The sequence below is a fragment of the Micromonospora sp. NPDC049049 genome (assembly GCF_040649115.1).
In the GTDB taxonomy this organism is placed as follows: domain Bacteria; phylum Actinomycetota; class Actinomycetes; order Mycobacteriales; family Micromonosporaceae; genus Micromonospora.
Window position 1 is genome coordinate 57018 of the sequence record NZ_JBEZEX010000025.1, and the last position, 53360, is coordinate 110377.

The following is a 53360-nucleotide window of genomic DNA, read 5'->3' on the forward strand; positions in this document are numbered from 1 at the left end:
GGGGACGTGACCGGCAAGGCGGCGGCGCTGCTGGAGGCGGGGGTGGACACGTTGGTAGTGGACACCGCGCACGGCCATCAGGCACGGATGATCTCCGCACTTCAGGCGGTCCGGAAGCTGGACCCGGGGGTGCCGGTGGCGGCCGGCAACGTGGTCACTGCCGAGGGCGTACGCGACCTGGTGGAAGCGGGGGCGGACATCATCAAGGTCGGCGTCGGCCCGGGGGCGATGTGCACCACCCGGATGATGACCGGCGTGGGTCGACCGCAGTTCTCCGCCGTGCTCGACTGCGCTGCCGCCGCCCGCCAACTGGGCCGGCACGTGTGGGCCGACGGCGGGGTGCGGCACCCCCGGGACGTGGCGCTCGCGCTCGCCGCCGGCGCGTCGAACGTGATGATCGGTTCCTGGTTCGCCGGCACCTACGAGTCTCCCGGCGACCTCTACACCGACGCGGACGGCCGGCGGTACAAGGAGAGCTTCGGAATGGCCTCGGCTCGGGCGGTCAGCGCCCGAACTGCCGACGACAGCCCGTACGACCGGGCCCGCAAGGCGGTGTTCGAGGAGGGCATCTCCTCGGCCCGGATGCACCTGGACCCGACCCGCCCTGGTGTCGAGGACCTGATCGACGAGATCATCGCGGGAGTACGCAGCGCCTTCACCTACGCCGGCGCACGGGATCTGACCCAGTTCCACGAGCGGGCGATCGTCGGCGTGCAGAGCGCCGCCGGCTTCACCGAAGGAATGCCCCTCCCCACGAGTTGGTAAGGGCCACCCTTCCACCGCGTCGATCATGGAGTTGTGGTGCCCCGCAAAAGGGGCAGCGATGGGTGAATTGCCCACCATAACTCCATGATCGACGCGTGTTGGCGCGTGTTGGCGCGGTCAGGTCGGCAGTCGGCCGAGCACGGCGCGGGCTGCCTCGCGGGGGTTGTCGCCCACGCGGTCGGGCAGCGCGCCGGCCAGCCAGAGGGTGGCGAAGCCGTGCGCGATCGACCAGGCCGCGAGCGAGTCCCGGTCGGTGTCTGCGGGCGCGCCACCGTTCGACAGCGCCGCCACCCCGGAGCGGAGCGCGGCGCCGGCCCGGCTCCGCGCCGCGATCAGCTCGGCGTCGTCGGCCCGGTAGAGCTCCGGGCGGAACATCACCTCGAAGTACGCCCGGTGCGTGACCGCGAAGTCGACGTACGCGACGCCGGCCTCCAGCAGGTCGTCATCCGCCGCGGTCAACGTCTCGGCCAGCAGGTCGAAGCCCTGTGCGGCGAGCGCGGTGAGCAGGCCCGCCTTGTCGCCGAAGTGGTGTGCGGGCGCGGCGTGCGAGACACCGGCCCGGCGGGCCAGGTCGCGCAGGCTCAGCGCGGCGGGTCCGACCTCCCCGACGACCTCCAGCGCTGCGGCGAGCAGGGCGCGGCGTAGATCGCCGTGGTGGTAGGCGCGGGTTCCGCTCATGCGCCAAGCCTATCTTGCCATTGACAAGATGAGCATCTGACGCGCAATCTTGACACTGACAAGTTCCCCCGAGGAGGATTCCGATGGCACCCCTGATCGCCTTGATCGCCGGCGCCGCGCTGGCCCGAATCGCCGGCCTGGTCGGCATCTCCGCACTGGACGGATGGCATCCCGCGCTGCGCGTCGGGCTGGCCGTGATGTTCACGCTCACCGCCGTCGCGCACTTCGTCGGCCAGCGTCGCAGCGACCTGATCGCGATGGTCCCGCCCCGGCTGCCCCGACCGGACCTGCTGGTCACCGCCACCGGCGTGCTGGAGCTGGTCGGCGCGGTCGGCCTCCTGGTGCCGGCGACCGCCCGGGTCGCGGCGGCCGGGCTCGGCCTGCTCATGCTGGCCATGTTCCCGGCCAACGTCTCGGCCGCCCGCCGCGAGTTGACCCTCGCCGGCCGCCCGGTCACCCCGCTCGCACAGCGAACCGCCCTGCAGATCCTGTTCGTGGCCACCGCTGCGGCAATTTCGTTTGGCCCCTGACTATCAGGGGGCTAACCTGCTTGTCGTGGAACTCGTGACCCTCCAGGACGTGCCGCTCGGCCGGCTGCTGGTGGTGGCCGGGCACCTGGTCGGGCAGCGGTGGAACCGCTACCTCGCCGAGGAGCACGGCCTCACCCAGGCCGGCATGATCACCCTGATGACGCTCGCCCGGCACGGCGAGTTGCCGCACCGAGCGGTCGCCGAGAAGGGGTTCGTCCGCCCGGCGACCCTGACCGGCATCGTCGACACGCTTGAGCGCGACGGCCTGGTCGAGCGGCAGCGCGACGACAACGACCGACGCAGCATCCGACTCGCCATCACCCCCGCCGGGCGGGAACGGGTGGCAGCGCTCGACGCGCTCATGCACTCCGGACGGCCCCTCACCTCGGTCGACGCCGACCCGGCGAAGGCCCAGGTGATCCGGGAGTTCCTGCTTGAGGTCATCGGCAGCGGAGACGACCCGCGGATGACCGGACGCCCTACCGAAACGAAGGACCCGGCGTGCTGATCCGACTCCTGCGCGGCCAACTGCGCACCTATCAGAGACCGTTGCTGGCGGTCGTGCTGCTCCAGTTCGTGGGCACCATGGCCTCGCTCTACCTGCCCAGCCTCAACGCGGACATCATCGACCAGGGTGTGGCCCGGGGCGACACCGACTACATCGTGCGCACCGGCGGCTGGATGCTGCTGGTCAGCCTGATCCAGATCGTCTGCTCCATCGCGGCTGTCTACCTGGGTGCCCGGGTCGCGATGGGCTTCGGCCGTGACGTACGCGCCGAACTGTTCGGGCACGTCAACCGCTTCTCCGCCCGCGAGGTGGCCCGGTTCGGGGCACCGTCGCTGATCACCCGCAACACCAACGACGTGCAGCAGGTGCAGATGCTCGTGCTGATGAGCTGCACGATGCTCGTCGCCGCACCGATCATGAGCGTCGGCGGCGTGTTCATGGCGTTGCGTGAGGACGTCGGGCTCTCCTGGTTGATGCTGGTCAGCGTCCCGGTGCTGGCCATCGCCCTCGGCGCGATCATCCGTCGGATGGTGCCGGGCTTCCGGCTGATGCAGACCCGCATCGACACTGTCAACCGGGTGCTGCGGGAGCAGATCACGGGCATCCGGGTGGTCCGTGCGTTCGTCCGAGAGCCGTACGAGACGGACCGCTTCGCCGTCGCCAACGCCGACCTGACCGCGACCGCGCTGCGTACCGGCCGGTTGCTGGCGTTGATCTTCCCGGTGGTCATGCTGGTGCTGAACGTCTCCAGCGTGGCCGTGCTCTGGTTCGGCGCGCAGCGGGTGGACGCCGGCGCGATCCAGATCGGCGCGCTCACCGCGTTCCTCCAGTACCTGATGCAGATCCTGATGGCGGTCATGATGGCCACCTTCATGCTGATGATGGTGCCGAGGGCAGCGGTCTGCGCCGAGCGGATCGTCGAGGTGCTGGACACCGACTCCTCGGTGGTCCCGGCCACCGTGCCGGTCACCGAGCTGCCCAGCCGAGCCGAGTTGGAGCTGCGCGGGGTGCGCTTCCAGTACCCGGGCGCGGTCGAGCCGGTGCTGCGCGACATCTCCTTCCGGGCGACCCCGGGCACCACCACGGCGATCATCGGCAGCACCGGCGCCGGCAAGACGACGCTGCTGTCCCTGATCCCCCGCCTGGTCGACGTCACCGACGGCGCTGTGCTGGTCGACGGGGTGGACGTGCGGGAGTTGGCGCCGGACGAGCTGTGGCGACGCATCGGCCTGGTGCCGCAGCGGCCGTACCTGTTCACCGGAACGGTCGCCAGCAACCTGCGCTACGGCAACCCGGACGCCACTGACGAGGAGCTGTGGTCGGCGCTGGAGATCGCCCAGGCCCGGGACTTCGTGGCCCAGATGCCCGGCGGGTTGGACGCCCCGATCGCGCAGGGCGGCACCACCGTCTCCGGTGGGCAGCGGCAGCGCCTGGCCATCGCCCGCGCCCTGGTCCGGCAACCGGAGATCTACCTCTTCGACGACTCGTTCTCCGCGCTCGACCTGGGCACCGACGCGCGGCTGCGAGCGGCCCTGCGGCCGGTCACCGCGCAGGCGGCGGTGGTGATCGTCGCCCAACGGGTCTCCACGATCATCGACGCCGATCAGATCATCGTCCTGGAGAACGGAGGGGTCGTCGGAGTGGGACGACATGCGGAGTTGTTGGACACCTGCCCGACGTACGCCGAGATCGTGGCCTCGCAGCAGACCACGGAGGTGGCGGCATGAGCGAGCGCGACGAGCCGCGCACCGCGGCCGTACCCAGTCAGAAGCCGGCCGGCGACGGACGGACGCCGGATGAGACCGCGCGGCAGCCCGGCGGGGAGACCGCGCCGGGGACCGGCAGTGGCGCGCCGACGCCGAAGCGGCTGCCACCCGGCCGTCAGGGCGGCGGTCCGGGATGGATGAGCGCCGGAATGCCCGCCGAGAAGTCGATGAACTTCGGCCCGTCGGCCCGACGGCTGCTCGGCCGGCTGCGCTCGCACCGACTGCACCTGGCCGCGATCATCACGTTGGCCCTGGTGAGCGTCGGGTTCAGCGTGGCCGGACCGAAGATCCTCGGCCACGCCACCGACCTGATCTTCACTGGGGTGATCGGCCGGCAACTGCCCGCCGGCACCACCGCCGACCAGGCCGTCGCGGCGGCCCGGGCCAGCGGCAACAACAGCTTCGCCGACATGCTGGCCAGGATGGACGTGGTGCCCGGGGTGGGCATCGACTTCCACGCACTGAGTCGGGTGCTGCTGCTGGCGCTCGGGCTCTACCTGGCGGCGAGTCTGCTGTCCTGGTGGCAGGGTTGGCTGCTCAACGGGGTGGTCCAGCGCACGGTGCTGCGGCTGCGCGCCGAGGTGGAAGAGAAGCTCAACCGGCTGCCGCTGCCCTACTTCGACAGGCAGCCGCGCGGTGAGCTGCTCAGCCGGGTCACGAACGACATCGACAACATCTCCACCAGCCTCCAGCAGACCCTCAGCCAGCTGCTCACCTCGCTGCTGACCGTCGTCGGCGTGCTGGCCGTGATGTTCTGGATCTCGCCGGTGCTGGCCCTGGTGGCCCTGGTCGCGGTGCCGTTGTCGGTGCTGGTGACCCAGCGCATCGCCAAGCGCTCGCAGAAGCAGTTCATCGCCCAGTGGACGCACACCGGCGAGTTGAACGGCCAGATCGAGGAGGCGTACACCGGCCACGAGCTGGTGAAGGTCTTCGGCCGGCAGCGTGAGGTCGAGGCCGCGTTCCACGCGAAGAACGAGGAGTTGTTCCGGGCCAGCTTCGGGGCGCAGTTCATCTCCGGAATCATCATGCCGTCGATGATGTTCATCGGAAACCTGAGCTACGTGGCGATCGCCGTGGTCGGTGGGCTGCGGGTCGCCTCCGGCACGATGAGCCTCGGCGACGTGCAGGCGTTCATCCAGTACTCCCGCCAGTTCACCCAGCCGCTCACCCAGCTCGCCTCGATGGCCAACCTGCTCCAGTCCGGGGTGGCGTCGGCCGAACGGGTCTTCGCGGTGCTCGACGCGGACGAGCAGACCCCCGACCCGGTCGCGCCGGCCCGGGTCACCGACCCGCACGGTCGGGTCGAGTTCGAGCACGTCTCGTTCCGCTACGAGCCGGACAAGCCGCTGATCGACGACCTTTCGCTGGTCGCCGAGCCCGGACACACGGTGGCCATCGTCGGCCCGACCGGCGCCGGCAAGACCACCCTGGTCAACCTGGTGATGCGCTTCTACGAGCTGGACGCGGGCCGGATCACGCTCGACGGGGTGGACATCACCACGATGCGCCGCGACGACCTGCGCGGCCGGATCGGCATGGTGCTCCAGGACACCTGGCTGTTCGGCGGCACCATCCGGGACAACATCGCCTACGGGCGACCGGACGCCACCGAGGAGGAGATCCTCGCCGCCGCCCGGGCCACCTTCGTGGACCGGTTCGTGCGCAGCCTGCCCGACGGTTACGACACCGTCATCGACGAGGAGGGCAGCAACGTCAGCGCCGGCGAGAAGCAGCTCATCACCATCGCGCGGGCGTTCCTCGCCGAGCCGTCGCTGCTGATCCTCGACGAGGCCACCAGCTCGGTGGACACCCGTACCGAGGTGCTGCTGCAACGGGCGATGGCCGCGCTGCGCTCGGACCGGACCAGCTTCGTCATCGCGCACCGGCTGTCCACCATCCGCGACGCCGACCTGATCCTGATGATGGAGGACGGCCGGATCGTCGAGCAGGGCACCCACGAGCAGTTGCTCGCCGCCCAGGGCGCGTACCACCGGCTCTACCGCTCCCAGTTCACCGGCGCTGTGGTCGACGAGGAACCGGCCGCCCAACCGGCATCGGTCTGAGGTCGGGCGGCCGTGCGCGCGAGACGATCGGTGGGCGTGTCAGTCCGACGGCAGCAGGTCGGTCGCGCGGGCGTCGACCTGCCCGCCGATCAGGGCGAGAGCCGCGTCGGCGGGCATCGGAGCCAGGGCGCGGCCGCCGCGCAGGCGCAGCGCGAGGTGCCCGTCGGCCACCTCCCGGGCCCCCAGCACTCCGAGGTACGGGACGCGGCGGCGGGCCGCGTCCCGTACCCGGGCGCCCAGCGAGCCGGCGACGTCGACCTCGACCCGCAGGCCGGCGTCGCGAGCCCGTCGGGCCAGGTCGGCCGCCGCGTCGGCCTGGCCGTCGTCGACGGGCAGCAGCACCAACTGGACGGGCGCGTACCAGGCGGGAAAGGCCCCCTCGTGCACCTCGATGAGGTACGCGAACAGCCGCTCCATGCTGCCGACCAGGCTGCGGTGCACCATCACCGGGCGACGCCGGCTGCCGTCCGAGTCGGTGTACGACAGGTCGAACCGTTCCGGCTTGTCGAAGTCCAGTTGGACGGTGGAGATGGTCGACTCCCGGCCGGCGGCGTCGACGATCTGGATGTCGATCTTCGGACCGTAGAAGGCAGCCTCCCCCGGTGCCTCGACGTACTCCATCCCGGCCAGCGCCTCCCGAAGCAACTCCTCGGCGTGGGCCCACTGGGCGTCGTCGCCGACGTACTTCTCGCCCGGCCCGCGCAGCGACAGCCGGAACCCGGCCGGCCGGACACCGAGCGCGGCGTGCGCGGCACGGATCAGTCCGAGGATCTCGACGACCTCCGCGCCGACCTGCTCCGGGGCGCAGAAGGTGTGCGCGTCGTTGAGCGAGATGGCGCGTACCCGGGACAGCCCGCCGAGCACACCGGAGCGCTCCGAGCGGTACATCCCGCCCAGCTCCGCGATCCGCAACGGCAACTCCCGGTAGGAGCGGCCCCGGGCCCGGAAGACGAGCGCGTGGTGCGGGCAGAGCGCCGGCCGGAGCACGAACTCGTCGTCGGCGCTCAGCCGCATCGGCGGGAACATGTCGTCGGCGAAGTAGCCGAGATGGCCGGAGAGTTCGAAGAGTTCCCGCTTGCCCAGCGGCGGCGAGTAGACGTGCTGGTGGCCGGAGCGGCGCTCCAACTCCCGGACGTACTCCTCGACGGCATGCCGGGCGGCGGCACCGGCCGGCAGCCAGATCGGCAGGCCGGCGCCGGCCAGCGGGTCGGAGACGAAGAGGTCCAGCTCACGGCCGAGCCTACGGTGGTCGATCATGTCGGGCTCCTGGATCGGGTACGACCCGGAGGCGACCTGAGCTCCGTTCGGCGCGCTGCCCTCGGGGCGGATCGCCCCGGGGCCTGGTCGACTGTGGTTACGTCAGAGCGGCGCGCCGGGGACACCCGGCGTCGTGGTCATCACTACCGCGCTGCGCATGTGGCGACCGTACCCGCGCGACCATCAGGGATGCACCCGGATTTCGCGGCGGAGGGGTGGGCCGCCGGCGCGGGACCCGCCGGCGGCCCTGGCGGCCGAATCGTCAGGAACGGGGGACCCGACGGGCGTGGCCGCGCCGACAACGGTACGCCGACGAACGGCGTTCTGCCGCCCGCCTCGAACGGGTGGAACCGCCTCCGAAACCGTCACCCGGCACCGATCGGACTCGTTGTAGCTGGGTGGCCCAGTCGTGTCGACGGTCACGACGGGCCGGGGCCGTCCACCGTGACGCCGGACACGACGTCAGGCTCAAGACACCCAATCGGCCGCATTCGGCGAGGTGGCAGGCGTGCCCGAACTTCTGACTGACGTCGCGTCGCCGACGTGGGCGTACCTGGTGCTGCTCGCGCTGCTGATCGCGGACGCCTTCGTGCCGGTGATTCCCACCCAGATCGTCATGATCACCAGTGGTGCGCTCACCGTCTACGGCGGGCTCAGCCTGCCGGTCACCATCGCCGTCGGCGCGCTCGGCGTATTCGCCGGCGACCTGGCCTGCTACCTGCTGGGGCGCAGCGCACCGGATCGGCGGCCACCCCGGCACGCCGAGCTGAGCCGCGCCCGCCGGGTGGCCAGCCGAGTCACCCAGGGGCTGCGACAACCTGGGCCGCTGGTCATCCTGCTCTGCCGGTTCGTGCCCGGCGGGCGGATGGCAGCCTGCTTCTCGGCCGGGCGCAGCCGCTACCCGTACCGCCTGTTCGTGCTCTACGAGGCCGTAGCCGCGCTGGGCTGGGCCACCTACGGCGCGCTGGTCGGGCACCTGGGCGGCACCGCACTGACCGAGTCGGCCTGGCGGCTGGCCATCATCGCCACCGCCGCAGCCGCCGGCTTCGCCGCCGCCGGTTGGGCGATGACAGTGGTGAGCGCCCGCCACGCCCGCGCCGCCGCCGCAGTGGCCGCGGTCGACGTCCCCATCGACTGAGTGTCGTTGGATCTGCGGGGTATAAGCTGCACTTATATTGGCAGCATGTGGGACGTCAAACTTCATCCTGAGGTCGAGGAGTGGTTCCTCGACCTCTGCAAGACGGATCCCGCCAGCGCCGACCTCGTCAGCGAGGCCATCGACCTCCTCGCCGAACACGGGCCGGCGCTCGGGCGTCCCCTGGTTGACCGCCTCAAAGGCAGCATCTTCCACCATATGAAGGAGCTGCGACCTGGGTCGACTGGCTCCACGGAGGTCCGCATGATCTTCGCTTTTGATCCCGTTCGAGAAGCTGTTTTCTGGTCGCTGGCGACAAGTCGGGCCAGTGGCAGACTTGGTACAAGACGGCGGTCCCGTTGGCGGACGACCGGTTTCAGGAGCACCTCTCCAGGCTGAGGGAAACACAGAGATGACCGATGGAGCTGACTGGCAGGACGTCAAGGCGAAGGCCCGCGCGCTCGATCCATCCTGGGCAGATCCGGACAGGACCTCCCGGCGCGCTCAGCACCGTGAGCAGATGCTGGCAGCGGTCAGTGGGGCGCAGCTGGCAGAGATCCGCAAGCACCTGGGTATGACTCAGGTGCAACTGGCCGAGGCGGCAGGGCTGACGCAGGCGAGGATCAGCCAGATCGAGAATGGCGAGCACACCAGCCTGGAATCACTCCGCGCCTACGTCACCGGCCTGGGTGGTCATCTCGACATCGTCGCCCGCATTGGGAACATCCAGCTGAACGTCGCCTGACCTGGCGAGGGTCGTCGCGACCATCGGAAGTTCACGGATGCGCAGAAGCACGTGACTGCCAAATGCCGGAAGGCCTCTAGGGGTGGTCCCGGGGGACTATTTCGGTGGCTGTCCCGGATTCGGCTGGGGTGTGTGCGGCGACAGGCTGAGGCATGCCTGTTACCCGGAGTACCGGCCTGCTGGCCCTGGGCGGGATCGCCCTGGCGGCGCTGCTCACAGTGATCGGCCACCTCGAAGTCAACGACGACCTCAACCCGTGGGCGTTGACCATCAGCGACTTCGCGGTCTCCGACCGCGGCGGCGTCATCGACATCGCCATGGTGGTGCTCGCGCTCGCCACCGTGGCGTTGCTCTACGGACTGCGCCGCGCCAGCCCACCCCGACCGCGCTCCGGTCGAACGGCAGAGCTGCTGCTCGGCGCGTGGGTGGGTGGGCTGCTGCTGGCCGCCGTGGTGCCGACGAACGAGCCGGGCACCGCCATGACCACCGCCGCCTACCTGCACCGGTACGCGTCGGTGATCGCTTTCCTGGCGTTGCCGGTGGCCGGTTGGTTGCTCGCCCGCCGACCCGACCTGACGCCCGCCGCCCGGACGCTACGCACCCTGGTCCTGTTGAGCCTGGCCCTGGCGGCGGCGATGATCTGGTCCGCCTACCCCGGCGACCGGATGCTCATCGGCCTGGCCGAACGCCTCCTGATCCTCGCCGAGGTGGCGGTCCTGGTGACGGTGGCGACGAGCCTGACCCGACCCGCACGCCGGTCGGGTCACTCCAGCTCGTGCAGCATGAGCTGACGGGCCGCCTCGGTGATGGAGCCGGACAGGCTCGGGTAGATGGTGATGGTCTGGGCCAGCTCGTTGACAGTGAGGTTGTTCTCCACCGCCATCGTGATGGGCAGGATCAGCTCGCTGGCCTTCGGAGCGACCACCACACCGCCGATCACCTGACCGCTGGCGGGACGGCAGAACAGCTTCACGAAACCGTCGGAGAGGTCGTCCATCTTGGCCCGGGCGTTGCCGGACAACGGCAGCATCACCTGCCGGGCCGGCACCTTGCCCGCGTCGACCTCGTCCTGCGAGACACCCACGGTGGCCAGCTCCGGGTCGGTGAAGACGTTCGCCGCGACGGTACGCAGCCGCAGCGGGCGGACCGCCTCACCGAGCGCGTGCCACATGGCGATCCGGCCCTGCATGGCGGCGACACTGGCCAGCAACAGCACGCCCGTACAGTCGCCGGCGGCGTAGATGCCGGGCACGTTGGTCCGGGAAGCCCGGTCGACAGTCAGGTAACCGCCCCGGCCCAGCTCCACCCCGTACTCGGTCAGACCCAGGTTGGCGGTGTTCGGGATCGAACCGACGGTGATCAGCGCGTGTGAGCCGGTCACCTTGCGGCCGTCGGAGAGCTCCACCTCGACGCCGTCGGCGGTACGCCGGACCGCGTCGGCCCGGGAGTTGTTGAGGATCTCCATGCCCCGGTTGCGGAACACCCGCTCGATGGCGGAGGCGGCGTCGGCGTCCTCGTGCGGCATCACCCGGTCCCGGCTGGAGACCAGGGTGACCTCGACCCCCATCGCCAGGTACGCGCTGGCGAACTCGGCACCGGTCACGCCGGACCCGACCACGATCAGGTGCTCGGGCAGCTCCGGCAGGTCGTACACCTGTCGCCAGGTCAGGATGCGCTCACCGTCCGGTACGGCGGTGGGCAGCTGACGGGGCGTCGAGCCGGTGGCCACCAGCACGGTGGACGCGTCGATCGAGTATTCCTCCGCGCCGTCGGCGGGGGTGACGACGACCCGGTGGGTGTGCCCGAGGGAGTCCTCGCCGAGCCGGGCGGTGCCGGCCACGAAGGTGACTCCCGCCTTCAGCAGCTTGGCGTGGATGTCCGCGGACTGCGCCAGGGCCAGCCGCTTGACCCGCCCGTGCACCGCGCGCGCGTCGACGGTGACCGCCTCCAGGCCGTCCGAGTGCACCCCGAACTCCTCGGTGTCGCGGTAGCCGGTGACCACCCCCGAGCTGGCGATGAAGGTCTTCGACGGTACGCAGTCGGAGAGCACGCAGGCGCCGCCCGCACCGTCGGCCTCCACCACTGTGACATCGGCGTCCAGCTGGGCGGCGACCAGTGCCGCCTCGTACCCGGCCGGCCCTCCGCCGATGATCACGATCCGGCTCACAGCGTTCGCCCTTCGTCCATGCTCACAGTGACTTTCTTCTCCCGAGCGCATTCGACACGCACTGTCGTATTCTCCCCCACCCGTCGGCCGGGCTATCGTCATCGCCGTGCGTCATCACGCCGCCTACGGCTCAAATCTCGATCCCGCCCGGATGCGCGCCTACTGTCCGCATTCGCCGATGGTCGGCACCGGCTGGCTGGAGGGCTGGCGGCTGACCTTCGCCGGGGCGGACATGATCGGCTGGGAGGGCGCGGTGAGCACCCTCGTCGAGTCTCCCGGCGACCGGGTCTTCGTGGCGCTCTACGACATCCACCCCTACGACGCGGGCCAACTCGACGAACTCGAGGGGGTGACCGCCGGCACGTACCGCAAGCTGCACGTCCGGGTCTCCACCCTCGACGGCGACGTGACCGCCTGGATCTACGTCTTCAACGGGTACGAGGGTGGCCTGCCGACCTCCTGGTACCTGTCGGAGATCGCGAACGCCGCCGAGAAGGCGGGCGCCCCGGACGACTACGTCACCGAGCTGCGGGCCCGCCCCACCGGCACCGCCTCGGCGTAGCAGCGCGTATCGCACGTCCCCAGTGTGCTACCGCTGTCGAGCGGAGCGCCGGTCGGGCCGGACCGGGGTCGTCAATCACACACCGGCCGCCGGCACGGAAAGTTCATACATGTCGGTCCACTGGGTCTCCCGCAGGCCCACCGACCGGTACAGCGACAGCGGGGCGGTCGGGTTGGTGAGGTCGACGCCCAGGCCGACCGCCCGCCGCCCCTTCTCGGCGTAGCGGGCGAAGGCGCGGCGCAGCAACGCCGCACCCACGCCCCGGCGACGGTACGCGGACCGCACCGACAGGCTCTTCACCCAACCCGACTGCTGGTCGAGCGCCTGGTCCGAGGACTGCAACGCGCCGACCGGCACCCCGTCCACCTCGGCGACGAACCACTCGTCCCAGGCGGTCAGGTCGCCGATCCGGGCCCGCCACCGCTCGTACGACAGCGGCTCGTGGTCCGGGGTGTCGCCGAAGGCGTCCTCGTAGATCCGGTGGAACTCCACCAGATCGGTCTCGTCGTCCGGGCGGACCGGCCGCACCGTCACGGCCGACGGCCCGGTCGGCTCGTCGGGCAGGTCGTCCAGCGGCCGGCTCATCCGGACGTACCGCTTGACGAGGGCGAACCCGAGCCCGCGCAGGGCGCGTTCCCAGTCGCGTTCCGGCGCGAAGACCGCGCAGCGGACGGTGAGTGACGGCAGCCCCCGCTCGGCAGCGCGCTCGGCGACGCGGTCGAGTTGGCGCAGCAGCAACGGCGCGCGGACGGCGGCGGCCCGTGCCGGATCGACGTAGACCTCCACGAACTCCCGGCCCAGCCCGGTCGGGTTGTCCACCGTCGCCCAGCCGACAACTGTGTCGTCGGGGTCGATGGCCAGCCAGGAGTCCCGGGTCGGGTCGAAGTGGGGGGCGGTCAGCGACGCCGCGACGTCCTCGGCGTCGAAGTCGGGATGACCGATGGCGAAGGTGTCGGCGGCGTGCACCACCGCGAGGATCGCCGGCACGTCGTCGAGGGTGGGTCGGCGCGTCGTCCAACCAGCGGGAAGGGTCACGGCAGGACATCCTGGCAGCCGATCCGCTCCGGCGCCGCCCATTTTCCCGGCCGACGGGAGGCTCAGCCGAGGTCGACACGGGTGCGGTGCAGCAACTCCACCAACTCCGCGCCGTCGGCGGGCCCGAGGGCCGTGAACGCCGGCGCGGCCAGTCGGTTGGTCACCGCCTCCGCCCAGAGCCGGCGGCGCACCAACGGCCCGATCGGCGGGTACGGCGGTGGCCAGCCACAGGCCACCGCCCCGGCCTCGCCCTCCGGCCCGGACAGCACGGCCTCCAGCGGGGTCATCCCGGCCGCGCGTACCGCCAGCAGGTAGGCGCCGGTGAAGTGTTCCCGGAGTAGCCGCAGACCGGCGGCGCTGCGAGCCCCGGGTGAGAGATCCGGAAGCGGCATGGCCCGCCACGCGGCGAAGAGCGGCATCCCACTGGCCTCCGCCGCCACCACCGCCCGCTCGACGAGCGCCGACAGGCGCTCGGTGCCGGGCAGCGGGCCGAGCTGCTGCGCCCCCCACCGGCAGCATTCGGCGAGGCTCGCGGCGGCCACCTCGAACGGCGGAACGACCCGGGCGGCGGCGTCCCAACCGTCGGCGACCGCGTCCGGGGCGATGAACCCGAGGGCGGCGGCGGCGGTCTCGGCCCGCACACCGCCGAGCGCGCCGGCCCGGCCGCTGATGTAGAAGGCCCAGCCGGAGATGCCGAGCAGTCGGGCCCGGCGCAACGTCGTCGGGTCCCGACTGAAGGCGTCGCCCAGGTCGAGCACGACAGGCTTACTGGCGGCCGCGACCTGCTCCGGAGTCACCGCGCCGCCCCGCTCGGGCAACCCGGCCCGGCGACCACGACCACGCCCCGACCCGGGGCCACTCGCCGTGCACGGCGCGCACACTCGTCGTCGTCCATCGATGCTCAGTCTGCCGCGCCACCGCCCGCGTCCGCATCCCCCTCTTCGGCCGCCAGTGCCTCGACCGCCGCCTCGACCTCGCCGGCGCGCCGCCGGGCCACGGTGACCGCCCGCTCGGCGGCACGCCGGGCGAGCTTGGCCCGGCTGAGATCCTGCTCGGCGACCGCGCGCCGCCGCTCCAGCTCGGCCAACTCGGCCTCAAGACGATCGAGTACGGCCACACCGTCGCGCTCCTGCCCGGTCGCCTCGGTCAGCTCGGTCTCCGCCCGCTCCTGGTCGGCCTGGGCCTTCGCCAACTCCCGGTCCAGGGCGCGGCGCTGTCGGGCCCGCTCGGCTCGGGCCGCTCGCTGTGCGGCCCGTTCGGCCCGTTCGGCCTGCTCGGCACGCTCGGCCGCCCGGTCCGTACGGGGTGCCGCCTCGGGACGGCCCCGTTGGGGGCCGGGTCGGCGGGCCGGGCGTTCCTCCTCGTGCTCCTCGTCATCGTCGGTGACCAGTCGCAGTTGCGGCCGGGGCACCTCACCGAAGCCGGCGTAGCTGGCCGCCCGCAGCAGGCGGCCCGCCCGCACCTGCTCGGCGACCTCGGCGTCGGAGAACGCCGCGTTCAGCGTCGCCTCCACCTCGGCCAGGGGCAGCCGGCTCGCCGGTGGCGCGTCCGGCTCGGCTGCGGCGAGCTTGCGAACCTCGGCGACCAGGGCGCCGACCACCGCCCGGCGTTGCGCTGACAGCTCCCGCAGTCGGGGCCCCCGCAACTCCCGCTGGGCGACTCGCAGGGCATCGGCGAGCTGCACCAGATCGGCGACCAGCTCCGGGCGTCCGATGGCGAGCAGGTTCACCAACCAGGCGGCCACCGTCGGGCGACGCAGCCGGGCCAGTTGCCGGGCGGTGGCCGCGTCGCCGGCCCGGCGGGCCTCGGCCACAGCGAGGTCCCGGGCGGCCACGAACCGGTCCGGTGGGGTGCGGTAGAGCTGCTGCACCAGCTCCGCGGAGAGGCCGGGCATCGGGTCAGACGTCCACCCGGCTACCGGGCTCCAGTCGCTGGTACTCGGTGCCGGACAGCGCTGTGTACTGCCTGTCGAGCACGCCCAGCCCCTTGTCGTTGAGCAACGCGTCGTGCAGGGCGTACGCGCGCCGTGGCGCGACCGCGCGGATGAAGTCGACCACCTCGGAGAACTTCGACCAGGGGGCGTGGATCGGCGCGAAGAGCGTGTCGACGGGGGTCTCGTCGGGCACGACCAGGGAGTCGCCCGGGTGGTAGACCACGTCGTTGATCAGGTAACCGAGGTTGTCGACCACCGGGATGTCGGGGTGGATCACGGCGTGCCGCCCCCCGTACGCGCGCACGGCGACCCCGGCGGCGGTGAACGACTCACCGGCGCTGACCGGGCGCAGCACGTCGGCCGCGTCGCCCAGGGCCTCGCCGAGCGAGGCGGGCCCGTGGATCGGGAACGGCTGTCGGTCGAGTTGGAGGCGCACCGCTGCCAGATCGAGGTGGTCGGGGTGTTCGTGGGTGATCAGCACCGCGTCCGCACCGTCCAGCGCCGCCGCTGGGTCGCTGAACACCCCGGGATCGACGACGAGCACTCCCCCGTCGTGTTCCACCCGAAGGCAGGAGTGGGCGTACTTGGTGAGCCGCATCGTGACTCCTCGATTATCGAATCGTGACGTCCTCAGCGCAGTCTGCCGGAACCAGCCGGTGTGCGCGTCGCGTCCGAGCTATCGCCACACCGGCTGACGACGATGGGAGCGGGGATGGACGGACAGATGGGACGACGCCGCAGTGCGCTGCTGGCGGCGACGACACTGGCGGCGGCCCTGGCGCTGACGGGGTGCGGTGCCGGCGACAGCGGGGCGCAGGACAGCGCGGGCACGGCGGCCGAGGCGCCAGCCGCCAACGGCGGTGAGGTGAACCGGGACGCCGCCGCGGGCGCACCGGAGGGGGCCGGCGCGGGCGCACCCGACCTACGGGTCGACCAGCGGGCGATCATCTACACCGGAAAGATGCGGGTGCAGGTGGACGATGTGGACTCTGCCGCCCGCGAGGCCACCGCCGCGGCCGGTCGGGCCGGCGGCTTCGTCGGCGGCGACCAGCGGCACAGCGCCGACGCCGACGCGGTGGCGGAGTTGGAGTTGCGGGTGCCGGCGGCGAAGTTCACCGGCGTGGTGGAGGAGATCGCGAAGCTCGGTCGGCAGCAGAGCCGGGAGATCAACACTCAGGACGTCACCGAGGAGACGGTCGACCTGGAGGCCCGGATCACCAGTCAGCGGGCCCGGGTGGAGAGCGCCCGCCGGTTGCTGTCCCGGGCCACCTCGATCACCGACCTGGTGTCGCTGGAGAACGAGTTGGGTCGACGGGAGGCCGACCTGGCCTCGCTGGAAGCCAAGAAGCGACGCCTGGCCGACCTGACCGCCCTCTCCACGATCACCGTGTCGCTGGCCGGGCCGGCGGCGAAGGACACCGAGGAGAAGGCCGAGACCGGCTTCCTGGTCGGACTCAAGGGCGGCTGGAAGGCGTTCGTCGTCTCGATGACCGTCCTGCTCACGGTGCTGGGCGCACTGCTGCCGTGGCTGGTGGCGCTGGGCGTACCGCTGGTGGCGCTGCTGGTGGTGCTGCGCCGACGGCGCAAGCCCTCGGCTCCGGTCGCGCCGGTCAGCGCGCCGCCGCCAGTGCCCGCAACGCGGTCTGCACCATGACGCGGACGCCGACCGCGATGGACCGCTCGTCCACGTCGAAGCTCGCCCGGTGCAGGTCGACGTTGGGGCCGGCGCGACCCACGCCGAGCCGGGCGAGGGCACCGGGGACGTACTCCAGGTACCAGGAGAAGTCCTCGCCGCCCATGCTCTGCGGTGTCTCGGCGATCCCGTCCGGACCGAGGGCGGCGGCGGTGGCGGCGGTCAGCACCTGGATGGCGCGGGCGTCGTTGCACACCGGCGGCCGGCCGCGCAGGTATTCCAGGTCGACAGTGGCACCGGTCGGCGCGATCACGTCCCGCACCACCTGAGCGACGATCTTGGGAGCCTTCTCCCAGGTGTCGCGATCCATCACCCGGAGGGTGCCGGACGCGCTCGCCTCGGACGGGATGACGTTGTAGCGGGTGCCGGCCGAGGCGTGGCCGAAGACCAGCAGCAGGCCGCTGTTGGCCGGCACCCGGCGACTGACCAGGGCCGGCACCTCGGTGATCAGCCGACCGAGCGCGTCGACCATGTCGACGGTCAGGTGCGGGCGGGCGGTGTGCCCGCCCGGGCCGGAGAGTCGGACGGTCACGTTGTCGGCGGCCGCGGTGATCGGGCCGACCCGCAGGCCGACCTGGCCCACCGGCAGGTTCGGGTCGCAGTGCAGCGCGAAGATCTGCACCACGTCGTCCAGGCCGCCGGCCTCGATGACCTCCAGCGAACCGCAGGGCAGGATCTCCTCGGCCGGCTGGAAGATGAGCCGGACCCGACCGTCCAGCTCACCGAGGTCGGCGAGTTGGGCCAGCAGCATGCCGACGCCGAGCAGGACCGAGGTGTGCACGTCGTGCCCGCAGGCGTGGCAGACGCCCTCCACTGTCGACCGGTACGGGACGTCCTTGGGGTCGTCCAGCGGCAGCGCGTCGATGTCGGCGCGCAGTGCCACGACTGGGCCGTCCGGCCTGCCGTTGACGTCGCAGATCACGCCGTTGCCCTTGGGCAGCAGGCGCGGGCTCAGCCCGGCCAGCGACAGCTCCCGGGCGATCAGCGCGGCCGTCTCGAACTCGTTGCCGGAAAGCTCAGGGTGCGAGTGGAGGTGACGGCGCGTAGCGATCAGCCCCGGTACCCGGAGCGCGAGAAGATGGTCCAGCTCGCGGGGCAGGGGCTCGGATCCCGGTGGCGTCTCCGGCCAGGACGACGCCAGCTGGCCACTCGTGGGCAGCGTCAACGCACTCGTCACGTCGAATTCTCGATCACTAGGAATGGATGGATCATCGGGGACAGCAGACAGCCTAGACCTCCGACGGTGACGCTGCGCAACCTCGTTACGGTAATGATCGGACCGCGCAGAGTCACGTATGCCCTGCTGGGGCCGCTCGTCAAGGTGGGGGACAGCAGGTAGATCACGGTCGAATGCCGTCATCAGCCCCTCACCTCCTACAACGCGTAACCGATCGCTGCGGTCCCGAATCCCGGTCGACAGCCGGAGACCCGTTGCCAAATTGTCGCATTAGTCGGGGTGATGAACTGACACTCCGACAATTAGCCGACCACACAGCGCAACGAGCCGGATAAGGACGCTCACACGCACCCACCCGCCGTGGGCGCACAGGGTGTGCGTCCCGGCTCAATCGACCGGATACCCGCTGAGAGCGCCGGACACACCGGCACCCCCGAAGGCCGCAGTCGCGGCTGGACGCTCAGAATCGGTCAGTGGGGCGGTACAACCCCCACACCTCACGCAACGTCCCGCAGACCTCACCCACCGTCGCGCGGGCCCGCAGTGCCTCCTTCATCGGGTACAACACGTTCTCCGTACCCTCGGCGGCGGCCCGAAGATCGGCGAGCGCCCGTGCCACCGCGTCGGCGTCCCGCTCGGAACGCAACCGGGCCAGCCGGTCGGCCTGGGCCGCCTCGATCGTCGGGTCGACCCGCAGCGGCTCGTACGGCTCCTCCTCGTCCACCGTGAACCGGTTGAGCCCGACCACCACCCGCTCCCCCGAGTCGATCTCCTGGGCGATCCGGTACGCGGACTGCTCGATCTCCCGCTTCTGGAACCCGGCCTCGATCGCGTCCACCGCCGAGCCGTGGTCGGCCACCCGCTCCATCAACTCGACGGCGGCGGCCTCGATCTCGGCGGTCATCGCCTCCACCACGTACGACCCGGCGAACGGGTCGACGGTGGAGGTCAGGTCCGTCTCATAGGCCAGCACCTGCTGGGTACGCAGCGCGAGCCGGGCCGCCTTCTCGGTGGGCAGCGCGATCGCCTCGTCGAAGCTGTTGGTGTGCAGCGACTGGGTGCCACCGAGCACGGCGCCCAGACCCTGCACCGCCACCCGAACCAGGTTCACCTCCGGCTGCTGGGCGGTGAGCTGCACGCCCGCGGTCTGGGTGTGGAACCGCAGCATCATCGACTTCGGATCCTTGGCGCCGAAGTCGTCACGCATCAGCCGAGCCCAGATCCGCCGGGCGGCGCGGAACTTCGCCACCTCCTCCAGCAGCGTGGTGCGGGCCACGAAGAAGAACGACAGCCGGGGCGCGAAGTCGTCGACGGCGAGCCCGGCGGCCAGCGCCGCCCGCACGTACTCCACCCCGTTGGCCAGCGTGAACGCGATCTCCTGCGCGGGCGTCGCGCCGGCCTCCGCCATGTGGTAGCCCGAGATGGAGATGGTGTTCCACTTCGGCACCTCGCTGCGGCAGTACGCGAACGTGTCGGCCACCAGGCGCAGCGACGGCTTCGGCGGGAAGATGTACGTCCCCCGGGCGATGTACTCCTTGAGGATGTCGTTCTGGATGGTGCCGTTGAGCGCCGTGCCCGGCACCCCGTTCTCCTCGGCGACGAGCTGGTAGAGCAGCAGCAGCACCGAACCGGGCGCGTTGATGGTCATCGAGGTGGACACCTTGTCCAGTGGAATGTCGGCGAAGAGCAGCCGCATGTCCTCGATGGAGTCGATCGCGACACCCACCTTGCCGACCTCGCCGTGCGCGATCGGCTCGTCCGAGTCGTAGCCCATCTGGGTCGGCAGGTCGAACGCTACCGAGAGGCCCATCGTGCCGGCCCGCAACAACTGGTGGTACCGCGCGTTGGACTCGGTGGCGGTGCCGAAGCCGGCGTACTGGCGCATCGTCCACGGGCGGGAGGTGTACATGGTGGGGTAGACACCCCGGGTGTACGGAAACTCGCCCGGGCTGCCGAGCCGGGAGTCCAGTTCTTCCGGAAGGTCGGCCTCCGTGTAGACGCCGTTGATCGGAAAACCGGACTCACTTGACCGCCGTTGGTTCATCCCCGGATGGTAGGACGCCTGGCCACGTCGTCGGGTGAGGGATACCGCACAGTGCGTCCCGAGCTGTCGACAGCAGGTGAACGACAGGGCACGTTCTGTCGACTTCGACAAACGTCCGCCGCGTCGGCTTTCGCATCCGGCGTCGGAACCAGCAAGATAGGGGGGTTGTGTCCCAGCCCCCCTCGATTTCCCCCGGTGGCTTTTCTGTGACTCAGATCCCGACGTGGAGCGGCGGACCAGTCAGTCCCGCCAACGGACGAGCGGCGCCCGGCACCACCATTGGTGACCGGTACTCGCTGCGGTCCTCGGTGGGCAACGGCGGCATGGGCACGGTGTGGCGCGCCACAGACACCCTGCTGCGCCGTGACGTGGCGGTGAAGGAGGTCGTCCTGCCCCCGGGGCTGGCCCCCAGCGACCGCGACGCGATGTACGAACGCACCCTGCGCGAGGCCCGCGCCGCCGCCGCCATCCAGCACCCCGCCGTGGTGCAGGTGTACGACGTGGTCACCGAGGCGGGCCGGCCGTGGATCGTGATGGAGCTGCTGGACGCCCGCAGCCTCGCCGACATGGTGATCGAGGACGGGCCGGTCGCCCCGCGGGCCGTCGCCAAGATCGGCATTGCGCTGCTCGGCGCGTTGGAGGTCGCGCACGCGATCGGCGTGCTGCACCGCGACGTCAAACCCGCCAACGTGCTGATCTGCACCGACGGGCGCTGCGTGCTGACCGACTTCGGGGTCGCCCGGATGCCCACCGACGTGCAGCTCACCACCCCGGGCATGGTGCTCGGCTCACCGCACTTCATCTCGCCCGAGCGGGCCATGGGCCAGGAGTTCGGGCCGCCGAGTGACCTCTTCTCACTGGGTGTGACGCTCTACACAGCTGTCGAGGGGCGCCCCCCGTTCGACAAGGGCGACCCGATCGAGACCATGCACGCCGTGGTGGAGGACCCGCCCGCCCCACCGCAGCGCAGCGGCCCGCTGACCCGAGTGCTGATGGGTCTGCTCGAGAAGGACCCGGCACGCCGACTCGACGTGCACACCTCCCGGGCCATGCTGCGCGAGCTGCTCGCCGGCCCGCTGGGCAGCACGGCGACGGCTGTGCACTCGGTCACCGACCCGTACGCCGTGGTGCCGGTGCAGCAGCGCCCCATCCCCGTCCTCCCGCCGCCCCAGCCGGAGCCGAAGCCGGACAGCCAGATCGGCGGCAAGGCGATGCTGGCCCCGGGCGAGTCCCTGACCGACCGGCTGGCCTCGCTGCGCCGGGGCGAGCGCCCGCAGGCGGCAGCTCGTCCGGCCGGCACCACCGGGGGTCTCGACGAGACCAGCGCCGACGCGTTGGCCGGCCCGCTGCACACGCCGACCGGCGCGATGCCGACGACGGGCCGACCGGCGGCCGGGCGCACCTACGGCGGCAACGCGGACGCCACCCAGCGGGTGGACGCCGGCGGGCACCCCGACGCCACCCAGCGGGTCAGCTACGGCAGCCCGGCCGATGCCACCCAGCAGGTCGGGTACGGCGGGGCAGCACCGGAGGCCACCCAGCGCGTCGGCGGCACCTACGGCGGCGGCAACCAGTGGTCGGTGCCGGGCACCGGCCAACCCTGGGCGACCACGCCCGCCGCTTCGGGCGGCAGCGCGCTGGACAAGGCTCGGGCCACCGGTGGTCAGCTCGTCACCACGGTCAAGGGCTGGCCACGCAAGGTGCAGCTCGCCGCGGCCGGCGGCCTGGTCGTCGTGCTGCTGCTCACCGCGGTGGCGCTCTCCGGCGGCGACGACGCCCCGCCGAGCACCCCGACCGCGCAGCCCACCACGTCCGCCCCGGCGGCCCCCACCGTCGAGATGCAGGAGCACACGGCCCGCGGAATCCAGGTCATGGTGCCGAAGGGCTGGAAGAAGTCCACCGGCGGCTCGTACACCGACTACATCGACCCGGCCGACAGCGGCCGTAAGGTCCGCATCATCACCGAGAAGTGGACCAGCAGCTCCGTCCGGTGGGCCGAGACGGCCGAGAACGGCCTCAAGACCCGCAGCACCTCCTGCGTCAAGCCGTACAACCAGATTTCCTCCACCGAGACCGAACTGGCCAGCAAGCCGGCAGCCGAATTCGAGTACACCTGCGGCGCGGGTGACGCGATGCGGCACGGTGTCTGGCGAGGCGTCGCCCAGGACGGCAAGGCGTACTCGTTCTACCTCACCTCCACGGACGCCAAGTTCGCGGAGAGCAAGGCGATCTTCGACGAGATGGCACGGACGTTCCAGCTCACCGGGAACGGCTGAGCCGGAGGGAACCCACAGGGATGATCCGTCGCCGTGCTATCAAGGGGCATGGCGGCGGACAGCACTGACATCGACGACATTCGCGAGCAAGCCCGGCGTTGGCTGGCCGACGACCCCGACCCGGCCAGCCGAGACGAGCTGACGGCGGTGCTCGACGGTCTCCCGGCGAGCGGCCCGGAGCTGGCCGACCGGTTCGCCGGCCCGCTGACCTTCGGCACGGCGGGCCTGCGCGGCCCGCTGCGCGCCGGCCCGAACGGGATGAACCTCGCCGTTGTCACCCAGGCCGCTGCCGGCCTGGTCACCTGGCTCGCGGCCCAGGGTGGCACCGGTCCCCTGGTGATCGGGTACGACGCCCGGCACGGCTCCCGGCAGTTCGCCGAGCGCACGGCCCAGGTGGCGACCGGCGCTGGCCGCCCGGCGCTGTTGCTGCCCCGACCGCTGCCCACCCCGGTGCTGGCGTACGCCGTGCGGCACCTCGGCGGTGTCGCCGGCGTAATGGTCACGGCCAGCCACAACCCGCCGCAGGACAACGGCTACAAGGTCTACCTCGGCGCGGAGCTGGGCGGCGAGTTGGGCGCCGGCGCGCAGATCGTGCCACCCGCCGACGCCGGTATCGAGGCCGCCATCCGATCGGTCGGGCCGCTGGCCCAGGTGCCGTTGGGCGAGCCCGGTCAGGTGCTCGGCGACGACCTGGTCGCCTCGTACGTCGAACGGGCCACCGCGGTGATCGACCCGGACGGGCCACGGGACCTGACCGTGGCGTACACCCCCCTGCACGGGGTGGGCGCGGCGGTGCTCACCGCCGCCTTCGCCAGCGCTGGTTTCCCGACCCCCGGGGTGGTGCCCGACCAGGCCGAGCCGGACCCGGCGTTCCCCACCGTGTCGTTCCCCAACCCGGAGGAGCCGGGTGCGGTGGACCGGCTGATCGCACTGGCCGACTCCACCGGCGCGGACCTCGCCATCGCCAACGACCCGGACGCCGACCGTTGCGCGGTGGTCGTCCGGGACCGCGACGGCTGGCGGATGCTGCGGGGCGACGAGGTGGGCGTCCTGCTCGCCGATCACCTGATGCGCCGAGGGGTGACCGGGCTCTACGCCACCACCATCGTGTCGTCGTCACTGCTGCGGGCGATGTGCGCGGCGCGGGGCCTGCCCTACGACGAGACGCTGACCGGCTTCAAGTGGATCGTGCGGGCCGGCGGAGGAAGTGCGCCGCTGGTCTTCGGCTACGAGGAGGCACTCGGCTACTGCGTCGCCCCGGAACACGTCCGGGACAAGGACGGCATCACCGCCGCGCTGACAGTGGCCGAGTTGGCCGCCGGACTGAAGACGCAGGGTCGCACGCTGACCGACCGGCTGGACGAGCTGGCTGCCGAGTTCGGCGTACACCACACGGACCAGCTTTCCGCCCGGGTGGACGACCTGCGGGTCATCGCCGACGCGATGGCCCGGATCCGGGCGGCCACCCCGGCCACCCTGCTCGGGCAGCCGGTGGACAGCGTCCGGGACCTGCTTCCCGAGTCGGACGTGGTGATCCTGCGGACCGCAGCGGCCCGGGTGGTGATCCGCCCATCCGGGACCGAGCCGAAGCTCAAGGCGTACCTCGAGGTGGTGGAGCCGGTCACGGATGGTGACGTTCCGGCGGCCCGCAGCCGGGCGGCGCAGGCGGTCGTCGGGCTGCGAGCCGAGGTCGGCGCCGCTCTCGGCATCTGACGCCGCGAACGACCCATCCGCTCGGCACGTTCCCTTTGCTCTGCACCCGCGGATGCGCCACGTGCCATCGGGGAGCCGACATGCGGCGGACGCCGAGCGGCGGCCACCGCATGGCGCATCCGCGGGTGCAGAGCAAAGGACGGCAGGGGCGTGCTGGCTTCGACGATCAGGCGCGCTTGCCGAGGGCCTGGTCGACGGCCTTGATCAGGCGCGCTTGCCGAGGGCCTGGTCGACGGCCTTGGCCAGGGCGGCGACGACCAGGCCGACCGACGGGCGGACCACCGAGTTGTCGGTGCTCACCTCGCCGGAGAACCCGGCGCCGGTGGCGATCTCCGTCAGCCGGCGGCGGGCGTCGGCGGCGGCCTCGCCGCTCAGCCCGAGCGCGGACTCCATCCGGAGCACCACCACCAGGGTGGCCAGCGCGGCGGTCCGCTCGTCCGGGGCCGCCGCGCCGGTCAGCGCCTCGGCCAGCCGCTGCCGGGTCTCCGCCTCGACGGAGGTGTCCACGACCGGGTAACGGTGCACGTGGATGAAGCCCAACTCGGTCTCGTCGACGTCCCGGACGACGCCCTGCCGGCACAGGTCGGCGAGGATCCGGTCGCGCAGGCCGTGCCGCAAACGCTGCACCCAGGACGCCGGGCTGTGCGGGGTGTCGGCGGCGATCCGGCCGAGGACGTCGTCGCTGAACGGCTCGCCGGTGGGCGTCGGGTCGATCACCGTCAGGGACCCGTCGGCGTACGCGATCCGGCCGGTCAGGGCCAGCTCGACCAGCACCGCGGCGGCCATGCCCAGGTCCAGGCTGATCCGTGGCATCGTCGCCTTGCCGGTCGTGTCGTCGTAGGCGAGGAGCAGCAACTCCTCGGCGAGCGCAACACCAGTCATGGCCGGAGACGGTAGCGGGTCCGCGCACCCCGTGCACGGACCCCGCCGGACCCGGCACCGACCGGGTCTCCCGTCAGAAGCGGGGCATGCCACCGAACTGGCGGTCGCCGGCGTCGCCGAGGCCGGGGACGATGAACATGTGGTCGTTGAGCCCCTCGTCGATCGAGGCCGTGACCAGGCGCAACGGCAGGCCGGAGCGCTCCAGCCGGTCGATGCCGACCGGGGCGGCGAGCACACAGAGCACTGTGATGTCAGTGCAGCCGCGGTCGGCCAGCAGCTGGCAGCAGTGCTCCAGCGAACCGCCGGTGGCCAGCATCGGGTCGAGCACCAGCACCGGCAGCCCGGCCAGGTCGCGTGGCAGCGACTCCATGTACGCGCGGGGCTCGTAGGTCGCCTCGTCGCGGGCCAGGCCCACGAAACCCATCGAGGACTCGGGCAGCAGACCCAGCGCGGCGTCCGCCATGCCCAGCCCGGCGCGCAGCACCGGGACCAGCAGCGGGGGGTTGGCCAGCCGGGTGCCCTCGGTGCCGGTGACCGGCGTCTGCACCGGGTACCGCTCGACGGGGAAGGAGCGCGCCGCCTCGTACACCAGCATGGTGGTCAGTTCGTGCAGCGCCGCCCGGAACGTCGAGGAATCGGTGCGCGCGTCCCGCATGGCGGTCAACCTTGACTGGGCCAGCGGGTGGTCAATGACGTGTACGTCCACGATCGCTCAACCTACCGGTCCGTGCCGCGCGACGGTGCGGGTGCGGTCGGACCAGGGACGCCGCTCACGTCGGAACCTCACCGAGCGGTCGTGAGCAAGATCACTCGGCGGTCTCGTGCGTAGACTTCTCGGCATGACGGCGACAACGACGTCGGCCCGGTCGGAGCTCTCCGAGCTGGGACGATCCGAGACCGCTCTGCGGACCTTCCTGCACGGCCTGCCCGGCGTGGACCAGGTCGGCGCGGAGCAGCGGGCGGCACAGCTCGGCACCCGCTCCATCAAGACCACCGCCAAGGCCCAGGCGATCGACCTGGCGATCCGGATGGTCGACCTGACCACCCTGGAGGGGGCGGACACCCCGGGCAAGGTTCGCGCGCTCGCCGCGAAGGCCCTGCGTCCGGACCCGGCCGACCCGTCCTGCCCGCACGTCGGCGCGGTCTGCGTCTACCCGGCGATGGTCCCCCACGTGGCCGAGGTGCTGCGCGGGAGCAACGTGCACCTGGCCAGCGTGGCGACCGCGTTCCCCTCGGGTCAGGCGCCGTTGGAGATCAAGCTGGCCGACACCCGGGCCGCCGTCGCGGCCGGTGCCGACGAGATCGACATGGTGATCAACCGGGGTGCGTTCCTGGCCGGGCGGTACAAGGAGGTCTACGACGAGATCGTGGCCACCAAGGAAGCCTCCGGGGACGCCCATCTCAAGGTGATCCTGGAGACCGGCGAGCTGGCCACCTACGACAACGTCCGGCGGGCCTCCTGGCTGGCCATGCTGGCCGGCGGCGACTTCATCAAGACCTCCACCGGCAAGGTCCCGATCGCGGCGACGATGCCGGTGAGCCTGGTGATGCTGGAAGCGGTGCGCGACTTCCGCGAAGCGACCGGGCGGCAGGTGGGCGTGAAGCCCGCCGGTGGCATCAAGACCACCAAGGACGCGATCAAGTACCTGGTGATGGTCAACGAGACCGTCGGCCCAGACTGGCTCGACCCGGACTGGTTCCGCTTCGGCGCGTCCAGCCTGCTCAACGACCTGCTGATGCAGCGCACCAAGCTGACGACCGGCGTCTACTCCGGTCCCGACTACTTCACCCTGGACTGATAGCCGATGTTCGAATACGCCCCCGCCCCCGAATCCCGCTCGGTGGTGGACCTCAAACCCTCGTACGGGCTGTTCATCGACGGCGCGTTCGTCGACCCGACCGACGGTGGCAGCTTCAAGTCGATCAACCCCGCCTCCGAGGAGGTGCTGGCCGAGATCGCCGAGGCCGGCGCCCAGGACGTGGAACGCGCGGTGCGCGCCGCCCGCAAGGCGTACGACAAGGTCTGGGGCCCGATGCCGGGCCGAGACCGGGCGAAGTACCTGTACCGGATCGCCCGGCTCATCCAGGAGCGCTCCCGCGAGCTGGCCGTCCTGGAGTCGCTGGACAACGGCAAGCCGATCCGCGAGTCCCGCGACGTCGACCTGCCACTGGTCGCCGCGCACTTCTTCTACTACGCGGGCTGGGCCGACAAGCTTCCGCACGCCGGTTTCGGTGCCAACCCGCGCCCCATCGGCGTGGCCGCGCAGGTCATCCCGTGGAACTTCCCGCTGCTCATGCTGGCCTGGAAGATCGCCCCGGCACTGGCCGCAGGCAACACGGTGGTGCTGAAGCCGGCCGAGACCACCCCACTGACCGCGCTGCTCTTCGCCGAGATCTGCCAGCAGGCCGAGCTGCCGGCCGGTGTGGTCAACATCCTCACCGGCGCTGGCGACACCGGCCGCGCGCTCGTCGAGCACCCCGGCGTGGACAAGGTCGCCTTCACCGGCTCCACCGACGTGGGCCGGGCCATCGCCCGTTCCGTCGCCGGCACCAGCAAGAAGCTCACCCTGGAGCTGGGCGGCAAGGCCGCCAACATCGTCTTCGACGACGCACCCATCGACCAGGCCGTCGAGGGCATCGTCAACGGCATCTTCTTCAACCAGGGGCACGTCTGCTGCGCCGGCTCGCGACTGCTGGTCCAGGAGAACGTGGCCGACCGGGTACTGGACTCGCTGAAGCGACGGATGGCTCAGCTCCGGGTCGGTGACCCACTGGACAAGAACACCGACGTCGGCGCGATCAACTCGGCCGCCCAGCTGGAGCGGATCCGTGAGCTGTCCGACGCCGGCTCGGCCGAGGGCGCCGAGCGCTGGTCACCGCCGTGCGACCTGCCCGACCGGGGCTTCTGGTTCGCGCCGACCATCTTCACCGGCGTCACCCAGGCACACCGGATCGCCCGCGAGGAGATCTTCGGCCCGGTGCTGTCGGTGCTGACCTTCCGCACCCCGGCCGAGGCCGTGGAGAAGGCCAACAACACGCCGTACGGGCTGTCGGCCGGGATCTGGACCGACAAGGGCTCCCGAATCCTGTGGATGGCCGACCGGCTGCGCGCCGGCGTGGTCTGGGCCAACACCTTCAACAAGTTCGACCCCACCTCGCCGTTCGGTGGTTACAAGGAGTCGGGCTACGGTCGCGAGGGTGGCCGGCACGGGCTGGAGGGGTACCTCAATGTCTGAGCGGGTCGCGGTACGCAAGACGTACAAGCTCTTCATCGGCGGGAAGTTCCCGCGCAGCGAGTCGGGACGGTCGTATCTCGTGCAGTCCTCGAATGTGTCACTGGCCTCCCGCAAGGACGCCCGGGACGCGGTGGTCGCCGCCCGCGCCGCCGTCAAGGGCTGGGCCGGCGCGACCGCGTACAACCGGGGTCAGATCCTCTACCGGGCCGCCGAGATGCTGGAGGGCCGCCGCGAGCAGTTCGTCGCCCTGGGCATCCCCGGCGACGAGGTGGACGCCGCTGTCGACCGCTGGGTCTGGTACGCCGGCTGGGCCGACAAGCTGGCCCAGGTGTACGGCGGCGCCAACCCGGTCGCCGGCCCGTACTTCAACATCTCCGCGCCCGAGCCGACCGGCGTGGTCGCGGTGGTCGCCCCGGAACGCCCGGCGCTGCTCGGCCTGGTCAGCGTCATCGCCCCGGCGATCGTCACCGGCAACACGGTGGTGGTGGCGGCATCCCCGAGCGAGCCACTGGCGGCGGTGACGCTGGCCGAGGTGCTGGCCACCTCCGACCTGCCCGGCGGTGTGGTCAACATCCTCACCGGCGCGATCACCGAGACCGCGCCGACGCTGGCCGCGCACATGGACGTCAACGCGATCGACCTGACCGGGGTCACCGATGCCGCGCTCGCCACCGACCTGGAGGTCAAGGCGGCGGACAACCTCAAGCGGGTGCTCCGGCCGGCCCCGGCCGACCACGACTGGACCGGTGACCCGGGGGTGGCGCCGATGACCGCGCTGCTGGAGACGAAGACGGTGTGGCACCCGAAGGGGGTGTGATCGTTTTTCTCGGCCTTGTGGTTTTCCGGGGGCGGTTTTCCGGGGGGAGTCCGCCCACTCCGGGCGGTCAGGCTTGATCCCTGCGTGGGCGGGCTCCCCCCGGAAAACCTGACGTGGGCCGGGTTTGTCGGGGTGGGTCAGCTCACTTGTTCTGCCTTGGGTCGGGTTGCCGGTCGGCGGGGCGTCGGCTGACCTCGCCGCCCGCACCGCACCGCCCGGGGCCGCCCCGCACCGCCCCGCCGGGTCCGCCCGGGTTTGCCCGGGTCCGCTGGCGTGCTGATCCGGGTTCGCTGGCGGCGGCCGGTCAGGATCCACGGCAGCTTCAGGGATGTTGCTGCCTCCAGCGCCTCGGAGGCAGCAACATCCCTGTTCTTGTCCTGCGCTTGTGCTGTTCCGCCAATCTCCCCTGGTGATCATGGGGTTGGCGGGGGCTTTGATCTCTTTGGACCCGGTCAATCCCATGATCGCTGGTGGCGGGGGTGGGTGGGGTTGGTGGTGGGCGGGGAAGGGTGGGTGGGGACGGGCGGTGGGGGTCTACTACCGGGGGTAGGATTGGTTTGTGACTCGGTTGGGCGATCTTGAGCGTGCGGTGATGGACGTGCTGTGGGACGTGGTTCCCGGCACGTCGGACGGGGTGACCGTGCGCGAGGTGGCCGACGCGCTCGATGGCCGTGAGCTGGCGTACACCACTGTGATGACAGTGCTGGACCGGCTCGCCGGCAAGGGCATGGTGCAACGGGAGCGGGAAGGTCGGGCCTGGCGGTATCGTCCGGCGGCCAGCCGCGAGGCGCACATCGCTCAACTCATGCTCGACGCCCTCGACCTGGGTGGCAGCCGGGACGCCGCGCTGGTGCGCTTCGCCCGCTCGGTGACCGGCACCGAGGCCGAGGTGCTGCGAGCAGCCCTGGGCAATGAAGCCGGCCTGACCGGGCCGGGCTCCACCGGCGGCGACGCGGGCAGGACCGACGCCCTGACCGACCGGGTGGACGGGCCGGCGGGCCGACGAGCCGCCGGCGAGACAGCGGAGCGGTAGGGCGCGCGCCATGGCCTACGCCGTGCACTTCGCCGCCACGATGCTGGCCTGCTATCTGACCGCCCAGGTGTTGGCCCGTTCCACCTGGACGTGGCGCAGCCCGCGGGTGGCGATCGTCTGCTGGCAGGCCGTCGGGCTGGCGTTGGGCCTCTCGGCGATGGGCCTGCCCATGGCGCTCGGCTTGAGCGCGTACGACCGGTCGACCGGTAGCGCACTGCTCGCCCTTGCCAACGACCTCGCCCATGGCGCCCTGCCGATCGGGGTGGGCACGTTCCACCTGGCCGGCGTCGGCGTGGGCTTTGGCATCGGGGCGGTGCTGGTCACGACGACCGTTCGCAGCATCCACGGCACCGTACGCGCCCAGCGTCGCCACCGGGACCTGCTCTCCCTGGTCGCCCGGAACGACCCGGCCGCGCCAGGCGCGCTGGTGTTGGATCATCCGAGCGCCGCCGCGTACTGCCTGCCGGGCGTGAAGCCGCAGGTGGTGATCAGCGCCGGCACCCTGAGCATGTTGGACCGGGCCGAATTGGCAGCGGTTCTCAGCCACGAGCGTGCGCACGCCCATGAGCGGCACGACCTGGTGCTGCTGCCGTTCACGGCGCTGTGCCGGGCGCTGCCATGGTTCGGCTGGGTGCGCGACGCGCACGAGCGGGTCGCCCTGCTGGTCGAGATGCGCGCCGACGACAAGGCCCGCGAGCTGCACGCCGAGGCGCCACTGGCGGGTGCGCTGCGCCGGTTCGCCGCCGCCGGGCACCGGATCACCCCGGCCGGCGCGCTCGGCATGGGCGACCGGGATCTCGATGTACGGGTGCAGCGCCTGCTGGTCAGCGACCGGCCGCCCCGGGTGCTCGGCGCCACCGCCCTCGCGGTCGCCGCCACGCTGGTCGCCCTCCCGGTCACCCTCTTCCTGAGCTGACGCCCACCGGGCACCCCGGCGGCGACCCGCTGCCCCACACCCCACACCGATCACCAGATCCAGGCTGTCGTCCCTGACCGCCCCACCCCACCCCACCCCGCGCCCGCTCCGCTCCGCTCCGCTCCGCGATCTTGCAGTTTCGGTCGTCGATAAGCGTTGAATGCGCCCTATGCGGGGACAGAAAGTGCAAGATCGCGGCCCGGTCGGGCCGATCATGGAGTTGTGGTGCCTGATTTGTTCGCTGACGGGGACTTTGTCACCCACCACAACTCCATGATCGACGGGGTGGGGCGGTGACGGACCCGGGGCCCTGCGGCACGAGGGCCAGGGTTGAGCGCGAGCTTTATTACTACGTTACGTAGTAACGTTTCCTACGACGTGGTGTAGTAGGACTTACCAGTAGGCTATCTACGTGTAGGGTGGCTACGACAAGGGAGCCAACGCTTTGGAGGGCTGGTCATGGACACCCTGCTCCTCGCCCGCCTACAGTTCGCCACCACCACCTCGATCCACTTCCTGTTCGTGGTGGTCACACTCGGGCTGGTCACCCTGCTCGTCGGCATGCAGACCGCCTGGGTGCTCACCAGCAACCCGAAGTGGGAGCGGTTGACCCGCTACTGGGGCCAGCTCTACGTGATCAACTACGTGCTCGGCATCGCCACCGGGATCGTGATGGAGTTCCAGTTCGGGCTGAACTGGAGCGGCCTGTCGCGCTACGTCGGCAACGTGTTCGGCGCGCCCCTGGCCATCGAGACGCTGGTGGCGTTCTTCCTGGAGTCCACCTTCCTCGGAATGTGGATCTTCGGCTGGCACCGGCTCGGCAAGGGCGTCCACCTCGCGCTGCTCTGGGGCGTGGCGATCACCGCGTACGCCTCGGCGTTCTGGATCATGGTGGCCAACTCGTGGCTCCAGAACCCGGTCGGCTACGAGGTCCGCGACGGGATCGCCCACCTCACCGACTTCGGCGCGCTGCTCAGCAACCCCAGCCTCGGCATGGCCTTCGGGCACGTGGTCTCGGCTGCGCTGCTGGTCGGCGGGATGCTGATGGCGGCGGTCAGCGCCTGGCACCTGATCCGGCGTACCCCGGACTTCGCGCTCTTCCGCACCTCGCTGCGGATCGGCCTGGTCACCGCGGCACTGGCCATCTCGATGGTGCAGGGCTTCGGTTTCGCCCAGTTCGGCCCGGTGGGCTCGGTGCAGCCGACCAAGTTCGGCGGCGACAGCCCGGAAAGCCAGGCGCTGATCGCCGAGTGGACCACGCGGTTCGGCCCCGGCGACTACACCCCGCCGGTGCTGGCCAGCGTCGGGTTGGGCTTCATGATCCTGATCGGCTTCACCCTCGGCTGCGTCTGGCTCCTGCTGCCCCTGCTCTTCCGGGACTGGGTCATCCGACTGCGCTTCCCGCTCTGGCTGATCCTGCTCGCCCTGCCGCTGCCGTTCATCGCGGTGATCCTCGGCTGGATCTCCCGGGAGGTCGGCCGTCAACCCTGGGTGGCGTACGGGCTGCTCCCCACCGAGCAGGCCGTCTCCCCGGTCAGCGCGCCGCTGATGCTCGCCTCGCTGATCGGGTTCAGCCTGCTGCTGGGCACCCTCGCCGTCACCAACTGGGTGCTGCTCGCCCGGCACGCCAGACGCGGCGCGGCCGACCCGGCGCTCGGCCGCCCACCGGTACCGCCCAGCGAGCCGGCCCACCCCGAACCCGCCCTCCTGTAGAGGACCGGCCCACCCCGAACCCGCCCTCCTGTAGAGGAGTAGACAGTGGACCTCGCCTGGTACGCAGTGCTCGGCTTCTTCTTCGCCAGCTACCTGGTGCTCGCCGGCTACGACTACGGCGTCGGGCTGCTGCTCGCCCGCGGCGTCGGTCCGGCCGGGCGCCGGGAGGCGCTCACCGCGCTCGGCCCGTTCTTCCTCGGCAACGAGGTCTGGCTGGTGGCCGCCATGGGCATTCTCTTCGGCGCGTTCCCCCTCCTGGAGGGCGAGCTGCTCGCCGGCTGCTATCCGGCAGTCGCCGGTGCCCTGGTCGGCGTCATCCTGGTCACCGTCGGGGTGCAGTTGCGCAGCCGGCCCAGTGACGAGCGGGTCCGCGCCCGCTGGGACCGCGTCGTGGTGATCGGCAGCGTCCTCGCCGCGCTGGGCTGGGGTGTGCTGCTCGCCGCGCTGTTGCAGGGCGTACCCCTGAAGGCCGACGGGCACGTCGCCGGGGTGACACACCTGGCCACCCCGTTCGCGGCCGCCGCCGGCCTGGCCATGGTCACCCTGGTCGCTGTGCACGGTGCGACCTTCCTCACCCTGCGACTGTCGGCCGAGGCCGCCGCCGTGGTCGGCCGTACGGCCCGCCGGCTGGTGCCGGTGGCGCTCACCGCGGTCGCCCTGGCCACCGTCGTGGGCCTGCTCTCCGCCCGGGTACGCGACGCCGTGCAGCGGCCGGCGGTGGCCGTACTCCTGCCCGTGCTGCTCGTGGCGGCGCTGCTGGCGGCCCGTGCGGCGCTGGCCCGGCGGCGGCCGGGGTGGGCTCTGGTCGCCACCGGCGCGGCCCTGGCGCTGCCGGTGCTGCTGGTCGGAGCAGCTCTCTGGCCCTACGTGCTGGTGTCCACGACCGACCCGGACGCCTCGCTGCTGGTGGCCGACGCGGCCGCCAGCGCACCGACCCTGCGGCTGCTGGGCTGGGTGGCGCTGCCGCTACTTCCGGCCCTACTAGGCTTCCAGGCAATGTGCTGGTGGGTTTTCCGAGGACGGACCGACGGTAGGGCACCGGTGTACTGGTGAGCCGCCGTCCGTTCGACCCGCGTCTGCTGCGCCGGGTCCCTGCGGCCCGGGGCGATCTTGCCGTGCTCGCGCTCCTGGGGGTGCTGGCCGCCGGGTTGATCGTGGCGCAGGCCACCGCGCTCGCGTGGCTGCTGGCCACCGCGATCGACGGTCGGCTGGATCGACCGGCGCTGGCCGGCTTCGTGGTCGCTGTCGCCGCCCGCTCGGCCCTGGTGTGGGCGCAGGGCACTGTCTCGGCGCGGGTCGCCGCCACGGTCAAGGCCACGCTGCGGGCCGACCTGCTCGGCGCGGTGGGCCGGCACGGGCCCGGGTGGGTGGCCGGGCAGCGGGCTGGTGAGATCGCCACCCTGGCCGGGCGTGGGTTGGACGCGCTGGACGCGTACTTCACCGGGTACCTGCCGCAACTGGTGCTCAGCGTGACGGTGCCCCTCGCGGTGCTGGCGCGGGTCGTCTTCGCCGACTGGAGTTCGGCGGTGATCATCGCGCTGACCCTGCCGCTGATCCCGGTCTTCGGCGCACTGCTCGGCTGGCAGGCGCAGGCCGCCACCGAGCGGCAGTGGCGGCGGCTCGCGCTGCTCGGCGGGCACTTCCTGGACATGGTCGCCGGGCTGCCCACGCTGCGTGCGTTCGGGCGGGCCCGGGCGCAGACCGACGTGGTACGCCGGATGGCCGACGGGCACCGCGTCGCCACCATGAAGACACTGCGGATCGCGTTCCTCTCCGCGCTGGTCCTCGAACTGGTCGCCACCCTCTCGGTGGCGCTGGTCGCGGTGCCGGTCGGCATCCGGTTGCTCGGTGGCGGGCTGGCCCTGCAGACCGCGCTGCTGGTGCTGCTCCTGACCCCGGAGGCGTACCTGCCGTTGCGGGCCGCCGGCAGCCGCTTCCACGCCAGCATGGAAGGGCTGGCCGCGCTGGACGAGGCGTTGACCGTCTCCGCCGCACCCACCGCGCCCCGGGCCGCCGAGGGTGCCTCCGTCCCCGACGCGCGGGCCGAGATCCGGTTCGAGGGGGTGACCGTGGCGTACGAGCGGACCACAGCGCTGCGCGACGTGACACTGACCATCCGACCCGGCGAGCGGATCGCCATCATCGGGCCCAGTGGTGCCGGCAAGAGCACACTGCTCGGCCTGCTGCTGGGTTTCGTGACGCCGACCAGCGGCCGGATCACGGTGGACGGGGTCGACCTCGCCACCGCCGACCCGGACGCCTGGCGCCGACAGCTCGCCTGGGTGCCGCAGCGGGCACACCTCTTCGCCGCCTCGCTGGCCGACAACATCCGCCTCGGCGCGCCGGACACCCCGGCAGACGTACTCACCGCCGCGGTGCACGACGCCGCCCTGGACGACGTGGTGGCCGGCCTGCCCGACGGCCTGGACACAGTGCTCGGTGAGCGCGGCCACGGGCTGTCCAGTGGGCAGCGGCAGCGGGTGGCACTGGCCCGGGCGTTCCTGCGCTCCGCCCCGGTGGTGCTGCTCGACGAACCCACCGCCCGACTCGACACGGCGGCCGAGGCAGTGGTGCTCGACGCCACCCGTCGCCTGGTCGCCGGGCGGACGGCGCTGCTCGTCGCACACCGACCGGCGTTGCTGGCCGACGCCGACCGGATCCTGCGCATCGAGGACGGTCGGGTCACCGAGTTGACGCCCGAACCGACCGGAAAAGCCGCCCGATGACCGGGCAGAAGGGGTCGGCACCGGCCGGGCGGGCCGCCGCCGAGCGGGCGGTGCTGCGACTGGCCCGGCCGTACCTGGGCCGCCTGGTCGGCGCCGGGCTGCTGGCGGCCGCCACCGAGTTCGCCGGCCTGGCCCTGATGGCCACCGCCACCTGGCTGCTGATGAGCGCCGCCGGTCAGCCTCCGCTGGACCGCCTCACAGTGGCGATCGTCGCGGTCCGGGCGCTGGCGATCAGCCGTGGCGTGTTCCGCTACACCGAACGACTCGCCGGGCACGACGCGGTGCTCCGCATGATCACCGACGTCCGGGCCCGGGTCTTCGCCACCCTGGCGGCCCGCCGTGGCACGGCGCACCGCTCGGGAGACGTGCTGAGCCGCCTGGTCTCCGACGTGGAGGCCGTCCAGGACCTGCTGCTGCGGGTGCTGGTGCCCGCCTCGGCGGCGGCAGTGGTCGGTGTGACGGCGGTCGCCGTGGCGGCGCTGATCTCACCACCGGCCGCCGGGGCGCTCGCCGTCGGGCTGCTGGTCGCCGGGGTGGCGCTGCCCGCGTTGGCCACCGCGGTCACCCGCCGCAGCGCAGCCGAGGTGGCCCCCCTGCGGGGCGCGCTGGCCACCGACGCGATCGACCTCACCCACGGTGCCGCCGACCTGGCCGCGTTCGGGGCGACCGACATCACGCTGCGCGCCGCCGAGCAGCGCGCCCACCGGCTGGCCCGGCTGGAACGTCGGCTGGCCGCCACCGGGTTCGCCGTGGACGCGGCCGGCGTACTGGCCGCCGGCGTGACCGCCGCTGCTGTGGTGCTGGTAGCGCTCGCCGCCGACGTGCGGGGGGTGCTGGTGGGCGTCCTGGCCGTCGGCACCCTGGCCGCCGTCGAGGTGACGCTGGCGTTGGTAGCGGCGGCCCGGCAGTGGACGCAGCTGCGACCCGGCCTGACCCGGGTGGCTGACCTGCTCGACACCGACCCGCCGGCCGCGGCGGCGACGGCGACGGCGACGGCGACGGCGACGGCGACGGCGACGGCGACTGGTCCAACGGACCTGACCGGCCCGCACGATCTGCGCTTCGTCGACGTGACAGTGCGGTACCGGGCCGGCGCGGCACCCGCCCTGGACGGGGTCAGCCTGGACCTGCCGGCGGGACGGCGAATCGCGGTCGTCGGCCCGAGCGGCGCCGGCAAGAGCACACTGGCCGCCGTGCTGACCGGCACCGTCCAGCCCACGTCCGGCCGGGTCACCCTGGACGGTCAGGACCTCTCGGCGTACGCCGAGGAGGCGCTGCCGCGCGCTGTCGGCGGGCTGCTGGCCGAGGCGTACGTCTTTCATGCCACGGTGCGGGAGAACCTGCTGCTCGGGCGGGCCGCAGCGGGCGAGGAGGAGCTGACCGGGGCCACCGCCGCCGCCGGCCTGCTGGACTGGGTCCGTGCCCAGCCGACGGGCTGGGACACGCTGGTCGGCGAGGAGGGCGGGCAGCTCTCCGGTGGGCAGCGGCAGCGGCTGGCGCTCGCCCGGGCACTACTCGCCGCGCCACCGGTGCTGGTGCTCGACGAGCCCACCGAAGGTCTGGACCCGGCCGCCGCGGACGCGGTGCTCGCGTCCGCCCTCGCCGCCACCCCCGCCGGGCACTCGGTGCTGCTGATCAGCCACCGGCTCAGCGGGCTGGCCGAGCTGGACGAGATAGTGGTCCTGGACGGCGGTCGGGTGATCCAGCGCGGTCGGCACGCCGAGTTGGTGGCGGCCCCGGGCTGGTACCGGGACCAGTGGCTGCTCCAGGCCGCAGCCGAACGGGGTTACCTGGCGCTCGCCCCCTGACCCGGCTCCGGGACGGACCAGGGTTCTCCCGGACGTCGACCGGCCGGGGTCCGTGGCAAGGTGGTGCCATGTGGCGCGGTGAGGACGTGATGGTCGACGAGCACCTGCGGGAGCTGGCCGCCCGGTTGCAGGGGCCGGCGCGACTCAAGTCCGACCTGCTGACCGAGGCCCGGCACGGGTTGCTGGACGCCGTGGAGGCGTACCGCGAGAGCGGGGTGCCACCCACCGAGGCGCAGCGCAGGGCGGTGGCCGAGTTCGGCTCACCGGCGCAGGTGCTCCCGTCCTGGCAGGCCGAGCTGGCGGTGGGCGCCCTGCGTGGACTCTCCCTGCGGATGCTGGCGGTCGCCGGGGTGGGGGTGGCCGCCGGCGATCTGACCTGGCGCGGGGCGAGCTGGAGCGACGGCCCCCGCCCGCCCGCCGGCTACCTGCTGCTCTCCCACTCGGTCGACTGGATCTGGATGAGCACGCTGCTGCTCTCGGTGGCCGGCCTGCTGGTGGTCCGGGCGAGCGCACGGGCACCCCGGCCGGGCCTGGCTCTGGCCCAGCGTGCCCTGGGCACCGGCCTGACCGGCGCCCTGATCCTCGGCATGGTGGCCGGCGGTGCCCTCTTCACCTGGTCGTTGAACCTCTGGGACGCGGCACTGCACTGGCCCCCGATGATCATCGGAGCGGTGTTGGTGGGAGGCGCCTACTTCTCGCTCACCCGCGCGGCGCGGGGCTGGCTGCTGGCCACCAGCCGCTGACCACCGGCCGGCGCGAACGGGCCAGCCCGGAGGGGGCGCATCAGCAGTGGCGCGTCAGGCCGGGGTGGGCGGGCTGCCGGAATCGAGGAACCGGCCGACGGTGAGTTGGAACTCGCGCCAACCGGCCCGCTCCCCGGCCAGCGCCCGCCGGCCGGAGTCGGTGAGCTGGTACGTCCGCCGTTCCCGGCCGCTGACAGTGCTCCAGGTGCTCGCCACGTGACCGGCGCGTTCCAGGCGGCGGAGCGCCGGATAGATGGTGCCGGTGGGCAGATCCAGACTGCCGTCACTGCGGGCGCGCAGCGCTTCGATGATCGCGTAGCCGTGCAGCGCGCCCTGTTCGAGCACGGCGAGCAGCAGAGCGTCGAGATGGCCGTGCAGCGCCTGCGCCTTCATGCGTAGCTACGCTACTTGTCGAATCGTCACTTCGCCAGCGACGACGACCAGCAGGTCGGACCCGTGCCCCAACCGGCCACCGGGGTGCGGGCACCGGTCACCCAGGGCCGCCGACTAGGGTATGTGCCCAGAGTCACTCGCCGGTCAGAGACCCCGGTGGGTGGGCAACCCGAAGCACACGGAGGTCAGCGTGGCCCGCCAGTCGCCCCAACGGCCCGACGCCGACGAGCCCGAGCTCGACGACACCACCGGCGCGGCCGAGCCAGACGAGGTCGAGACCGACCGCCCGTCGGCGTCGATCGACCGTTCACTCTGGGACGAGCTGCGCATCGACCCAGTGGAGATCGCCCTGCCCGCCGGTACCGGCTTCACGCTCCGGGCGTACCGACCGGCCAGCTCGCTGACTCCGACCGACGTGACCGAGCGCGACCAGGACGACCCGTTCCTCGCCCGCCGCCAGGCGATCGAGGAGGAGGACGAGGACGACGAGACCGTCGTCATCCTCGACGAGGAGCTGGCCCAGGAGTTCGCCGACGAGGACGACGAGTCGACGCGCCGCCGGGGCGGCGCCGCCACCGACACCGAGACCGACGACGAGTCGGACGAGGCAGTCGCGGACGAGGCGGACGACGAGGAGGTGCCGGTCTTCCTCAGCAACCGGGGCAAGCTGCTGCTGTTCAAGACCCCCGAGTCGCTTGTCAGTTTCATCCGATCCGGTGCGCCAAACGATCTGTCCCAACTGGACAGCTGGAATGAATTGTCCGAACGGGTGGAGCCGGCAGATATCGCTCCGCTGGACGAGGACACCTACGAGCTCGACCTGGTCGTGGAGAACCTGCGCGGCGGGCACGACACGTGGGATTCGACCCTGCTGATCGAGGCGGGCGAGGCCGCGCGTGACCTCTCGTACGCATTGCGGCTGCCTGCGGTACTCGACATGCTCTCGGCCGGCTCCAGCCTCGACGACCTGGACGAGGCTCTGCGTGGCACCGCCAACGGCGGGATCGGCGCGTTCATGGCTCGGCGACGGCTGAAGAAGATCGGGGCGCAGACCGCAAGTTTGGGTTGGCGCACCATTGTCGGCAAGATCTCTGCGGTGGTGGACTGGCGCGACTGACCCGTACCGGGGAGCATCAGTTGCTGGCAGAGGAAAGACCTGTCCCGGGAGGAGGACGACGCCGTGGCGCTCGTGCGCGTTTACTGCGGTCTGGCCTCGGCGGATCCGGCTGACCGACCGGCCTCCGCCGGTTCGACGCTGACGTCCGCTGTGGTCGACGACGCAGGCCGTCTGCTGCATGTCTGCGAGATCAGCGATGACGCCGCTGGCTACGCCCAGCTCGTCGCGCTGCTCGTGGAGCGGTCGGGCGGGCCGAGCGGTGCGGCCATCGCCGCCGACAGCGACGACCACACGGTCACGTCGCTGCTGAGCGCGGCGGGGCGACCCCTGGCGATCGCTGACGACGACTCGGTGGACGACTTCGCCGAGCGCTTCGCCGACGACGACTCTCTTGAGGAGATGCAGTCGCCTCCCGCCGAACGGCGGGCGGTCGGCCTCGCCCGCGCGTTGCAGGCGGGGGCGCTCTCCGCCGTCACCCTGCCGGCGCCCCGGGACCTTGCCGGATACAAGCAGGTGCTCTCCGCGCACGCCGCGCTGGCCAGTGGCCGGCACTCCGCCGCCGTGGCGCTGCGCGAGGTTCTGCGTGAGCTCTACCCGGCGGCCCTGCGCGCCTACCCGGACCCGGCCGAGCCGGTCTCTCTGGCAGTGCTGGACGCGCTGCCCGAGCCGGGCATGCTCGGCGGCACCGTGGCCCGGGGCCGCGAGGTGTCGGTCGCGGCGGATGCCATCGCCGCGCACCTCGCCGCAGACGGGGTCGCCGATGCCGAGGAGATCAACGAGGCGGTCACCGCCCTGCGGGTCGCCATCTCCGAGACACCCCGACGGGCCGCGGTCAACCGGGCGCTCACGTCCGCGGTGGCCGAGACGGTCCGCCAGGCCGTCGCCTCCGTACGAGCCTGCGACGCCGGGTGTGAGGCGCTGGTCAGCGCGCTCAGCTCGCGGGTCAGCACGCCGGTCCAGGCGCCCGGCCGCCGGGCTGCGGCCCGCCGCGGCGAGTCCGTCGGCGAGTTGACCGGCCTGGCCGGCACCAACGCCGGGTTGACCGGCCTGGCCGGCACCAACGCCGGGTTGCGGTCGGTCCGACCCACTCCGCCCGCCGCCGACCCGGCACCCGCTGTCGGGCGGCGCAGCCGTCCAGAGCCGATCCCCGGTAACGCGCCGTTGGCGTCGCCCCGCCCGCTCGGGCCGCCGCCGGTCGCACCCGCCCCGGTCACGCCGCCGCCGGTCGCACCCGCGCCGATGACTCCGGCGGCGATGGCCGGTCCGCCGCAGTCCACGCTGCCCAGTCGCGGCGAGCCGCTTCCGAGCCGGATCGACGGCCCGACCAACCGGCCCGTCTCCGCGCCGCCGCCTCCGCCGCCCGGGATCACCCCGATCGCGCCGGCGCAGCGGGGCATGGTGCCGCCGGCCGAGGCCGGTGAGCCGTTCCGGCCGACGCTGACCACTGCCGCCATCAACAACGCGCGGGCCGAGCGGCAGCGGACGGTCATTCCGCCCCGCCCCAAGACCAACGGTGAGCCCCGGCCGAGCCACCTGCAACGCCCGGTCGACGAGCCACCCACCGGCGGGTTCAGCGCCACCGATCTCAGCATTCCGGTGCCGACCCCCCGACCGGGGCAGGAGGCCGCACCGCCCGGCTCCCGTGCGAACTGGCCGCTGGTCAACAACCCGGAGGACCCGTCCGACAGCTCACCGAACAACCCGGTGGCCTACTCGTACGGCGGCAGCCGCGGTGTCGAAGCTCCGACCGACCCGGGTCGGGCCGACGGTCGGGTCACCCCGCCGTGGCTGGCGGACGACCTGCCGCCGGAGCCGCCGATGCTGCGGCTGGTGGAGCCGCCGCCGCTGGCCGACCGTGCGCTGCGCGAGGGGCTCAACCCTCCCGCGGACCAGCACCTGGAGACGCCCCCGTTGCGCCTGGTCGACCGCGAGCAGGCCGCTCGCAACGGTCGGGCGGCCGCCCGCACCGAGCGCGCCCCCGAGCATCGGCCGTCACCCCCGGTCGAGCACCGGCCACCGCCCATGGAGCACCGGCCGCCGCCGGTCGCCGACGAGGGCGACGGCGATCTTCTGATCTTCGCGCAGGCCAAGTCGGCCTGGTTCGTCGGGCAGGCCGAGGAGTCCGACCTGGACTGGTCGACCACCGCCGACACCGGCTGGCAGGCCGCGGAGCAGGCGGCCCGCCCGGCGGTGGGCGCCGAGACCAACGCCGGGCTGCCGAAGCGCGTGCCGCAGGCCAACCTGGTGCCGGGTTCGCCGCTGCGCGAGGAGCGCCCATTGCGCATAGTGCGTGATGCGGCAAGCCTCGCGGAGAACACCACCGGCTACTTCCGGGGCTGGCGTCGAGGCCAGGAGATCGGCGGTTTCGCAGTGGGTGGTCGACCCGGTCGCGAGGCGGCCGGCGGTTGGGACTTCAGTCGCGACCACGGGGACCGCGACGACGACCGGGAGTACGAGTACCGCTCGGCGGGCTACCAGTCCTGACCCCTTCGCACACGCGGAAACGCCCCCAGCCGGCTGGCTGGGGGCGTTTCTGCCTGTGCGGGGCGATCCCCCCGGGCACGCAGAAGCCGCCTCGTGAGGACGGTGGGTGGCCGGGGCCCCGGAAAAGGGCTGACGGCTTCCAGGATCGTCAGGAGGCGGCTCGGCGGCGCGCTGGCTCGTCCGAGCGACGAGCCAGCGCGGGGGCACTCACCCGGGCGGCTGGCAGCGCCCGATGGCGGCCGGAGCCACCACCGGGGCGTGCAGCGTCCCGGATCAGGCCGGGGCGACGGCGCGCGTACGGCGCATGGTCAGCACGTACTCGACCAGCGAGATCAGCACGTGCTTCGTCGACTCCCGGTTACGGGCGTCGCAGGCCACCACCGGCACGTCGCTCGAGATCGCCAAGGCGTCCCGGACGTCCTGCGGGTCGTGGTACTGCATCCCGTCGAAGCAGTTGATCGCCACCAGGTACGGCAGGCGTCGGTGCTCGAAGAAGTCGATCGCCGCGAAGCAGTCGGCCAGCCGGCGAGTGTCCACCAGCACGACCGCACCGATCGCACCCCGCACCAGTTCGTCCCACATGAACCAGAAACGGGTCTGACCCGGCGTACCGAACAGGTACAGGATCAGGTCACGGTCGATCGAGATCCGGCCGAAGTCCATGGCCACCGTGGTCGTCGTCTTGCCCGGCACCTGCCGGGTGTCGTCGACGCCCACGCCAGCGGAGGTCATGATGGCCTCGGTGGTCAGCGGCGTGATCTCCGAGACCGAGCCGACCAGCGTCGTCTTACCGACGCCGAATCCACCGGCGATAACGATCTTCGCCGACGTCACGCGGCCGCTCGGGTTCGGCGGGCGGTGCGACATGTCAGAGCCTGCGAAGTCCACTCAGCACCCTCTCCAGCAGTTCAGTGCCCACCGCGTCGTCGGAGTCGTCCAAAATGGTCGGCTCGTGGACCGCGACCAGGCCGTCCGTCGCCATGTCGGCGATGAGCACCCGGGCCACACCGAGCGGGAGCTGCATCCGCGCCGCGATCTCCGCGAGCGATTGCACGCGACCGTCACACAGCGCGGCGATGTACTGGTGTTCGCGGCCACCACCGTTGCCATTGGCAGCGGTACGGCCGCGCACCGTCGTCTCGACGAGCGCCTCCAGCGCGATGTCGAGCCGGGGACGGGTGCGACCACGGGTCACGGCGTATGGACGGACCAACGCTCCGGTTGGTTCGTCACGATCGGCCATCTCGCCGCTCACCTCCTTCGCACCCGTTACCGGCTCCCACCGGTGAAACCCGTCGTTGTCGTTGTTGAAGTCGTGCCGACCTCACGATCGGCGAGACGTCAGCCCAGCATGCCCGCAGCCGCACGCGGCTGCGGGGTCAGCGCGTCGCCCACCCGGTCGACCAGCAGCGCCATCTCGTAGCCAACCTGGCCCACGTCGGAGCTGCGGGCTGCCAGCACGGCGAAGGACGAGCCGTCGGAGATGGACATCAGGAACAGGAAGCCATTGTCCATCTCCACGACGGTCTGCAACACCGCGCCTCCCTCGAAGCAGCGTGCTGCCCCCTGGGTCAGGCTGACCAGACCCGACGAGATCGCGGCGAGCTGGTCTGCCCGGTCGCGCGGCAGATCCCGTGACGACGCGAGGAGTAGGCCGTCCGCCGATACGGCGACCGCATGCGCGACGCCCGGCACCCGGTCGGCGAAGTTGGCCAGCAGCCAACCAAGATCCTGCGTAGTTGTCATCCTTCTTGCTCCTTCTGCCCGCTCCCGGCCACCGGGCCTGAGCCAGACTGCGAGGATTGCCCTCCCGGAGTCGCCTCCGGGCTGGTCGGGTTGTCCGAGGTGCTACGCCCTCGCTGCACGCCCCGGTGGTAGGCGGAGAGCAGGCCACGAACCGCCTCCGGGGAGCGCCGCTGGACCGAGGTGGTGGGCTTCTCCACCGCGCCAGGTACCAGCTGCGCCATCGGCTTGCGCTTCGGCAGACCGGTCGTGGTGGTCTCGCTCACCGGCGCCGCGCCGGCCGCCGCGGAGGCAGCACGCCAGCCGTCGTCGGCGGCGGTCTGCCAGCCGTTGCTCTGCGATTGGGGCCGGCGGTTCGGCAGGCTCTCGGCGGGGCTGGGGCGGGTGCCCTCGTTCGCTGTGGAGCCGTTGTCCCGCGGCGCTCCTCCGACCGTCGGAGTGTCTGCCATCGGTGTGTTACCTGTCGTCCCGGGTGGTGTCTTGTGGACTGCCCGACCGGTGGCCTCGACCACGGCGAACTGCTGGGTCGCGGAGTCGCCGTTCGTCGCTGGCTGAGCGCCGGCCGCGGTCTCCTCGGAGCCCGGGCGACGGGTACGGAACCAGGCCGACTCGAGCTCCCGGAAGATCGGCAGCTCCATCGTCTCATCCGCGTACCGCTGACGGTTCTGCGCCTGCGGCTGCTGCGGCGTCGGCCGGGTCTGCGGAGCCGGCGCCGGAGCCGGCGCCGCTGCCGGGGTCGGCGCAGGAGCCGGAGGCTGGGCTGCGGCCGGCTGCTCGCCGGGTCGTGGCACCCGCGGCAGCTCCGTCGTCATGTCCAGCGCGGCGGCGAGCCGCTCGGGCACCGGCGGGGTGGCAGTGTCCCGGTCGCTGCCCGGCACTGGCGGCCAGGCCGGCGGCGCCGGGGCGTTGGGTGCCTGCGCGGGCGGGGCGGACCGGGGCGCGAAGCCGCTGAACGACTGGCTGGAGGCCGGCGGCGCCGAGTACGGCTGGTTCGCGTACGGCTGACCGGACGCCGGCGAGGCCGAAACCGGCGACGCGGACACCGGCGGACCGGCGTACGGCTGCCCGGAGGCCGGAGCGGCGGACACCGGCGCGCCGCCGTACGGAGCACCCGAGTAGGGCTGCCCGGAGTACGGCTGGCCGGAGGCCGGCGAGGCGGAGACCGGGGCACCGGAGTAGGGCTGCGCGGAGACCGGCGGCGCCGAGTACGGGTGCGCCTCGGGGCTGCTCGGCAGCTGACGCGGAATGGTCGGCTGCTGGTCGGTGGTCGGGGTCTCGTCCCCGCCCCGGCGCTGCGGCAGCGGGTCGATGCCGTGGCCGTTGGCCGACCGGGGGGTGAACCCGTCGCCGCCGTTGACGCCGTTCGTCCCGGCCGCGCCGGTCAGGTCGGACCAGGCCGGCATCGACCGGTACGCGCCGCCGTTGGCGGGGGTGCCGGCACCGTTGCGCGTCGCGGGGTCGAACGGGCGTCCGCCCAGGGTGACCTGGTTGCCGGACTCGCTCGGGCGAGGACCGTTGCCCAGCGCGGGCAGCGCGCCGAAGACCGGCGCGGGCCCACCGGACTGCGGACCACCGAACTGGGGAGCACCGGACTGCGGACCACCGAACTGGTGAGTACCGGCCGCCGGCAGCGCCGGAGGCTGCTGCACCCGACCGGAGAGCGCCCGGGGCACCAGCACCGAGGTGGGCAGGCTCACTTCGGCGACAGTGCCGCGATCGCTGCCGGGGCGCAACTCGACCCGGACACCGTGCCGCGACGCCAGTCGGGCGACCACGACCAGGCCCATCATCCGGGACACGGCCACGTCCACCTGAGGCGGCGTCGCGAGCCGCTCGTTGAGGTCGTGCAGCTGGTCGGCGCTGATGCCGATGCCGCGGTCCTCGACGTACAGCGAGGAGCGGTCGCCGACCCGGCGAGCCTCGACCATGACCTGCGAGTCGGGCGGGGAGAACGCGGTGGCGTTGTCGAACAGCTCGGCGACGAGGTGCACCAGGTCGTTGACCGCGTGCGCGGCGACCTCGATGTCACGGTCGATGACACCGAACTCGATCCGGGTGTAGTGCTCGACCTCGGACTGCGCGGCGCGTAGCACGTCGATGAGAGCGGCCGGCTCACGCTGCACACGGGTGGAGTCGGCACCGGCGAGCACCAGCAGGTTCTCGTCGTTACGGCGCATCCGGGTGGCCAGGTGGTCGAGCTGGAACAGCTCGGCCAGCCGGTCCGGGTCCTCCTCGCCGCGCTCCAGCCGGTCGAGGTGCCCGATGAGGCGGTCGACCAGGATCTGGGAACGACGGGCCAGGTTGACGAACATGGTCGCGACGGAGGCACGCAGTGCCGCCTGCTCGGCGGCCGTGCGGACGGCTTCCAGGTGGACGGCGTTGAACGCCTCGGTCACCTGGCCGAACTCGTCCTTGCTGCGCACCGGCAGCGGTTCAGCGATCTGGTTGGCCAGCTGCACCGGTGAGAGCTGCCCGACGACCTGCGGGTCGCGCAGACGGGCCACCGCCTGTGGCAGGCCGTACTGGGCCACGGAGAGCGCACCCTGCCGCAGCTCACGCAGTGAGCGGGCCATCGAGCGGGCCACCAGGTAGGCGAAGAGGATGGCCAGCAGCAGCATGCTGAGCAGCAGGCCGGTCTCCAGGAAGACCTGGCGCTGGACGTCCGAGCGGAGCGCGTCGGCCTGGTCGACCACTTCGCTGTCGAGCTTCACCTCGACGTTGCGGATCAGCTTGGCGTTGGCCGTCATGGCGGCTTCCCACTGGTCCGGGCCGAACGGCGCACCGCGCATGTTGCCGGTGGTGTTGCCGTCGATCCAGCCGGTGTAGTTCTGTGCCTGCCGACGGTCGCCGCCCGCGACCGTCTGGTCGTGGAACTTGGCGTCGTCCGGGGTGGCGACGGCCTTGAAGCTCTGCAGGGCCTGCTGCTGGCCGGTGTCACTGGCGACGTAGTCCCGACGCAGTGCGGGGGTCAGGCGCTGACCGCCCTTCACACCCAGCGCGCGGTGCACAACGACCCGGCGTACGGCGAGGAACTCCTTCTCCCGGGCGACCGCCGCGGCGGCGCGCATCCGGTCGCTCAGCTGGTTGTCACCGGCGAGCTGCGTGGACGAGTCGCGGATGGCGAGCAGGTCACTGATCAGCCCCTCGTACGCCTGCACGGTCTCGGTGAGCGCGAGCTTGCCGTTGAACACCTGGCTGCGGACGCCCGACAGGTCCTGAAGGTTCTGGTCGATGCTGTCGAGCAGACCTTCCAGGCTGCTCGGCAGGTCCTCGACCTCGGCCCGCTGCTGCCGGTAGGGGGCCGCTGCCTGGTCCACCCGGGAGTTCACCCGGTTGTAGGCCTCCTGGTACTGCGCCGTCGGCTGCGTTCCGTCCGCACCCAGCAGCAGTACGGCGGCGGTCCGCTCGTCCTGGAGGGTGTCGACCAGATCACCTGAATAGCTCGACAGATTCGCCAGGTCGCCAGCTCGGTTGGCATTGTTGAGCGTCTCCACGTGGTCGATGAGACCACTGGTGCCCACCACGACCGTGGCGATGGTCGGCACGATCATGATGAGACCGAGCTTGGACCAGATCGGCATGTCCCGGAGCCGGCTGGCCGGCCGGCGCAGCCGCGACAGGAAGGAGCCCGCCGTCTTTGGCCGTTTGCTCACGTCACCGCCCTCGCGATTACAGCTTGAACGCGTTGCCCCGGGCAACGCCCAGCGACCGACCCGGCGGGTCGGACCCCCGAGATTCCATCACGCCGGTCGACAAGAAGAAAGCCCAGGTTGTCCCAGACCGAAGGTGTGATGAGATGTTGATGCGATTTGATAGCAGTCTGTCTGGCCGGAGTAACTGAAGGTAATGGAACATCCGCACCGTGTTGTCCTACTGGCCGGTCCATCGGGGTCCGGAAAGTCGTACATAGCGCAGCAAACCGGCTTGCCGGTGCTGTGCTTGGACGACTTCTACAAAGACGGCGATGACCCTACGTTGCCGAGACGAAACGGCCAGGTGGATTGGGAATCGCCGCACTCCTGGGACGCCCTCAGTGCGGTGGAAATCATTGCCCAACTTGCCCGTGAGGGCCGAGCCGATGTGCCGGTTTATGCGATCGGCGCTGATCGACGGGTGGCCACCCGGCCATTTGATGTCGCCGGATCGCCACTTTTCGTGGCCGAAGGGATCTTCGCCGCCGAGATCGTCGAGGAGTGCCGTCGCCGCGGCCTGCTCGCCGGGGCGTACGCGCTGCGACGCCCACGCGGGGCCACCTTCCTGCGCCGACTCGCCCGCGACCTGTCCGAGCAGCGCAAAGCGCCCCGGGTGCTGATTCGGCGCGGGGTGACGCTGCTACGGGCCGAGCCCGCCGTGCTGCGCCGGCAGATGGGCCTCGGCGCGGAGGCGGCCCGGGCCCGGGAAGTGCTGCGCCGGGTGGCCGGGCTGCTCGCCGGCCACCCACATGGCTGAGCTCAGGCCAGCAACTTCGCGTACGCCGGCTTGATCACGTCATCGATGATCCGCAGCCGCTCGTCGAACGGGATGAAGGCGCTCTTCATCGCGTTGATGGTGAACCACTGCAACTCCTTCCAGCCGTAGCCGAACGTCTCCACCAGCAACGACATCTCCCGGGACATCGAGGTGCCGCTCATCAACCGGTTGTCGGTGTTGACGGTGGCTCGGAAGCGCAGGTCCCGCAGCAGGCCGATCGGGTGGTCCGCGATCGAGGCCACCGCGCCGGTCTGCACGTTCGACGAGGGGCACAGCTCCAGGGGGATCCGCTTGTCCCGGACGTACGCGGCCAGCCGGCCGAGTGAGCCGTCGGGGGCGATGTCGTCGACGATCCGCACCCCGTGGCCGAGCCGGTCGGCCCCGCACCACTGGATCGCCTGCCAGATCGACGGCAGACCGAACGCCTCGCCGGCGTGGATGGTGAAGTGAAAGTTCTCCCGTTGCAGGTATTCGAAGGCGTCCAGGTGCCGGGTGGGCGGAAAGCCCGCCTCGGCGCCGGCGATGTCGAAGCCGACCACCCCGGCATCCCGGTGCCGCACCGCCAGCTCGGCGATCTCCTGGGAACGGGCGGCGTGCCGCATCGCGGTGAGCAGGGTGCCCACCCGGATGGTGAGGCCCGCCTCGACCGCCTGGGCGGTGCCCTCGGCGAACCCGGCCAGCACCGCCTCGACCACCTCGTCCAGGCTGAGGTCCCGTTCCAGGTGCTGCTCCGGGGCGAACCGCACCTCGGCGTAGACCACACCGTCGGCGGCCAGGTCCAGGGCGCACTCGCGGGCCACCCGACGCAACGCGGGCGCGGTCTGCATGACGGCCACTGTGTGCGCGAACGTCTCGAGGTAGCGCTCCAGGGAGCCGGAGTCCGCCGCGTCCGCGAACCAGCGTCCGAGCGCCTCCGGGTCGGTGGTGGGCAGTTCGTGGCCCACCTCGGCGGCCAGGTCGACGATCGTCGCCGGCCTCAGCCCACCGTCGAGGTGGTCGTGCAGCAGCGCCTTCGGGACCTTGACGATGTCCTCGTACCGGATAGTTGCGACCATGCTCAGACCCTAGTCAGCGGCCTTGGCGGACGGGTACGGGACCGGCCGGGCGTCACGGCCGCCAGCCGTACACCCGGTGCACGTCGAGGCGGATCACCAACCGCCCGTCGGCGACCATGGCCGCCCGGTAGTCCGCCCAGTCCGGGTGGTCACCGCGAATCCGGCGGTAGACCTCGACCAGTTCGTCGACCGTCTCGTCGGTCGTGGCCATGGCCGGCTCGCTGAGCGTCACGGCCCCCTCCGCGACCGCGTACGCGCCGCCGTCCGGCGTGGTGACGTGGAAGCTGGCGCGGGGATCGCGGCGCAGGTTGCGGACCTTCGCCCGGTCGCCGGTGGTGGAGCAGCGGAGCAACCCCGGCTCGGCCAGGTAGTCGAGGTTGGACAGCTGGGGCCGCCCGTCCCGGCGCACTGTGACCAGCACTCCGCGCCCCCGTTGACCGAACAGCTCCCACAGCCGGTCACCAGCGGCGGCGGTCGGCGCACCAGGCCGCTCGGGAGAATTAGTTGACATGTCATCGAATCTAGAGGCACTTCGATGACATGTCAACGAAAGCGTTAGACTCGACGGATGGACGCACCCCGGTGGCTGGACGAACGGGAGGACCGCGCCTGGCGCGGTTACCGCCGGATGCGTCGACTGCTCGACCTGGAGCTGGCCCGGGAGCTGACCCAGGACGCCGGCCTCTCCGAGGCCGACTACGACGTGCTGTCCGACCTCTCCGAGACACCGCAGGGGCGACTGCGCCTACGGGAGCTGGCAGACCGGATGCTGTGGTCGCGCAGCCGGCTCTCCCACCACCTGACCCGGATGCAGCAGCGCGGCCTGGTGACCCGTGAGGAGTGCGCCGATGACGCCCGGGGCTCCGTCGTCGTCCTCACCCCCGCCGGGCGGCAGGCCATCGAGTCCGCCGCACCCGGTCACGTGGCCGCCGTCCGCCGGCACCTGATCGACCTGCTCACCCCCGCCGAGGTCGACGCCCTCGGCGCGCTCACCCACCGGGTGGTCGACCACCTCGGCGGGCGGGCACCCCAGCCACGGCACGACGCGGAGGTCTGACGTGGACTCCCGCATCCTCGACCGGCTGCGCTGCCCGGTCTGTGGCGAGCCGCTCGAGCAGGCCACCGACACGAAGGCGCTGCGCTGCCCACGCCGGCACAGCTTCGACATCGCCCGCCAGGGCTACGTCAACCTGCTCACCGGTCGGGCCCCGCACGTCGGCGACACCCCCGAGATGGTCGCGGCCCGCGCGGACTTCCAGGCCACCGGGCACTACGACGTCATCTCGGCCGCCCTCGCCGCCGCCGCGATGGACGCCGTCGGCCGTCTCGGCGACACGGACGCCCCGCAGCCGGAATCCGCTACAGCAGAGGTACAACCGCCCGACTTCGGGGCGTACCCCCTGGTGGTGGACGCCGGCGCCGGCACCGGCCGGTACCTCGGCGCGGTGCTGGCGGCGCTGCCGGACGCCGTGGGTCTGGCCCTGGACGTGTCCAAGCCGGCGCTGCGCCGCGCGGCCCGCGCGCATCCCCGGGCCGCCGCCGCGCTCGCCGACACCTGGCAGCGACTGCCGCTCGCGGACGCCTCGACCGCCGTGCTGCTGAACGTGTTCGCCCCGCGCAACGGCCCGGAGTTCCACCGGGTGCTCGACCCGGCCGGCACGTTGCTGGTGGTCACGCCCGACACCGACCACCTCGCCGAGTTGGTGGACACCCTCGACCTGCTGCGGGTGGACCCGGACAAGGCCGACCGGGTGGCAGCCAGCCTGGGCGGGCACTTCACGCTGGTCAGCTCCGCAGTGCACCGGGCCGGGTTGGCACTGACCCGGCCAGAGGTCGCCACAGTGGTCGGCATGGGCCCCAGCGCCTGGCACACCGACGCAGCCGCACTCACCACCCGGCTGGCCGCGCTCCCCGAACCGGTCCGGGTCACTGTGGCGGTCCGGCTCGACGTCCTGCGACCGCGCTGACCTCAGGTGGAGAGGTCGACCTCTTCCCAGCCGGGCGGCTCGTCGTGGTACGGCCCGCGCAGGATCACCGCCCACTCCAGCGCCCAACGCCGCTGCCCGATCGCGTTCGCGTCGACCAGGCCCGGCGCCCGCCGGCCGCCGCGCTCGGTCTCCAGGTAGGCCCAGTCCAGGCAGTAGTGCAGATCGAGCAGGGCTGCCGCGTCGGCCGGATGCTGTGGCGCCGTGAGGATCCGGGAGCGCCAGTGCGAAAAGGTCTCCCCGTCGACGATGTGCGGCAGCCGCTCGACCAGCCGCTCGTCGACGGCCAGCGTCGGGTCGAGCTGCTTGCTCAGCCCGAGCACCCAGGCCAGCGCGAAGAGCGCGTCGTGGTGCAGCACGAACGACCGGTGGTCGCCCTTGCCGCCCATCACGAACTGCCACTCCGGCGGGGTGACCATGTCGACCAGGTGCGAGCCGAGCAGCCAGCTCATCGCGGCTTGCGGGGGCATCCCGAAACAGCGCGCCAGGATCAGGTGCAGCACAGCGATGCGCGCCTCGATCTCCACGGTCGGGCGCAGGTCGATCTGATCACCCGGCTCCCATACGAGGGGAAACTGGGCCGGCGGCAACGGCAGGCCGAGCCGGGACAGCTCGTCCAGGCTCGCCTCGCGCACCTCACGGGGGTCGGGGGCAGCAACGCTCACGGCGGATCTTCCTGTCTGCTCGCGCCGGCGCAAGGCCGGTTGTCCCCCCTTGGCCTGCGACAATAGCGCTCCCACGTGACCGGCACCACGCCAGGGCGACGCCGGATCGATCAGCCGACGCGTTCGATGACCAACGACGTCGCCGCCGGGGCCGTCGACGCGATCCGCACCGCGTTCGCGGCCTCGGTCAGCGCGGCCGGAATCCGCGTCGCGTCGTCGGCACGCAGCTCGTAGAGCGGGTCACCGGCCCGCACCTCGTCACCCGGCCGCTTGTGCAACACCACACCCGCCGGCACGCTGACCGGGTCCTCCTTGCGCGCCCGGCCCGCGCCGAGCCGCCACGCCGCAACCCCCATGGCGTACGCGTCGATGGCCGCGACGTACCCGTCCCGCTCCGCGCGGACCACCTCCACCTCGGCCGCCGCCGGCATCGGCGCGTCCGGATCGCCGCCCTGCGCCCGGATCATCGCCCGCCAGGAGTCCATGGCCCGGCCGTCGCGCAGCGCCGCGGCCGGATCGGCGTCCGGCAGACCGGCGGCGTCGAGCATCTCCCGGGCCAGTGCGAGGGTCAGCTCCACCACGTCCGCCGGTCCCCCACCGGCCAGCACCTCGACCGACTCGGTCACCTCGACCGCGTTGCCGATCGCCAGGCCGAGCGGGGTGGACATGTCGGTGAGCAGGGCGACCGTCCGCACCCCGTGCGCGCCGCCCAGCTCGACCATGGTGCGCGCCAACTCGCGGGCCTGGTCGACGGACTTCATGAAGGCGCCCGAGCCGACCTTGACGTCGAGGACCAGCGCCCCGGTGCCCTCGGCGATCTTCTTGCTCATGATCGAGCTGGCGATCAGCGGGATCGCCTCCACGGTGCCGGTCACGTCCCGCAACGCGTACAGCTTGCGGTCGGCGGGGGCGAGCCCGGCACCGGCCGCGCAGATCACCGCACCGACCTCGTCCAGCTGGGCGATGAACTCGTCGTTGCTCACCGTGGCCCGCCAGCCCGGGATGGACTCCAACTTGTCCAGCGTGCCGCCGGTGTGCCCGAGACCCCGGCCGCTCAGCTGCGGCACGGCCGCGCCGCACGCCGCCACCAGCGGGGTGAGCGGCAGAGTGATCTTGTCGCCGACGCCGCCGGTGGAGTGCTTGTCGACCGTCGGCCGGCGTACCGCCGACAGGTCCAACCGCTCACCACTGGCGATCATCGCGGCGGTCCACCGAGCGATCTCCGGCCCGGTCATGCCGTTGAGCAGGATCGCCATCGCCAGCGCCGACATCTGCTCGTCGGCGACAACCCCCCGGGTGTACGCGTCGACCACCCAGTCGATCTGCGCGTCCGACAGCACACCGCCGTCCCGCTTGACCCGAATAACGTCAACAGCAGCAAAACTCATCAGAAGATCTTCCCTCGTCTGTTGCAGGTCCCGACCGACGGCCGTCGACCACGTCGGGGCGGGGGCCGACCGTGCCCGGCGGAGGGATCAACGGAGCGCAGCTGTCGGTACAGCTCGTCGACGACGGTGGGGTCCTGCT

The 53360-nt window shown here is 71.9% G+C and carries 47 protein-coding genes and 1 pseudogene (1 of these 48 only partly in view); 28 read left to right on the forward strand and 20 right to left on the reverse strand.

Features of this window, described 5'->3' with window-relative positions; all coding sequences use genetic code 11:
- Positions 1-765: the 3' portion of a GuaB1 family IMP dehydrogenase-related protein gene (locus AB0B68_RS23615; protein ID WP_357262706.1), read on the forward strand. 675 nt of this gene lie to the left of the window's left edge; the window shows 765 of its 1440 coding nt (coding positions 676-1440); the start codon falls outside the window, past its left edge; it ends in the stop codon at positions 763-765.
- Between the two features lie 117 nt (positions 766-882).
- Here AB0B68_RS23615 and AB0B68_RS23620 read toward each other — a convergent pair whose 3' ends face one another.
- Positions 883-1443: a TetR/AcrR family transcriptional regulator gene (locus tag AB0B68_RS23620; protein ID WP_357197949.1), complete on the reverse strand. Its 561-nt coding sequence runs from the start codon at positions 1441-1443 to the stop codon at positions 883-885.
- Positions 1444-1526: 83 nt separating this feature from the next.
- On the opposite strand from AB0B68_RS23620, the gene AB0B68_RS23625 reads away from it, so the two are divergent.
- The 4 genes from AB0B68_RS23625 to AB0B68_RS23640 all read left to right on the forward strand — a co-directional run bounded on the left by AB0B68_RS23625 (position 1527) and on the right by AB0B68_RS23640 (position 6310).
- Positions 1527-1973 carry a DoxX family membrane protein gene (locus AB0B68_RS23625; protein ID WP_355009470.1) on the forward strand — a complete coding sequence of 149 codons (447 nt, stop codon included), beginning with the start codon at positions 1527-1529 and terminating at the stop codon, positions 1971-1973.
- Between the two features lie 25 nt (positions 1974-1998).
- Complete coding sequence (locus AB0B68_RS23630; RefSeq protein WP_355009471.1) at positions 1999-2481, forward strand: MarR family transcriptional regulator; 483 nt, start codon at positions 1999-2001, stop codon at positions 2479-2481.
- Positions 2475-4208, forward strand: coding sequence for an ABC transporter ATP-binding protein (locus tag AB0B68_RS23635; protein ID WP_357197944.1), 1734 nt, complete (start codon positions 2475-2477; stop codon positions 4206-4208). The genes AB0B68_RS23630 and AB0B68_RS23635 overlap by 7 nt, the downstream gene beginning before the upstream one ends.
- Before the next feature lie 176 nt (positions 4209-4384).
- A complete protein-coding gene (locus AB0B68_RS23640) occupies positions 4385-6310 on the forward strand; it encodes an ABC transporter ATP-binding protein (RefSeq protein WP_357262744.1) in 1926 nt (641 codons plus the stop codon).
- Between the two features lie 39 nt (positions 6311-6349).
- Here the strand turns inward: AB0B68_RS23640 and thrS are convergent, their stop codons facing one another.
- Positions 6350-7567: a threonine--tRNA ligase gene (gene thrS / locus AB0B68_RS23645; RefSeq protein ID WP_357197941.1), complete on the reverse strand. Its 1218-nt coding sequence runs from the start codon at positions 7565-7567 to the stop codon at positions 6350-6352.
- A gap of 508 nt (positions 7568-8075) precedes the next feature.
- Between thrS and AB0B68_RS23650 the strand changes: the two genes are divergently transcribed.
- The 4 genes and pseudogenes from AB0B68_RS23650 to AB0B68_RS23665 all read left to right on the forward strand — a co-directional run bounded on the left by AB0B68_RS23650 (position 8076) and on the right by AB0B68_RS23665 (position 10238).
- Positions 8076-8705 carry a DedA family protein gene (locus tag AB0B68_RS23650; protein WP_112732530.1) on the forward strand — a complete coding sequence of 210 codons (630 nt, stop codon included), beginning with the start codon at positions 8076-8078 and terminating at the stop codon, positions 8703-8705.
- A gap of 45 nt (positions 8706-8750) precedes the next feature.
- Positions 8751-9118 (forward strand): annotated as a pseudogene (locus AB0B68_RS23655) (type II toxin-antitoxin system RelE/ParE family toxin).
- Positions 9115-9447: a helix-turn-helix transcriptional regulator gene (locus AB0B68_RS23660; protein ID WP_357206017.1), complete on the forward strand. Its 333-nt coding sequence runs from the start codon at positions 9115-9117 to the stop codon at positions 9445-9447. The pseudogene AB0B68_RS23655 and the gene AB0B68_RS23660 overlap by 4 nt, the downstream one beginning before the upstream one ends.
- Positions 9448-9599: 152 nt before the next feature.
- Entirely contained in the window at positions 9600-10238 is a 639-nt protein-coding gene (locus AB0B68_RS23665; RefSeq protein ID WP_357206019.1) for a DUF998 domain-containing protein, read from the forward strand.
- Here the strand turns inward: AB0B68_RS23665 and AB0B68_RS23670 are convergent.
- On the reverse strand, positions 10211-11614 hold the full coding sequence (locus AB0B68_RS23670) for an NAD(P)H-quinone dehydrogenase (RefSeq protein ID WP_357206022.1): 1404 nt from the start codon (positions 11612-11614) through the stop codon (positions 10211-10213). The genes AB0B68_RS23665 and AB0B68_RS23670 overlap by 28 nt on opposite strands.
- A gap of 106 nt (positions 11615-11720) precedes the next feature.
- On the opposite strand from AB0B68_RS23670, the gene AB0B68_RS23675 reads away from it, so the two are divergent.
- On the forward strand, positions 11721-12176 hold the full coding sequence (locus AB0B68_RS23675) for a gamma-glutamylcyclotransferase (RefSeq protein ID WP_355009477.1): 456 nt from the start codon (positions 11721-11723) through the stop codon (positions 12174-12176).
- Positions 12177-12251: 75 nt separating this feature from the next.
- On the opposite strand, the gene AB0B68_RS23680 is transcribed toward AB0B68_RS23675, so the two are convergent.
- The 4 genes from AB0B68_RS23680 to AB0B68_RS23695 form a co-directional block, all read right to left on the reverse strand.
- On the reverse strand, positions 12252-13211 hold the full coding sequence (locus tag AB0B68_RS23680; RefSeq protein WP_357206025.1) for a GNAT family N-acetyltransferase: 960 nt from the start codon (positions 13209-13211) through the stop codon (positions 12252-12254).
- Positions 13212-13273: 62 nt separating this feature from the next.
- On the reverse strand, positions 13274-14008 hold the full coding sequence (locus AB0B68_RS23685; protein ID WP_357188423.1) for a hypothetical protein: 735 nt from the start codon (positions 14006-14008) through the stop codon (positions 13274-13276).
- A 104-nt stretch (positions 14009-14112) separates the two neighbouring features.
- Positions 14113-15105 (reverse strand): hypothetical protein, encoded by a 993-nt coding sequence (locus AB0B68_RS23690; RefSeq protein WP_357206031.1) that lies wholly within the window; start codon positions 15103-15105, stop codon positions 14113-14115.
- Between the two features lie 4 nt (positions 15106-15109).
- Positions 15110-15742, reverse strand: a complete 633-nt coding sequence (locus AB0B68_RS23695; protein WP_357206033.1) for an MBL fold metallo-hydrolase — start codon at positions 15740-15742, stop codon at positions 15110-15112.
- A 93-nt stretch (positions 15743-15835) separates the two neighbouring features.
- On the opposite strand from AB0B68_RS23695, the gene AB0B68_RS23700 reads away from it, so the two are divergent.
- Positions 15836-16798, forward strand: a complete 963-nt coding sequence (locus AB0B68_RS23700; RefSeq protein ID WP_357206414.1) for a DUF4349 domain-containing protein — start codon at positions 15836-15838, stop codon at positions 16796-16798.
- On the opposite strand, the gene AB0B68_RS23705 is transcribed toward AB0B68_RS23700, so the two are convergent.
- Together AB0B68_RS23705 and AB0B68_RS23710 are read right to left on the reverse strand one after the other, a co-directional pair.
- Positions 16755-18014 (reverse strand): amidohydrolase, encoded by a 1260-nt coding sequence (locus tag AB0B68_RS23705; protein WP_355009483.1) that lies wholly within the window; start codon positions 18012-18014, stop codon positions 16755-16757. The genes AB0B68_RS23700 and AB0B68_RS23705 overlap by 44 nt on opposite strands.
- A 460-nt stretch (positions 18015-18474) precedes the next feature.
- A complete protein-coding gene (locus AB0B68_RS23710; protein WP_355009484.1) occupies positions 18475-20058 on the reverse strand; it encodes a methylmalonyl-CoA mutase family protein in 1584 nt (527 codons plus the stop codon).
- 206 nt (positions 20059-20264) lie between these two features.
- Between AB0B68_RS23710 and AB0B68_RS23715 the strand changes: the two genes are divergently transcribed.
- Together AB0B68_RS23715 and AB0B68_RS23720 are read left to right on the forward strand one after the other, a co-directional pair.
- Positions 20265-22334 carry a protein kinase gene (locus AB0B68_RS23715; protein WP_357206411.1) on the forward strand — a complete coding sequence of 690 codons (2070 nt, stop codon included), beginning with the start codon at positions 20265-20267 and terminating at the stop codon, positions 22332-22334.
- A gap of 48 nt (positions 22335-22382) precedes the next feature.
- On the forward strand, positions 22383-24047 hold the full coding sequence (locus tag AB0B68_RS23720; RefSeq protein ID WP_357206409.1) for a phospho-sugar mutase: 1665 nt from the start codon (positions 22383-22385) through the stop codon (positions 24045-24047).
- Between the two features lie 204 nt (positions 24048-24251).
- Here AB0B68_RS23720 and AB0B68_RS23725 read toward each other — a convergent pair whose 3' ends face one another.
- Both AB0B68_RS23725 and upp read right to left on the reverse strand, forming a co-directional pair.
- The gene (locus AB0B68_RS23725) at positions 24252-24929 is read right to left on the reverse strand and encodes a GPP34 family phosphoprotein (protein ID WP_357206407.1); all 678 of its coding nucleotides are present in this window, start codon (positions 24927-24929) and stop codon (positions 24252-24254) included.
- Between the two features lie 73 nt (positions 24930-25002).
- A complete protein-coding gene (gene upp / locus AB0B68_RS23730) occupies positions 25003-25635 on the reverse strand; it encodes a uracil phosphoribosyltransferase (protein WP_355009488.1) in 633 nt (210 codons plus the stop codon).
- 133 nt (positions 25636-25768) lie between these two features.
- On the opposite strand from upp, the gene deoC reads away from it, so the two are divergent.
- From deoC to AB0B68_RS23780, 10 genes are all read left to right on the forward strand, one after another.
- A complete protein-coding gene (deoC, locus tag AB0B68_RS23735; protein WP_357206405.1) occupies positions 25769-26728 on the forward strand; it encodes a deoxyribose-phosphate aldolase in 960 nt (319 codons plus the stop codon).
- A gap of 6 nt (positions 26729-26734) precedes the next feature.
- On the forward strand, positions 26735-28165 hold the full coding sequence (locus AB0B68_RS23740; RefSeq protein WP_357262709.1) for an aldehyde dehydrogenase family protein: 1431 nt from the start codon (positions 26735-26737) through the stop codon (positions 28163-28165).
- Positions 28158-28982, forward strand: a complete 825-nt coding sequence (locus AB0B68_RS23745) for an aldehyde dehydrogenase family protein (RefSeq protein WP_357262712.1) — start codon at positions 28158-28160, stop codon at positions 28980-28982. Before AB0B68_RS23740 ends, AB0B68_RS23745 begins: the two co-directional genes overlap by 8 nt.
- A 559-nt stretch (positions 28983-29541) precedes the next feature.
- Positions 29542-30015, forward strand: coding sequence for a BlaI/MecI/CopY family transcriptional regulator (locus tag AB0B68_RS23750; RefSeq protein WP_357262715.1), 474 nt, complete (start codon positions 29542-29544; stop codon positions 30013-30015).
- Between the two features lie 10 nt (positions 30016-30025).
- A complete protein-coding gene (locus AB0B68_RS23755) occupies positions 30026-30931 on the forward strand; it encodes a M56 family metallopeptidase (RefSeq protein WP_357206509.1) in 906 nt (301 codons plus the stop codon).
- 459 nt (positions 30932-31390) lie between these two features.
- Entirely contained in the window at positions 31391-32644 is a 1254-nt protein-coding gene (locus AB0B68_RS23760; RefSeq protein WP_357206511.1) for a cytochrome ubiquinol oxidase subunit I, read from the forward strand.
- A 45-nt stretch (positions 32645-32689) separates the two neighbouring features.
- On the forward strand, positions 32690-33697 hold the full coding sequence (locus AB0B68_RS23765; RefSeq protein WP_357262717.1) for a cytochrome d ubiquinol oxidase subunit II: 1008 nt from the start codon (positions 32690-32692) through the stop codon (positions 33695-33697).
- Positions 33694-35370 carry a thiol reductant ABC exporter subunit CydD gene (cydD, locus tag AB0B68_RS23770; protein ID WP_357262720.1) on the forward strand — a complete coding sequence of 559 codons (1677 nt, stop codon included), beginning with the start codon at positions 33694-33696 and terminating at the stop codon, positions 35368-35370. The genes AB0B68_RS23765 and cydD overlap by 4 nt, the downstream gene beginning before the upstream one ends.
- Positions 35367-37178, forward strand: a complete 1812-nt coding sequence (gene cydC / locus AB0B68_RS23775; protein WP_357262723.1) for a thiol reductant ABC exporter subunit CydC — start codon at positions 35367-35369, stop codon at positions 37176-37178. Before cydD ends, cydC begins: the two co-directional genes overlap by 4 nt.
- A 68-nt stretch (positions 37179-37246) precedes the next feature.
- A complete protein-coding gene (locus tag AB0B68_RS23780) occupies positions 37247-37921 on the forward strand; it encodes a permease prefix domain 1-containing protein (RefSeq protein WP_357206518.1) in 675 nt (224 codons plus the stop codon).
- A gap of 54 nt (positions 37922-37975) precedes the next feature.
- Here the strand turns inward: AB0B68_RS23780 and AB0B68_RS23785 are convergent, their stop codons facing one another.
- Positions 37976-38314: a helix-turn-helix transcriptional regulator gene (locus AB0B68_RS23785; RefSeq protein ID WP_357206520.1), complete on the reverse strand. Its 339-nt coding sequence runs from the start codon at positions 38312-38314 to the stop codon at positions 37976-37978.
- A 160-nt stretch (positions 38315-38474) separates the two neighbouring features.
- On the opposite strand from AB0B68_RS23785, the gene AB0B68_RS23790 reads away from it, so the two are divergent.
- Both AB0B68_RS23790 and AB0B68_RS23795 read left to right on the forward strand, forming a co-directional pair.
- Positions 38475-39431 carry a DNA primase gene (locus tag AB0B68_RS23790; RefSeq protein WP_357262726.1) on the forward strand — a complete coding sequence of 319 codons (957 nt, stop codon included), beginning with the start codon at positions 38475-38477 and terminating at the stop codon, positions 39429-39431.
- Between the two features lie 39 nt (positions 39432-39470).
- Positions 39471-41915: a transposase gene (locus AB0B68_RS23795; protein WP_357206523.1), complete on the forward strand. Its 2445-nt coding sequence runs from the start codon at positions 39471-39473 to the stop codon at positions 41913-41915.
- A gap of 273 nt (positions 41916-42188) precedes the next feature.
- Here the strand turns inward: AB0B68_RS23795 and AB0B68_RS23800 are convergent, their stop codons facing one another.
- The 4 genes from AB0B68_RS23800 to AB0B68_RS23815 form a co-directional block, all read right to left on the reverse strand.
- Complete coding sequence (locus tag AB0B68_RS23800) at positions 42189-42782, reverse strand: ATP/GTP-binding protein (RefSeq protein ID WP_007455465.1); 594 nt, start codon at positions 42780-42782, stop codon at positions 42189-42191.
- A 1-nt stretch (position 42783) separates the two neighbouring features.
- Entirely contained in the window at positions 42784-43158 is a 375-nt protein-coding gene (locus AB0B68_RS23805) for a DUF742 domain-containing protein (RefSeq protein WP_124820399.1), read from the reverse strand.
- 98 nt (positions 43159-43256) lie between these two features.
- Positions 43257-43661, reverse strand: coding sequence for a roadblock/LC7 domain-containing protein (locus AB0B68_RS23810; protein ID WP_030329023.1), 405 nt, complete (start codon positions 43659-43661; stop codon positions 43257-43259).
- A complete protein-coding gene (locus AB0B68_RS23815; protein WP_357262729.1) occupies positions 43658-47311 on the reverse strand; it encodes a nitrate- and nitrite sensing domain-containing protein in 3654 nt (1217 codons plus the stop codon). The genes AB0B68_RS23810 and AB0B68_RS23815 overlap by 4 nt, the downstream gene beginning before the upstream one ends.
- Before the next feature lie 502 nt (positions 47312-47813).
- Between AB0B68_RS23815 and AB0B68_RS23820 the strand changes: the two genes are divergently transcribed.
- A complete protein-coding gene (locus tag AB0B68_RS23820; RefSeq protein WP_238690831.1) occupies positions 47814-48107 on the forward strand; it encodes a hypothetical protein in 294 nt (97 codons plus the stop codon).
- Positions 48108-48109: 2 nt separating this feature from the next.
- On the opposite strand, the gene AB0B68_RS23825 is transcribed toward AB0B68_RS23820, so the two are convergent.
- Positions 48110-49183: an adenosine deaminase gene (locus tag AB0B68_RS23825; protein WP_238680481.1), complete on the reverse strand. Its 1074-nt coding sequence runs from the start codon at positions 49181-49183 to the stop codon at positions 48110-48112.
- A 52-nt stretch (positions 49184-49235) separates the two neighbouring features.
- On the reverse strand, positions 49236-49694 hold the full coding sequence (locus AB0B68_RS23830; RefSeq protein WP_357206874.1) for a PPOX class F420-dependent oxidoreductase: 459 nt from the start codon (positions 49692-49694) through the stop codon (positions 49236-49238).
- Positions 49695-49751: 57 nt separating this feature from the next.
- Here AB0B68_RS23830 and AB0B68_RS23835 point away from each other — a divergent pair, with 57 nt between their 5' ends.
- Positions 49752-50240 carry a MarR family transcriptional regulator gene (locus AB0B68_RS23835; RefSeq protein WP_357262732.1) on the forward strand — a complete coding sequence of 163 codons (489 nt, stop codon included), beginning with the start codon at positions 49752-49754 and terminating at the stop codon, positions 50238-50240.
- 1 nt (position 50241) lies between these two features.
- The gene (locus tag AB0B68_RS23840; RefSeq protein WP_357262735.1) at positions 50242-51150 is read left to right on the forward strand and encodes a putative RNA methyltransferase; all 909 of its coding nucleotides are present in this window, start codon (positions 50242-50244) and stop codon (positions 51148-51150) included.
- A 2-nt stretch (positions 51151-51152) separates the two neighbouring features.
- Here AB0B68_RS23840 and AB0B68_RS23845 read toward each other — a convergent pair whose 3' ends face one another.
- Positions 51153-51833: a DUF4272 domain-containing protein gene (locus AB0B68_RS23845; RefSeq protein WP_355009505.1), complete on the reverse strand. Its 681-nt coding sequence runs from the start codon at positions 51831-51833 to the stop codon at positions 51153-51155.
- A gap of 110 nt (positions 51834-51943) precedes the next feature.
- Positions 51944-53224: a thymidine phosphorylase gene (locus AB0B68_RS23850; protein WP_357206880.1), complete on the reverse strand. Its 1281-nt coding sequence runs from the start codon at positions 53222-53224 to the stop codon at positions 51944-51946.
- Between the last annotated feature and the right edge of the window lie 136 nt (positions 53225-53360).

Coding starts and splice junctions, on each gene's coding strand:
- AB0B68_RS23755 (WP_357206509.1), top strand. CDS start 30,026: ATGGCCTACGCCGTGCACTTCGCCGCCACGATGCTGGCCTGCTATCTG.
- AB0B68_RS23745 (WP_357262712.1), top strand. CDS start 28,158: ATGTCTGAGCGGGTCGCGGTACGCAAGACGTACAAGCTCTTCATCGGC.
- AB0B68_RS23690 (WP_357206031.1), bottom strand. CDS start 15,105: ATGCCCGGCCTCTCCGCGGAGCTGGTGCAGCAGCTCTACCGCACCCCA.
- AB0B68_RS23620 (WP_357197949.1), bottom strand. CDS start 1,443: ATGAGCGGAACCCGCGCCTACCACCACGGCGATCTACGCCGCGCCCTG.
- AB0B68_RS23710 (WP_355009484.1), bottom strand. CDS start 20,058: ATGAACCAACGGCGGTCAAGTGAGTCCGGTTTTCCGATCAACGGCGTC.
- deoC (WP_357206405.1), top strand. CDS start 25,769: ATGACGGCGACAACGACGTCGGCCCGGTCGGAGCTCTCCGAGCTGGGA.
- AB0B68_RS23740 (WP_357262709.1), top strand. CDS start 26,735: ATGTTCGAATACGCCCCCGCCCCCGAATCCCGCTCGGTGGTGGACCTC.
- AB0B68_RS23810 (WP_030329023.1), bottom strand. CDS start 43,661: ATGACAACTACGCAGGATCTTGGTTGGCTGCTGGCCAACTTCGCCGAC.
- AB0B68_RS23760 (WP_357206511.1), top strand. CDS start 31,391: ATGGACACCCTGCTCCTCGCCCGCCTACAGTTCGCCACCACCACCTCG.
- AB0B68_RS23780 (WP_357206518.1), top strand. CDS start 37,247: ATGTGGCGCGGTGAGGACGTGATGGTCGACGAGCACCTGCGGGAGCTG.
- AB0B68_RS23695 (WP_357206033.1), bottom strand. CDS start 15,742: ATGCGGCTCACCAAGTACGCCCACTCCTGCCTTCGGGTGGAACACGAC.
- AB0B68_RS23785 (WP_357206520.1), bottom strand. CDS start 38,314: ATGAAGGCGCAGGCGCTGCACGGCCATCTCGACGCTCTGCTGCTCGCC.
- AB0B68_RS23665 (WP_357206019.1), top strand. CDS start 9,600: ATGCCTGTTACCCGGAGTACCGGCCTGCTGGCCCTGGGCGGGATCGCC.
- AB0B68_RS23625 (WP_355009470.1), top strand. CDS start 1,527: ATGGCACCCCTGATCGCCTTGATCGCCGGCGCCGCGCTGGCCCGAATC.
- AB0B68_RS23800 (WP_007455465.1), bottom strand. CDS start 42,782: ATGTCGCACCGCCCGCCGAACCCGAGCGGCCGCGTGACGTCGGCGAAG.
- AB0B68_RS23725 (WP_357206407.1), bottom strand. CDS start 24,929: ATGACTGGTGTTGCGCTCGCCGAGGAGTTGCTGCTCCTCGCCTACGAC.
- AB0B68_RS23720 (WP_357206409.1), top strand. CDS start 22,383: ATGGCGGCGGACAGCACTGACATCGACGACATTCGCGAGCAAGCCCGG.
- AB0B68_RS23825 (WP_238680481.1), bottom strand. CDS start 49,183: ATGGTCGCAACTATCCGGTACGAGGACATCGTCAAGGTCCCGAAGGCG.
- thrS (WP_357197941.1), bottom strand. CDS start 7,567: ATGATCGACCACCGTAGGCTCGGCCGTGAGCTGGACCTCTTCGTCTCC.
- AB0B68_RS23830 (WP_357206874.1), bottom strand. CDS start 49,694: ATGTCAACTAATTCTCCCGAGCGGCCTGGTGCGCCGACCGCCGCCGCT.
- AB0B68_RS23660 (WP_357206017.1), top strand. CDS start 9,115: ATGACCGATGGAGCTGACTGGCAGGACGTCAAGGCGAAGGCCCGCGCG.
- AB0B68_RS23835 (WP_357262732.1), top strand. CDS start 49,752: ATGGACGCACCCCGGTGGCTGGACGAACGGGAGGACCGCGCCTGGCGC.
- cydC (WP_357262723.1), top strand. CDS start 35,367: ATGACCGGGCAGAAGGGGTCGGCACCGGCCGGGCGGGCCGCCGCCGAG.
- AB0B68_RS23640 (WP_357262744.1), top strand. CDS start 4,385: ATGAGCGCCGGAATGCCCGCCGAGAAGTCGATGAACTTCGGCCCGTCG.
- AB0B68_RS23805 (WP_124820399.1), bottom strand. CDS start 43,158: ATGGCCGATCGTGACGAACCAACCGGAGCGTTGGTCCGTCCATACGCC.